At 64.5% G+C, this 43,693-nt stretch carries 37 protein-coding genes and 1 pseudogene; 17 read left to right on the top strand and 21 right to left on the bottom strand.

Going from position 1 to position 43,693, the window contains the following annotated elements:
* Positions 1-807 precede the first annotated feature (807 nt).
* Complete coding sequence (locus ACJH6H_RS25605) at positions 808-1,056, top strand: hypothetical protein (protein WP_212806799.1); 249 nt, start codon at positions 808-810, stop codon at positions 1,054-1,056.
* A gap of 303 nt (positions 1,057-1,359) precedes the next feature.
* Here the strand turns inward: ACJH6H_RS25605 and ACJH6H_RS25610 are convergent, their stop codons facing one another.
* The 8 genes from ACJH6H_RS25610 to ACJH6H_RS25645 form a co-directional block, all read right to left on the bottom strand.
* On the bottom strand, positions 1,360-1,977 hold the full coding sequence (locus ACJH6H_RS25610; RefSeq protein WP_212806798.1) for an MspA family porin: 618 nt from the start codon (positions 1,975-1,977) through the stop codon (positions 1,360-1,362).
* Positions 1,978-2,208: 231 nt separating this feature from the next.
* The gene (locus ACJH6H_RS25615) at positions 2,209-2,838 is read right to left on the bottom strand and encodes a TetR/AcrR family transcriptional regulator (protein ID WP_212806797.1); all 630 of its coding nucleotides are present in this window, start codon (positions 2,836-2,838) and stop codon (positions 2,209-2,211) included.
* Positions 2,839-4,378: 1,540 nt separating this feature from the next.
* Positions 4,379-6,280 (bottom strand): glycosyltransferase family 39 protein, encoded by a 1,902-nt coding sequence (locus tag ACJH6H_RS25620; RefSeq protein WP_212806796.1) that lies wholly within the window; start codon positions 6,278-6,280, stop codon positions 4,379-4,381.
* A 55-nt stretch (positions 6,281-6,335) separates the two neighbouring features.
* Positions 6,336-7,754 (bottom strand): cell wall metabolism sensor histidine kinase WalK, encoded by a 1,419-nt coding sequence (locus ACJH6H_RS25625; RefSeq protein WP_244881341.1) that lies wholly within the window; start codon positions 7,752-7,754, stop codon positions 6,336-6,338.
* A gap of 97 nt (positions 7,755-7,851) precedes the next feature.
* Entirely contained in the window at positions 7,852-8,553 is a 702-nt protein-coding gene (locus ACJH6H_RS25630; protein WP_212814657.1) for a response regulator transcription factor, read from the bottom strand.
* 1,008 nt (positions 8,554-9,561) lie between these two features.
* Complete coding sequence (locus ACJH6H_RS25635) at positions 9,562-10,416, bottom strand: energy-coupling factor transporter transmembrane component T family protein (protein ID WP_406776073.1); 855 nt, start codon at positions 10,414-10,416, stop codon at positions 9,562-9,564.
* The gene (locus ACJH6H_RS25640) at positions 10,413-12,416 is read right to left on the bottom strand and encodes an ATP-binding cassette domain-containing protein (RefSeq protein WP_406776088.1); all 2,004 of its coding nucleotides are present in this window, start codon (positions 12,414-12,416) and stop codon (positions 10,413-10,415) included. The genes ACJH6H_RS25635 and ACJH6H_RS25640 overlap by 4 nt, the downstream gene beginning before the upstream one ends.
* Positions 12,417-12,459: 43 nt before the next feature.
* A complete protein-coding gene (locus tag ACJH6H_RS25645; RefSeq protein ID WP_212806793.1) occupies positions 12,460-13,341 on the bottom strand; it encodes a 1-acyl-sn-glycerol-3-phosphate acyltransferase in 882 nt (293 codons plus the stop codon).
* A 672-nt stretch (positions 13,342-14,013) separates the two neighbouring features.
* On the opposite strand from ACJH6H_RS25645, the gene ACJH6H_RS25650 reads away from it, so the two are divergent.
* Positions 14,014-14,328 carry a hypothetical protein gene (locus ACJH6H_RS25650; protein ID WP_212806792.1) on the top strand — a complete coding sequence of 105 codons (315 nt, stop codon included), beginning with the start codon at positions 14,014-14,016 and terminating at the stop codon, positions 14,326-14,328.
* A gap of 166 nt (positions 14,329-14,494) precedes the next feature.
* On the opposite strand, the gene ACJH6H_RS25655 is transcribed toward ACJH6H_RS25650, so the two are convergent.
* The gene (locus ACJH6H_RS25655) at positions 14,495-15,166 is read right to left on the bottom strand and encodes an MSMEG_1061 family FMN-dependent PPOX-type flavoprotein (protein ID WP_406776074.1); all 672 of its coding nucleotides are present in this window, start codon (positions 15,164-15,166) and stop codon (positions 14,495-14,497) included.
* Positions 15,167-15,173: 7 nt separating this feature from the next.
* Complete coding sequence (locus ACJH6H_RS25660) at positions 15,174-16,130, bottom strand: PDR/VanB family oxidoreductase (protein WP_346414539.1); 957 nt, start codon at positions 16,128-16,130, stop codon at positions 15,174-15,176.
* 65 nt (positions 16,131-16,195) lie between these two features.
* Between ACJH6H_RS25660 and ACJH6H_RS25665 the strand changes: the two genes are divergently transcribed.
* On the top strand, positions 16,196-16,846 hold the full coding sequence (locus ACJH6H_RS25665) for a TetR/AcrR family transcriptional regulator C-terminal domain-containing protein (RefSeq protein WP_244872785.1): 651 nt from the start codon (positions 16,196-16,198) through the stop codon (positions 16,844-16,846).
* A gap of 415 nt (positions 16,847-17,261) precedes the next feature.
* The gene (locus tag ACJH6H_RS25670) at positions 17,262-18,344 is read left to right on the top strand and encodes a copper resistance D family protein (protein ID WP_346414538.1); all 1,083 of its coding nucleotides are present in this window, start codon (positions 17,262-17,264) and stop codon (positions 18,342-18,344) included.
* A 98-nt stretch (positions 18,345-18,442) separates the two neighbouring features.
* Here ACJH6H_RS25670 and ACJH6H_RS25675 read toward each other — a convergent pair whose 3' ends face one another.
* A complete protein-coding gene (locus ACJH6H_RS25675; protein ID WP_406776075.1) occupies positions 18,443-19,294 on the bottom strand; it encodes a helix-turn-helix transcriptional regulator in 852 nt (283 codons plus the stop codon).
* Positions 19,295-19,414: 120 nt separating this feature from the next.
* Here ACJH6H_RS25675 and ACJH6H_RS25680 point away from each other — a divergent pair, with 120 nt between their 5' ends.
* Positions 19,415-20,353, top strand: coding sequence for an SDR family oxidoreductase (locus ACJH6H_RS25680; protein WP_212806787.1), 939 nt, complete (start codon positions 19,415-19,417; stop codon positions 20,351-20,353).
* 45 nt (positions 20,354-20,398) lie between these two features.
* On the opposite strand, the gene ACJH6H_RS25685 is transcribed toward ACJH6H_RS25680, so the two are convergent.
* Together ACJH6H_RS25685 and ACJH6H_RS25690 are read right to left on the bottom strand one after the other, a co-directional pair.
* On the bottom strand, positions 20,399-21,784 hold the full coding sequence (locus ACJH6H_RS25685; RefSeq protein ID WP_212806786.1) for an aspartate aminotransferase family protein: 1,386 nt from the start codon (positions 21,782-21,784) through the stop codon (positions 20,399-20,401).
* Positions 21,781-22,302 (bottom strand): Lrp/AsnC family transcriptional regulator, encoded by a 522-nt coding sequence (locus tag ACJH6H_RS25690; protein ID WP_212806785.1) that lies wholly within the window; start codon positions 22,300-22,302, stop codon positions 21,781-21,783. The genes ACJH6H_RS25685 and ACJH6H_RS25690 overlap by 4 nt, the downstream gene beginning before the upstream one ends.
* A gap of 114 nt (positions 22,303-22,416) precedes the next feature.
* Here ACJH6H_RS25690 and ACJH6H_RS25695 point away from each other — a divergent pair, with 114 nt between their 5' ends.
* Together ACJH6H_RS25695 and ACJH6H_RS25700 are read left to right on the top strand one after the other, a co-directional pair.
* On the top strand, positions 22,417-23,913 hold the full coding sequence (locus tag ACJH6H_RS25695; protein ID WP_406776076.1) for a gamma-aminobutyraldehyde dehydrogenase: 1,497 nt from the start codon (positions 22,417-22,419) through the stop codon (positions 23,911-23,913).
* A gap of 535 nt (positions 23,914-24,448) precedes the next feature.
* On the top strand, positions 24,449-25,927 hold the full coding sequence (locus ACJH6H_RS25700) for an APC family permease (protein ID WP_406776077.1): 1,479 nt from the start codon (positions 24,449-24,451) through the stop codon (positions 25,925-25,927).
* 5 nt (positions 25,928-25,932) lie between these two features.
* Here ACJH6H_RS25700 and ACJH6H_RS25705 read toward each other — a convergent pair whose 3' ends face one another.
* Together ACJH6H_RS25705 and ACJH6H_RS25710 are read right to left on the bottom strand one after the other, a co-directional pair.
* Positions 25,933-26,211: a WhiB family transcriptional regulator gene (locus tag ACJH6H_RS25705; protein WP_406776078.1), complete on the bottom strand. Its 279-nt coding sequence runs from the start codon at positions 26,209-26,211 to the stop codon at positions 25,933-25,935.
* A gap of 13 nt (positions 26,212-26,224) precedes the next feature.
* Positions 26,225-26,932 (bottom strand): dienelactone hydrolase family protein, encoded by a 708-nt coding sequence (locus ACJH6H_RS25710; protein ID WP_406776079.1) that lies wholly within the window; start codon positions 26,930-26,932, stop codon positions 26,225-26,227.
* 248 nt (positions 26,933-27,180) lie between these two features.
* On the opposite strand from ACJH6H_RS25710, the gene ACJH6H_RS25715 reads away from it, so the two are divergent.
* Entirely contained in the window at positions 27,181-27,801 is a 621-nt protein-coding gene (locus ACJH6H_RS25715; RefSeq protein WP_406776080.1) for a TetR/AcrR family transcriptional regulator, read from the top strand.
* 104 nt (positions 27,802-27,905) lie between these two features.
* Here ACJH6H_RS25715 and ACJH6H_RS25720 read toward each other — a convergent pair whose 3' ends face one another.
* The gene (locus tag ACJH6H_RS25720) at positions 27,906-29,270 is read right to left on the bottom strand and encodes a cytochrome P450 (protein WP_406776081.1); all 1,365 of its coding nucleotides are present in this window, start codon (positions 29,268-29,270) and stop codon (positions 27,906-27,908) included.
* A 13-nt stretch (positions 29,271-29,283) separates the two neighbouring features.
* Between ACJH6H_RS25720 and ACJH6H_RS25725 the strand changes: the two genes are divergently transcribed.
* Genes ACJH6H_RS25725 through ACJH6H_RS25735 form a run of 3 tightly spaced genes read left to right on the top strand, consistent with a single transcriptional unit; the run spans position 29,284 to position 32,485 of the window.
* Positions 29,284-29,646, top strand: coding sequence for a hypothetical protein (locus tag ACJH6H_RS25725; protein ID WP_212806778.1), 363 nt, complete (start codon positions 29,284-29,286; stop codon positions 29,644-29,646).
* Positions 29,646-31,775, top strand: a complete 2,130-nt coding sequence (locus ACJH6H_RS25730; RefSeq protein ID WP_371824479.1) for an Rv1355c family protein — start codon at positions 29,646-29,648, stop codon at positions 31,773-31,775. The genes ACJH6H_RS25725 and ACJH6H_RS25730 overlap by 1 nt, the downstream gene beginning before the upstream one ends.
* A 38-nt stretch (positions 31,776-31,813) precedes the next feature.
* Positions 31,814-32,485: a class I SAM-dependent methyltransferase gene (locus ACJH6H_RS25735; protein ID WP_244872787.1), complete on the top strand. Its 672-nt coding sequence runs from the start codon at positions 31,814-31,816 to the stop codon at positions 32,483-32,485.
* Positions 32,486-32,493: 8 nt separating this feature from the next.
* Here the strand turns inward: ACJH6H_RS25735 and ACJH6H_RS25740 are convergent, their stop codons facing one another.
* The 3 genes from ACJH6H_RS25740 to ACJH6H_RS25750 form a co-directional block, all read right to left on the bottom strand.
* A complete protein-coding gene (locus ACJH6H_RS25740; protein WP_406776082.1) occupies positions 32,494-34,347 on the bottom strand; it encodes a putative bifunctional diguanylate cyclase/phosphodiesterase in 1,854 nt (617 codons plus the stop codon).
* A gap of 90 nt (positions 34,348-34,437) precedes the next feature.
* Positions 34,438-35,277, bottom strand: coding sequence for an ABC transporter permease (locus tag ACJH6H_RS25745; protein WP_406776083.1), 840 nt, complete (start codon positions 35,275-35,277; stop codon positions 34,438-34,440).
* 82 nt (positions 35,278-35,359) lie between these two features.
* Positions 35,360-36,031, bottom strand: coding sequence for a TetR/AcrR family transcriptional regulator (locus ACJH6H_RS25750; RefSeq protein WP_406776089.1), 672 nt, complete (start codon positions 36,029-36,031; stop codon positions 35,360-35,362).
* Between the two features lie 132 nt (positions 36,032-36,163).
* Here ACJH6H_RS25750 and ACJH6H_RS25755 point away from each other — a divergent pair, with 132 nt between their 5' ends.
* The 6 genes and pseudogenes from ACJH6H_RS25755 to ACJH6H_RS25780 all read left to right on the top strand — a co-directional run bounded on the left by ACJH6H_RS25755 (position 36,164) and on the right by ACJH6H_RS25780 (position 42,281).
* Positions 36,164-36,535, top strand: a complete 372-nt coding sequence (locus tag ACJH6H_RS25755; RefSeq protein WP_406776084.1) for a DUF732 domain-containing protein — start codon at positions 36,164-36,166, stop codon at positions 36,533-36,535.
* A complete protein-coding gene (locus tag ACJH6H_RS25760) occupies positions 36,532-36,999 on the top strand; it encodes a DUF5078 domain-containing protein (protein WP_406776085.1) in 468 nt (155 codons plus the stop codon). The genes ACJH6H_RS25755 and ACJH6H_RS25760 overlap by 4 nt, the downstream gene beginning before the upstream one ends.
* Positions 37,000-37,240: 241 nt before the next feature.
* A complete protein-coding gene (locus ACJH6H_RS25765) occupies positions 37,241-37,666 on the top strand; it encodes an MmpS family transport accessory protein (protein WP_029105884.1) in 426 nt (141 codons plus the stop codon).
* A pseudogene (locus ACJH6H_RS25770) lies at positions 37,663-40,565 on the top strand (RND family transporter). Before ACJH6H_RS25765 ends, ACJH6H_RS25770 begins: the two are co-directional and overlap by 4 nt.
* Positions 40,566-40,743: 178 nt before the next feature.
* Positions 40,744-41,484 carry a cutinase family protein gene (locus tag ACJH6H_RS25775; protein ID WP_212806774.1) on the top strand — a complete coding sequence of 247 codons (741 nt, stop codon included), beginning with the start codon at positions 40,744-40,746 and terminating at the stop codon, positions 41,482-41,484.
* A 125-nt stretch (positions 41,485-41,609) separates the two neighbouring features.
* Positions 41,610-42,281: an HAD family hydrolase gene (locus tag ACJH6H_RS25780; RefSeq protein ID WP_212806773.1), complete on the top strand. Its 672-nt coding sequence runs from the start codon at positions 41,610-41,612 to the stop codon at positions 42,279-42,281.
* Between the two features lie 34 nt (positions 42,282-42,315).
* On the opposite strand, the gene ACJH6H_RS25785 is transcribed toward ACJH6H_RS25780, so the two are convergent.
* Both ACJH6H_RS25785 and ACJH6H_RS25790 read right to left on the bottom strand, forming a co-directional pair.
* Positions 42,316-43,467, bottom strand: a complete 1,152-nt coding sequence (locus tag ACJH6H_RS25785; protein ID WP_406776086.1) for a DUF2235 domain-containing protein — start codon at positions 43,465-43,467, stop codon at positions 42,316-42,318.
* A 27-nt stretch (positions 43,468-43,494) separates the two neighbouring features.
* The coding region (locus ACJH6H_RS25790) for a hypothetical protein (RefSeq protein WP_406776087.1) at positions 43,495-43,693 on the bottom strand (199 nt) is incomplete at its 5' end.

A 43,693-nucleotide genomic window follows, 5' to 3' on the forward strand; every position in this document is an offset into this window, starting at 1 on the left:
TGAGTTCCCCAGCCCGTATGCTCACCCACGAAGCTGCGAACCGACCGGTGCTTTTACACCCACTTTCGGACGCGACCAACTAAGCAATCGCGTGGCAGGTCGTGGGTTCGCGCGGCGCGTCCGTGGCCTCCTGGTTCTTGACGCGACGCCGATCGTGCTCCGGCCATTGCCTCCAGAGATGCCGTGAGGCTGTTCAGGACCGAGTGTGCCGCGTCGGGCCGCTCCGCTGTTATCCGCCATCTGGCCAGACTTCCCCTCCAACTGGCGGGAAGAGCGCTCGGATGACCCGTAAGGGCCTCGAAGCGAGAAGTCGCCCGTCGTGCGCTGCGGAGTGCACCGTGCCTATCGCGTGCCACGACGTACGCGAGTGCAGACGCCGCACGGCGCCGCGCGACTTTGACAGTCAACCGACACCTCCGTCTGGCAAAAATAACGCTGCTTGCATTGTGCTCACGACGTTGAGTCGTACTCGGCTCAAATGCGATTCCAATCCTGGGGAATTCGTATGGATCGCGTATCGCGACAATATGAATATGCAGCGGAGAGGAGCGTCGGAAAAGCGCGAACTCCGAATATTTACCCATTCCGATGAACAATATTGTGTTGCTGTGCTACGGCACCGTCCGACCAAATCGACTGGTAGCAAGGCTAATTAGAGCTTGAACCGGCAATCGTAGAAGTAGCTGCACGGTTTGCGATATAACGTTTCAACGCACGATGTTACCGCGATTAGACAATTCATTTCAGTCGATTGAATGAGCTAGTGTCGGCGACTGTAAGTAGTTCCGCAGAAGAGGAGGTATGTGAATGTCGAAGCAGCACAAGTCACGTCATCGTGCAGCGGTCGCATTGCTGGCGGTCGCGCTGATGGGCACGGGCGCCGGATTTACCGCGGCCGTGGCCGGCGCGCAGCCGCCCCCACCGCCCGGGCCGGGCATCCTGCCGCCGGGGCCCGGTGCGCCCCCGCCGCCCGGTGGACCCGGCCTCGCTCCTCCTCCGGGTCCAGGGGCTCCGCCGGCCCCGGGCGGCCCACTACTCCCGCCTCCGCCGTTCTGATCCTGGTGCAGCGACTCGACCGCCCGGCGCGTAGCCCGGTTGCCGCAGGTGCAACCGGGACGCGGCCGGGTGGTCGACCCGCTCGTCACGGACTGAGTCCCGCTGGCGGGCTGGCGATCTCGGCGCACAACCCCGTCTGAATGCCGCTCGTTTGGCGGCTCCGCTACTCCGCTGGGGATTCATTTGATCTTCGAACTCGCCCCGTTCCCTCGACCGACTCATCTCGGCGGCCAAGGCGCGTCCGGGCATCTTCTGGGCCGTGTATTCCTCATCCAGCGCCTCCATGCCTCGATGGCTGCCCGGTTAGTTCATGTTCCAGGGTTCACCGTAGGTGGTCACCGAGTCACCGGTCTTGGCGATCAGGCGAGCAAAGGGCCGCAAGAGCACGCCGCCGGCTGCACCGGTCACAGTGCCGTGCGCGTTGGACACCGCCACTGAACCCGTCGGGCCGGAAACGTCCACCGAGAACGTCGCGACTTCCTGGATACCCGGGCCGTTGCCTAGATCGGCGGAGATCGACACACCCGGCAACAGGTTTGGTGTGATGATGCCGCCACCGCCGCTCCCGCTACTGTTGAATGTGCCGGGATTGACATCGTCGAGGAGAATGTTCGGCGTGGTGTAGCTGAAGTTGATGCCTACGCCCAGGGCCCACGGGAAGCCGATCTGATAGCCCAACTCCAACGTGCCGGTGAACTGGCCGCAGCCGTTGCCATCACACTTGTAGGTGGCGCGGCCGGAGTGGAACCACTCACGTGTCAGCCGGTTGCGGTCCAACGGAAATACACCGTTGAGGAACGTGTCCCACTGCTGCACCGTCAAGGTGCGATCGAGGCCGTCCACCAAGCTCAGCTGGTTGTCTAGATCCGCGCGTGAGGGCGCAGCTCCGACGGACAACGCCACGACCGCACAGATGCTCATCACGAAGCCGCATTTCAATGTTGTCAACAGTTCTTTCCCGTCCTGGTAATGCCTTGGTCGTTGATTCAGCGCCGATGATGATCTAGGCAGGATAGGGCCGAATGATGTTGTACTTGTGGGGTTTTCGTATGTGAATCATGTCAACCGTGACACAAGCGCAACTGCGGCTGGCGGCCGGACCGTCGCTCATGCGCAGGTGGCGTTTGCAGCTCTGTAGGCCGGTGCGACGTGTCAACCGGCGAGGAGTCTGTCGGTGATCAGCAGTTCGAAAGTACTCACGATGGCCGGAAGGTTGTCGGCAGGGCCAACCGCCGAGGGGTAAGCGGCGATACCGCAAAGAACCGCGACCATCGTTTCGACGGCATCGATGATGTTGATCTCATCGCTGAGCTCGCCTCGATCGATAGCCTCACGCATTGCCGACGAGATGAACGCCCGGGCCATACGAAGCACCGAGCGGTCAGTGACGATTCGTGTTTCATTGCGAACCGATTCGCGAACGGCGGCGGCAACAAGTTGGGCGTTGCACTGGCCAGGGTCGTCGGCGCCCAGGGCCGTTGAAAAGAAGCTGACAAGCTGTGCGGGCAACGTTTTCGAGCGTCGGGCCGTAGCGGCCGCTGCCGCCATTACATCGACCGCTGGGCGGTCGATGGCGTCGCGGTACAACTCCGATTTGTTGGCAAAGTGATAGTGCAGTGCCGGTCTGGACAAGCCAGCCCGTGTTGCAATGACATCGAATGTCGCGGTGGTATAACCGAATTCAATGAACGTCTCTCGCGCTGCACGCAGAATGCGCTGACGGTTGGCGGCGGTTGTTGCTGCCGACGGACGGCCCGCCTTGAGACGTTCGATCGGTGCCATGGCTCCATTATGGGTCGGCATACCGGCTGTCGCGCCCCGCTGGCGTTGTGGGTTTTCTATCAATTCATCTCAGTGGTGAGCCTGAAAATGCATATGGATGCCACAGGTCCGATGACGTTCCGCAGACCACCTTGTGCACTACAGTCGTTGCAGGACAGACTGATTCACCTAGGAAGGGAGCTACATGTCCAGCTCAATCACACGTCGGCCCAAGTATGTCGGCGCCGCCGCATTCATCACCGGGCTTGGATTGACCGCCAGCCTGCTCGGTGCAGGTGTGGCCAATGCCGGTCCGCCCCTGCCGCCGCCAAGCCAGTGCGCACCGCCACCCGCTCCGTGCCCGCCGCCGCCTCCGCCACCTCGGTGATCAAGAGGATTCCCTGACAAACTGTCCAGGCGGCGCAGCGCGTGTGAAATCGCGTGCTGCGCCGCCGCCATTTTGTGTCATGCACACCTCATGTCATCGTCGCCGATATGGGCAGCGACTTCGAAACACGTTTATGCACAGTCTGATTCAACGTGTGGAACAGACCCGCCGAGGTCGCCATACATGACACCGAGATCAACTGCGGATAATTCCGCAGCGAGGTACGTCAACATCGACGTGGCCTGCGATCCTTCCGAAACCTTCAGTGGCTCAGCCCTTATCCCCGTACTCGGAAGTGGCGACCGAGCGCGTGCCGGCGTTCTCTGCACGCAGTGGCGGGCAGTTCATCGCGCGGATTCCTGTCGTGACTACAATTCTGATTGTCATTTCCTATGCGCACGACAGCTCGTGCATAGCAGGAGGTCATAGGCTGGATTCGCCAATGGGCCCGCGACAGCCTGTTGGTTATCGGTGATGACCTTCCGGCATCATCTCAATTAGTGCGACACGCGAGCGACCAGTCCTCCCGGTCTCTCGCGTGTCGCACCCCTTGTGCAGTCCTGTTGCGCTGCATTGATTTTGACCAATCGGTCTTCACTCCCCGGTGGAGCTGCTTGTTTTGGCCGTCCAGGTCGGCATGAGCGTGCGCGAGGTTTGACCTTGGGAATTTCTATGGATCTTGTATCACCCAGATATGGATATTGAGGCGCGCGTGGCGGTTATGACCCTGCTGGTCCAATTGTTGAGGATCAGGCGCCGACCGGATAATCGGCGCACATGGTTGTGTAATCATTTGGCGCAGAACGTATTATGTACGCGCTAGGTAATGAGCGCTTCGTCATGTACAGGCGCGAAATTGCCCGCGTAGGACAGAATTCGCAAATGTCGCGAGTTCGGCTGGCCCCAACGACGTGGGCTAAAGTCGGCGCCTGGCAGCTTGTTTCACAGTGGGGAGATGCGCATATGCCCAAGCAGTACAGGATGCATCGCCTGGCCAGGATGGCATTATTGGTGATCGCGTCGGTGAGTGTGGGCGCAGGCGTCGGTGCGGCGGTTGCTGCCGTCCTGAGTCAGCGTGGTCCCAATCCGGCCGGACACGGCCTGACGTAGTCAGCACACACCACGGGTGCTGATTTCTCCGGTTATCCGACAACGGTATTGGACAATTCCTGCCTAGGGTGCGCTGTGTTGGTCCGCGGTGAGGTCGTAGTAGGTCACACCGTCGACGGTGGCGGCGGTGAAACTCTGTTTCACCCAGTCGGCGATCTTGTCGCCCTCGGTCTGCGCCCCGCTTTGTCCGCCGGGAAATCTGGGGCCGCGGGAGGCAATGTAGTAGTGAATCCGCCCCTGGGCGGCGTACTGCTGGAACTGCGCCAGGGTCGGTGATGGGTCCATGCCCCCAAAACCGCCGATCGGCATCACCGCGTGGCCGGTCGCCAACTGGTAAGTGGCGGCGTCATTGGCGCCGTTGGTGGCCGCCACCCACTGGTAGTTGTCTGCGTTCGCTTCGAGCAGCTGTTCCAGCCGCGTGCTCGATGCGGTATCGAAGCCGGGTGGCATGCTGGGGAAGTGCTGGCTGCTGAGCTGCGGGCCGGCCGTCACGATACCGCCGTTGTGCGGGGTGGCTACGGTCTCTACACAGTAGGCCAGCGGACCGGCCAGCACTGCGACGACAGCAAGTGGGGCCGCCCACGATCCGAACGGGATGCCGCGCAGTACATCGGCTACGAGGATCAGCGCGGCGCCGGCGCCGATCACCGCCACCGGCCAACGCAGCCACGGCGCGAAATCCGGTGTGCGGTTCAGCAGTACCCAAGACCAGCCCGTGGTCAGTGCAATCGTCGCTGCCAGGGTGAGACCGATCCACATGGTGGCTCGGCGTCGCCAAAGCTCGGTGGCTCCGATGCCGACCAGTGCGGCAATGGCGGGGGAGAGCGCCATCGTGTAGTAGTCGTGATAGAGGCCGGACATGAAGCTGAAGATGACGCCGGTGCCGAGCAGCCAGCCGCCCCAGACCAGGTACTGAGCTCGCTGCGGCTCGGTTCTGGACGCCCTGCCGCACAGGATTATTCCCGCGACGAGGAAGATCAGAGCGGCCGGCAGAAGCCACGATATCTGTGCCCCGGACGCGCCCGTGAACAACCGCAGGATGTTGGGATCGGAACCGAATGGGAAGCCGCCGTGCTTACTACCTGGCGGCAACTCCGCGCCGGCGGGTAGCTCCGGTAATCCGCCGTGGCTGCCACTGAGCCGAGATATTCCGTTGTATCCGAACGTCAGGTTCAGGAAGCTGTTGTCGGTCGAACCACCGATGTAGGGCCGGCTGCGGCTCGGGATCAACTCGACCAGGGCTACCCACCAACCGCCCGCCGCGACCATCGACAGCAGCGCTGCGATCAGTTGCAGCCCCCGGGTACGCAGCCGGGTCGGCCCGGCGATCAGATAGGTGAGGACCAACGCGGGTACCACGAGCATGACTTGCAATTGCTTTGTCAGAAAACCGAATCCGATCAGTGCGCCGCAAAACGCCAGCCACCGCGTGCGGCCGTCCTCGACGGCGCGCAGTAGGGCGCCAACCGCGCCGATCATGAGCAACACCAGCAGGGCATCCGGATTGTTGTAGCGAAACATCAGGGTGGCCACAGGCGTCAAAGCCAGTGCGCCGCCGGCGATCAGGCCCGCGACCGCACCGAATTGCCGGCGGACGATCACATACAGCAGCGCGACGGAGGCGAGGCCGATCAGCACTTGTGGTAGCAGTATCGACCAGGTGTTGACGCCGAAGATTCGGGCGCTGAGCTCCATCGGCCACAGCGATGCGGGCGGCTTGTCCACGGTGATGGAGTTTTCGGCATCCGACGAGCCGAACAGGAATGCCTTCCAGCTCTGCGCGCCTGCCTGCACGGCCGCGGCGTAAAAGGCGTTGGCCCAACCCATTCGGCCGAGAGTCACGGTCCACAAGACCGCGGTGGCCGCCAATAGGCCGGCGAGCGCTGTGCGCGCCCACCGCGGGTCGGACTGTGAACGAGCGGCCTGCGGCAGTCGTGCCGGATGCAACGTCGGGTTCTGCAGCATGCGCTCATCTTCTGTGACTTACCTGGGAAGATCGTTGGGCAACTGTGGGGCGCGGCTATGACTGTGTGCCGCGTGCCGGCAGCGTCACCGTGAACGCAGACCCGTTCGGGCCGCTGTTGACTGAGATTGTGCCGCCGTGGGCTTGAGCTACCGCCTGGGCGATGGACAATCCGAGGCCGGTGCTGCCTGCCGCTCGTGAGCGGGATTCGTCGCCGCGGGCGAAGCGTTCGAAGATTTCCGGCAGTAGATCGGGCGGAATTCCGGGGCCGCTGTCGACCACCGTCAGTGTTGTTGATCCGTCGTCGCCCACGGCGAGTGTGGTGGCCACCTTGGTGCCGGCGGGGGTGTGGACGCGGGCGTTCGATAGCAGGTTGGCCAGTACCTGGTGCAGCCGCTGGCGGTCACCGACCACAACGACAGGCTGGTCTGGAAGGTCTAGGGCCCAACGATGTTCAGGCCCCGCCATGTGGGCGTCGCTCACGGCGTCGATGACCATTTGGGATAGGTCGACGTCGTTGTTCTCGAGTGGGCGGCCGGCGTCCAGCCGGGCCAGCAGCAGCATGTCCTCGACCAACTGGCTCATGCGCCGGGACTCGGCGTGGACCCGGGTGAGCGCGTAGACCAGATCGTCGCGTCGCGCATCAGGCCTCTCGGCCACCAAACGCCGTGCCACCTCGGTGTAGCCCTGGATGGAGGCCAGCGGCGTACGCAATTCGTGACTGGCGTCGGCGACGAACTGGCGTACGCGGGTCTCGCTTGCGTGGCGGGTGGCCAATCCGTCGGCTACCCGGTCGACCATGCGGTTGAGGGCGGTGCCCAGCCGGCCCACCTCTGTATGCGCAGCGTCGGCGTTGACCGGTTCGATCTGGGACGGAAGTCGTACGTCGCCTTCGTGTAACGGAAGTTCGGCAACGTGTTGCGCGGCTTCGGACATCCGTGACAGCGGGACGAGCTCACGGCGAATCATCGCGCTCCCAGCGGCGATCGCCGCCGCCAGCGCCACCGCAGAGAACCCACCGATCATCCAGGTGACCGATCCCAGCGTCTGTTGTACTCCCGATACTGGCAGGCCTGCCACCACAACCGTATCCCGGGACTGCTGCGCGGTAAGGCGGTAAAGGCCCAGACCGTCGAGGTAGGCACTCACCTTGTGCCCCTGGGGAACTCGCTCTAGCTGTGTCAGTGCCGCAGGGCTGACGGAGCGCCGATCGCCGCTGGTCATGATGACTGCCGCCTGACTCTGACCGGGCCCCGAAATGATGGCGCCCACGGTGCCTGCCGATTGACCGGGCGCATCGAGAAACATCGGCCCGGGACCGGAGAATCGCAGGAATGGCGGCGGTCCGAACTCAAAGAACGTTACGGACCGCGATTCGGCGTCGGAAACCTGGCTGTCGAGTTGGTTGATGAGGAAGTGCCGGAGCGCAACCAGGGTGGCGGCTCCGACAGCGGTGCACAGTCCTGCTCCGAGCACCGCAACCACGACGATCAGGCGGCTCCGCAACGTCCATGTACGCGGCGCGCAATTCCAGCGACATCGCGATGATGGGGCAGGGTCCGCCACCACGATGTCACTGAGGTTTGAGGACATAGCCGATCCCGCGGACCGTTTGGATCATGGGCGTGCGGTCGGCATCGATCTTCTTGCGGAGGTACGAGATGTACAGCTCGACAACGTTGGAGCGGCCCTCGAAATCCCAGTCCCATACGGCGCGGAGGATCTGGGCTTTGGTAAGTACCCGTCTCGGGTTGTTCATCATCAACCGAAGAACTTCGAATTCAGTTGCGGTCAAATTGATTTCCGCTCCCGCACGGGTTACTTCGCGGCTGTCTTCGTCCAGCACCAGATCGCCGACGACGAGTTGAGCACTGTCGGCGGCAAACCCGATGCCGGACCGGCGAACCAGTGCCCGCATGCGGAGGACCATTTCTTCGACGTTGAACGGCTTCGTGACGTAATCGTCTCCGCCCGCGGACAATCCAGCGATGCGATCTTCGATGGTGTCTTTCGCGGTGAGCAGCAGCACTGGTAGTTCTGGGCGGATGCGGTGCAGTTCGTGGAGCACGTCGAGGCCACTCATGTCGGGCAACATGATGTCGAGCACCACGATGTCGGGTTTCTCGTCGGCGGCCTTTTTGATGGCCGATGCACCGTCGCATGCTGCCGTGACGAGCCAGCCCTCGTAGCGCAGCGCCATGGCGACCAGGTCGCCGAGTGCCGGTTCATCGTCGACCACGAGCACCTCGATCGGGCTGCCGTCGTGGCGAGTCATCGGGGCCGGAGCTGCAGGGCCGGTGGCTTGTGGCCGACGGGTCGCCTCGTAGGCGTCTGGCGAGTGTCGCATCGCGTCATTGTTGCCAACCGGATTAGCGACGATCTGTGGTTGACCTATGGATGACCTATGAAACACAGCGTTCAGGTGGTAGTTGATTGTTGATTGTCTGGCGTGACTTCCCCAACATCGGTCGGGTCCCGCCTTGGCCCGGGAGTACTTGCTTGGTCCGCCGCATCTCGTCGGGCATCTCTAGGAAGTACCAGCAGTCGGGTTCATGAAACCCCCTGCGCGTCGTCCATTCATTTGGTCGAACGAATGCGGGAGGCCTGGATCAGGAGATCGATCCAGGCCTCCCATTTTCACCGTCGGCCTATAGCGGTGGAAGCAATGGAATCCCGAGAATGTTCGGTACTCCAAGCGCTGGAGGCGGGGGCGCAGGTGGACCGACACACGGCAGCAGCAGAACACACCCTCCCGGTGCCCCCGGGGCTCCCGGTCCGGGTGGGGGCGGTGGCATCGCGCCGGCCGTTGCCGTTTCGAATCCGATTGCGCTGAAGGCCAATCCGGCACATACGGCCACTGATCCGACTACTAGACGTGACTTCTTCACGATGTCCTTCTCCTCTGCCAAATTCGGTGGGCGACGGAATCGACGGTAGTCGGCGAACATAGGCAGAAACTGTCGGTCGATTAGGGCCGTCGTATCAGTTTTGGCTGTCGTCTTCCGTCCGTCTGACCGGGTAAAGCGATTGGTGACCGTCGCGCGTTCGGCGACGGCGTAATCGGAGAACGAATAATCATCGCGGCCGGGAATTCATAAAAACTCTTCGACAATCGCGGAGTGATCACCTTCCGCGATTGGATACGCCGATATCCGGCGGATGTGGCGGTGCACCGAGCGGCCAGAAGACGCATCGAGACGAAAGACGTTCGGCAACAACGTGATTCATTGATCGCTGAGTACCGGTGATATCCAGGGATGCCCGCGCAGGCTGGTCCCCAACCCTAGTGACGGCCCGGCGGACCGCCGATGCCGCCCATGGTCACATCGAGACCGAGGGCAGTGGCGCAGACGGCGCCGGCGATCGCCAGTGCTACCCAATCGGACCGGCGGAGTTTGGTGCGGCCGGCGGTGAGTTGTCCGGTTCCACCTCGGGCGGCGATCGCATCGCCCATTTCGTCGGCGCGGCGAAACATCATCGCAGTGACGGTGGCTATCAGGTCGACACCGTCGCGGATACGCTGTCGCACCCGTCGTATCCCGCTCAGCTCTGGTGCGGGCCGCAAGGTGCGGGCCGCGTTCACGACCCTGAATTCGTCGATCAGCATGGGGAACGACCGCAGTGCCAAGGCCAGGGCCACCGCGAGGTCGTCGACAGGGATAGCCAGTCGGCGCAATGGGCGGCCCAGTGTCGCGATGGCCGGCGCGACATCGGCGACGTCAGTGGTCCAAGAGAGCACCGCACCTGTGAGCAACAGCACGATGGTCAATGCCGCAAGTTGCAGGAATTGAAGCAGGCCACCGAGTCCCACATGCAGGCCGGTGATGACGATGAACGGGGGCCCGCCTGCGGACAGGAGGATCGCGGAGCCGATCAAGACGACTGCCCATACCGGCGGCGGTACGGACGGAAAGGCGGTCCTCGGGATGCGTGCGAGCCAGATGGCCGCCAGGTCCAGGACGCCGACCGCGGCGATCGGGAGGGGGCTGGGATCGATGGCCAGCATCACCGCGACGGCGATGGCGACGATGAGTTTGGTGCCGGCCCACAACGAGTGGACCGGGCTTGTTCCCGGGACGGGTCGCATGAGCACCAACGGCCTCGGGCCCCGAGGCTTGTCTTGCGTACGGGGTGTCATGACGATGCTCCCGTCGCGGGCGACACTGGAGTCTCGATCGCGCCGTTGTGCAGGCGTAGCACTCGCGGGCACAACTGGTCCAGGCCGAGGAAGTCGTGCGAGATCATGATGATCGTCAATCCGGTGGTGTGGCGCAGGTCGGTCAGCAGCTGCACGAGATCGCGTGCGCTGCCAGCATCCAGGCCGGCGAGGGGCTCGTCGAGGATCAGCACCCGGGGCCTGCGGGCCAATAGGCCCGCGAGCACCAGTCGGCGCTGCTGTCCGCCGGAGAGTTGATCGACGCGGCGCCGCGCGAGTGCGGCGTCCAGGCCGACACTGGCCAGCGCGGCCACCATGCGATCCGTCTCATCTGCATCGAATCCTGCGGCGGATGCGATTTCCAAATCGACCCGCGGCCGCATGAGTTGTAGGCGCGCTGCTTGGAAGGCGATGGCGATCGTGCCGACCTGTTCGGCGGCGGGTTGGCCATCGATCTGGACCGATCCTGCGGAGGGCGCTGTCAGGCCGGCCATGATCCATGCCAGCGTCGACTTGCCGGACCCATTGCCGCCGTGGATCAAGATGCCATCGCCCTCGTGCACAGTGAGGTTGATGTCGGACAGCGTGGTGTGTGCCCATGGGGTGCCCGTCGCGTACTGATGGCTGACGCCGTCCAGTCGCAGGACGGGCACGCCGGTTGCCGCGGGCAGGCGACCGACAGCGGCCGGGGCTGAAGCGGGTGCCGCGACGGTGGACACCATTGCGGTGTCATTTCCGGTTCCGGACAGGCTGATGACCCAGTCGGCGCTCTCGGCTTCGTCGCGGTAGTGGGTGATCTCGACGACTGACATTTGCTGGTGTGCGGTCAGGCCGTCGACCACCGCCAGCAGCGCTTCACGGCCCTCGGGGTCCACCATTGAGGTGATTTCGTCGGCTACCAGAAGTTTCGGCGAGCGGGCCAGCGCAGCGGCCACGGCCAGGCGCTGCAGTTCACCTCCGGACAGGCCATTTGTCGCGCGCTCACGCATCCCGGCCAGACCTACCCGGTGCAGGATTGCATCAACGTCCACTGGTGTGTCCGGGGGCAGGCCCCAGACGACGTCGTCAGCAACCCGCATACCCAGCACCTGTGTCTCCGGGTGTTGCAGCACCACAGCGGTGCCTCCAATGCGGCCCAGGCCGACTGCACCGGGCCGGTGGACCGCGCCGGTGGTGGGTTCGGCGCCGGCGAGAATGCGTCCCAGTGTGCTTTTGCCGGACCCGTTGCCACCGACCACGGCGAGACGCTCGCCGACATCGACGGTGAAGTTGGTCGGCGCCAGCGCGTCGTGTTCGGCGTCGGGATACCGGAAGCTGACGTGGTCCAGATGCATCGGCAGCGGGGCGGGGGCGGCCCCGGCCAGGTCGGCCGGGGGCGGGTCGAGGTTGTGGACGTCGGGGATCCCGCCGAGGCGCCGCAGGACACCGGACATGATCCACCAGCCGATGACAGACACGAGCGTCACGACGGCCGCCATCCAGCCGGTTAGCAGCAGTGGCCAGGCTCTGAATCCGGCCGAGGTCAGGTGCGCCAAGCCGTCGCCGAGGTCACGTAGGGCGGGAACGGCGTGTAGGGCGGCAACCAGTCCGTTCGTCGTCGCGTTCAAGGCGCTGAAGATCAGCGACCGCAACGGCGTCAGCACCAGCAAGATGCCGGCTGTGACGGTCCCGAGGACCGCGCCTGCGGTGAGACCGGTGAGGGCGACGGTGACGATACCGCCGCCGCGGCGTTTGACGATGCCGGCCAGCCCTCCGATGTAGGCGCAGGACAGCACGGTAATGGCGCCGGGCACACCAATGATGAGGAATGCGATCATCGCACCGGCGATGGCAGCGGTGATCAATACCCGTAGCCGGTGGCGGTGAGCGAGTAGCCCGATCGGCACGACGGCGGCCAAGGCCAGGAATGCCGTCACCGGCACCACGGCTGTCGAGATCGCCAGGCCTGCTGAGGCCGCAGCGACCGTCGCGGCGTGTGCCATCTCCCCGGGGAGCAGGCCGGCGCGGCCTTCGGTGCGAACTCGGCTAGCCACGGGCGTCGTCGCTCATGTTGACCGGGCGTGCGGCACGGGGCCACGCCAGCGGATTCAATGCGCGGTAGGGGTCGGCGGCGCGAACGCTCAGAAGGTCGACGAAGCTGGTTTCCAGCGCTTCCTGGGTGGTCTCCTTGACCGTGGCGATCCATGTCTCACCGGAGACATCGGCGGGTTTGGTCGTGGTGATGGGGGCACCGAACCTCAGGTACATGCGCTGCGGCCGTGGGATGAGAGTGGGACCGATCCCTCGCATCAGCGGGATCGGCATGTTCGGACGGCCGGTGATCTTCTCGCTGATCGTCATGCTGAGCCGGCCCAGCATGCTGTCGCGGGTGAACAGATGCTGGTACATGTCGTCGCCGCCGACCAGGGTCACCGGCACGATCGGGTAGCCGCCGATGATGGCTTCGCGGGCGAAGCCCGCTCGGCCGAGCCAGTTGATGGTGTTCTCTTCGCCTTTGAACTTGGCGAGCTCGCGGCCGCCGCCGGGAAACACCAGAATTGTGTCGTTGTTCCGCATCAATTCCTGGGCGTTTTCCGGAGATCCGACCACGGCGCCGACGGCGGCGACCACATCTCCCATGGGGCCGCCCATCTTGCCGATACCCCGCTCTGCCAGCGGCCGCACCCGCGTCCCGATGCCGCGCCGCACGTAGTGCAGGATCAGCGGCACCTCGATGAAGCTCTGAGTGTGGTTCGCCACCAACAGAAATCGGCCGTCGGCCGGCAGGCTCTCGAGCCCTTCGACGTAAGGGCGCATCAGGTCGACGATGGGTTCGGCGGCATCGCTGACCGACCCCAGAACCCGGCGCAGTAGCTGTACCCGCGCTGGTTGACCGAGGTTCTCTTCAGCGGTGTAGTGGATTGTCATGACGATGATGTGCTCCGATCCAGGTGTCGATTTGCCGAACCAGGCGGCGATTTGGCCCGATGGCGGGTGAGGCAGGCCGTGGGATTGCCGAGATGCAGCGACCTCGGTGCCTGGTGCGACCGGTGTGGCCCGGGAACTTCGCCGGCCCCGACCCGCTGCCCAGTACGGACGTGAAGCTATCGGCCGAATCCATCAAACCTCTAGGACATTGCTTGCGAAAACCTATGAATACAGCTGGTTTTGAGTCACAGCCGGCCCTACCCATGACCATCGTCACGGTCGAATGTCGCGAGTCTGTCCTGGCCGCTGAATCGCCACGCCATAATGGGACCGTTGTTTGGGGTGAACGAAAGTTGGTGCGGTCCAGCAGCTCTGGCGCAGGCTGCTGGGTGTCAGGCAACGAAACTCGCGGAGTCGCAAAGTCCGTGCGCATGTGGTCGATCTTCTTGGCAAGACTCCGTGAGTGCTAGATTCCAGTGAATACCGTTGTTGGACAGTATCTTCTGGAGTCGGTAGAGGCTTTTGTATGGCGCCTCGGCCGTACAGCGACGATACGGAAACTCGGGATCCGGGGTAGGCATAGCCGACTCCTATGACGTCGATACGGATTTCCCAGAGTCGGCGGCTACGTTTTGCCCAGCACGGCAGCCAATCGAGGGAGGTCCCTGCCGCATGAGAATCAAACTGATCACCCGAAGTACCGTCATTTCAGCCGCTGCGCTCGCTATTTCGCTGACTGGTGTCGGCATTGCACAGGCCTCGCCCGATACGGTCAACCAGGACAATCAGGCCGGCCATTCCCGCTCCGGGAAGACGGCACGTAACAACACCAACGGTCTTGACTGGGGCGATGATTGGAGCCTGGGTGGCTTTCCGCCGATCAACCTGTCGAGTTTGCCGGCGCCCAACGTGAACCTGTCGGTCCCGCTGTCATTGGGCATGCCTGGCTTATCCCTCCCAAGCCTCAACCTCAGTCTGTTTCACTAGGCGTGCCCTGTCGTAAGTCCTCAGCCGGAAGAGGCAAGGCACTCACGGGGCCACCAACGCCCCGATTCCAGCTCCAGCCGGTGATCTAGACGCTTGGGTGCGACCAACTTGGGCACCACCGTGGGTTTCTCGGCGGGTGGCCGAGCTGCCCGGTTGCGGTCTGAGGTCAGTACAACTCGTTCTCGTAATGAACGTCGATCACCGCGTGGAGTGACCCCGCCAGGTCGCCGAGTTTCTCAGCCATCTTCGCCGCGCTCTCGGTGATCGTGAGGGTGTAGAAGTCCCCGCCTAATGTCACAGCGTCGGCCAGTCCGCGGCTGTCACCTTCCCACAGCTTGGCCCGGATGACGGCCTTGCCGCATTGCCCGAACACCTCGCGGATGCGCACGATGGTGGCCAACACCGCGGGTTTGCCGTCGGCGCTGAGCATCTCGAGCAATTCAGGGTCATCGGTGACGAACGCGTCCCCGTTCACCCGGATCACCTCGCGGATGCCCGGCACGAAGAAGACCAGTCCCACCGCGGGATGCTCGGTGATGTTCTCGTGGGTATCAGCGAGCTTGTTGCCCGGCCGGTCGGGGATGGCGAGCGTCCACGGGTCGAGGATCCGCACCGAACCGGGTGGGTCGCCCCGCGGGCTGGTGTCCAGCTGACCGTCGGCGCCGACGGTGGCCATGCAGAAGAACGGGCTGTGCGCGATGAAGCGAGCCGAGAATTCACCGAGTTTCGGCTCCTTCTTCTCGGCGATGAACCTCTCCGGGTATCCGACGATCTCCCTCACCCGCTCCATGGAGATGGGGGAGTACGAATCTGCCGCTGTACCTGTTGATTTCAGCATGGATTACCTAAGCATCGAGAACGAGTCGGGGAGTCTGGGCGCGCGAAACACAGATGAACATGCGGTCGTTGGCGGCGCGCTCGGACTCCGAGAGGATGTCGTCGCGGTGGTCGGGGACGCCCTCGAGCACGGCGGTCTCACACGCCCCGCAGATCCCGGATCGGCACGACGACGGCACCTTGACCCCGGCATTGTCGAGTGCGGCGAGAATGCTTTGGCCCGCTTCGACATTGACGGTCCTGTCTGACGCTGCACACACCACTTCGACCGGAGCGTCTGCGGATGCCGTCCGCTTGCCTGGTTTGAAGCGCTCGAGATGCAGACTGTCCGTCGGCCAATGGGCGGTGGCGTCCTGCAGCGCCGACAGCAGTGCTGCAGGGCCGCAGGCATAGATCTGCGCCCCGGGCTGAACCCGAGCGAAATGCTCGCCGAGAGGGATGCGACCGTCGGCGTCAGAGGCGTAGAAGCTCACCCGCGTTCCGTATTCGCCGAGTTCGTCGGCGAACGGCATCGAGGCGGCGGTGTGCCCACCGTAGAGCAGTTTCCAGTCCAGGCCCCAGGATTCGGCCTGACGGAGCATCGGGAGGATAGGGGTGATGCCGATGCCGCCGGCGACGAAGATGTACGAGGCGGCCGGACGCAGCTCGAATGTATTCCGCAGGCCGGCGACCGTAAGTTGTTGTCCTGGACGCAGAAACGCGTGGACGTACTCGGAGCCGCCGTGGCTGGTCCGTTCCCGGCGCACCCCGATGCGGTAGTACGAGCGCTCACCGACCGGCCCGCACAACGAGTACTGACGCTGGATGCCGGTGGGCAGGAGCAGATCGATGTGCGCTCCGGGTTCCCAGGCTGGCAGTAGCTCGCCACAACGCGGCTGCAATTGCACGGACACCACACCGTCGGCCTCCCATCGGAGTTGCCGGACCGCGACGCCAATCCCATCGGCTCCCAGTTCGCTGCCCACGCCACGCCCTCCTTCGCATTAACAATGTTAATCGCAGGTCGGAGCGTAGTGTTAACATTGTTAACGTGTCAACCGCCTCGACTGGCCCCGATCGTGTGGCGCTCGCCAACCTGTCGGTGGACCGAGTGGTCGGGGAAGCCCTGGCACTGGTAAACGAGTCCGGGCTGGAATCGCTGACCATGCGCCGGCTGGCCGACCGGCTGCGGGCCCACCTCCCGACCATCTACCGACTGGTCGACGGCAAGGACGCCCTCATCGACGAGATGGCCGAGGCGATCCTGGCGAAGGCGCTCGACAATGCGCGCCTGGACCACCCGGATTGGGTCGATCGCGTCAAAAGCCTTGCAGGGGGTCTGCGTTCGGCACTGCTGTCACAGCGCGACGGGGCGCGGATCGTCGGCGGAAACTATGCTGCCAAGCGGGCCAACCTGACCTTCATCGATACGCTCGTCGGCAGTGTCCGGGCCGGCGGCCTGGCCCGCGAACATGCGTTGTGGGCGGCCAGCTCGCTGTTCTGCTACGTCCTTGGTGAAGTCCTTGAACAGCAGGGCGCCGCCGGCGGCGAGACCGAGACGCTGGAGGGTGTCGTCCGCTCGGGAGACTTCCCACACCTCGCGTCCGGCCCCGTCGTGCAGCTGCTCGACTTCGACGCGCGATTCGACTACGGCTTGAGTCTGCTCATGGCCGGAATGCGTTCCGGCGCAGACCGTTCGTGACCGGCGCCAGAAGCGGATACAACGACTCACTGCGCTGAGTGTGAATGATCATGCCGACCCGCTCTGCGTCGGTCGTAGTTGGTTTCGCAGGAACGGGCTTAATCAATGCGCCACTAGGTCGGCAGCGCCGACATGTGTGTAGTAGCCGGTGTAGCGCGTTGAGCTCGCCGGCCCGGTCGAAACGTCGTCACGTCTCGATTCATAGCCTGTTGACATGTTGCGCTGACCGTGCACCCACGCGCGGGCACAACGATGGCGGGTGATCCGGTGCACACGAGACTGCCCAGGACATGTCGATCGAGGAAACATACGCGTGCCACGTTTTCAGGAATCAGCTACGAACACAATGAGAGTCGGCGATTCGGACGCTCCCGTGGTGGTGGGTTGAGCCATGACACCTCCGTCTCCGAGCGCAATGGCCGTGGTCACGCAGGTCCTCTATGACATCGGACTGGCCAGTGCCACGGGAATCGGTGTGGGCATGGCCTTGCTGGTCAGTCCGTGCTCTGCCCACGGCATCCTGGCACGGCGGCTGGGTCGCCTCGCGCTTCCGGTGGCGGCCCTGGTTTTTGCGACGTCGGTCCTGCATCACCTGAGTGCGGTGGCGGCGTTCGCGAAAACCGGACTCGTGCAGGCGCTCTCATGGCAGGCAGTATCTGCATTCATCACGGCCCCACCCGCGCGCGGTGGTTGGCTCGGGTCGGGCGAAATCGCTGTCGTGCAGTCATTTTTCTACTTGCTGACCATCGGAGGTTTGCTCTGGGTCCGGTGGCATCCGTCACGCTCGGCCGGCATCGGTGTGGCCGGCTGCGCTGTCCTGACCGCGGTCGTACCGCAGCTGATCAGCCGGACGTTGACGGCGCATGCGTTGCCCAGCGTCGTGCTGACGATCGCCCATGTGGTTGGCGCCCTGCTGTGGGCCGGGGGCCTCATCGTGCTGGCCACGGTGGCGGTGATGGGGCGACGCCCGGCCGGCAACAGCGATGTCCGCGAGAGTGCCGCAGCCCTTACCGATGAATGGCGGCGTCTCTGGGAGCGTTTCAGTGTCGTTGCGCTGTATGCGGTTGGGGCGTTGATCATCAGCGGAACCTGGATGACGTGGACCCACGTCGGTACCCCGACTCAGCTGTTGACCACACCGTACGGCCGCGCGCTCGGACTCAAACTGATATGCGTTGCGCTGCTGATGGCTGCGGGGGCCTACAACGTGCGTGTGCTGTTGCCACGCATCCGCGCCGCGCAGCGTGACTGCGATAATCGCACCGCGTGGCGGATCGCGGTGGAGCACTTCCCGGTAGTGGTGGTCGGCGAAAGCGTAATTGTGGTCGCGGTTTTCGCGATTGTGCCTTTCCTGCGCGGATCTGCGCGGTCCGAGGCCGGTTGGCCCAACGCCGGACCGTTCGACATGAACGCTGCCGCTACCGGTCTGGTCCTCGTCCTGCTGGTGGCCCTCGCACTCCGGCTTGGCGCGAAGCCCCGTGACAGCGAACTGATGTGAAACTCCGCAATCTGCATGGTAACTCGTCACTACCGAGGGCAGGCCTTGGCAAGTCGCCGTCTCGACGACCGGCGACTTCGGCCCACCTGGTAGTGCGCTCAGCCGAATTGGTTGTCGATGGCGATGTTTCCGACGACGGCGAGCAGTTGCAGCTTCTCGTAACTCTCCGAGCCCGGCTGGGCGGTGTACACGAGGAGCAGGTGGGACTGTTGGGGGTCGACGAGGTATTGGCAGGTGAGTTCGAGCAGCCCAACCTGCGGGTGAAGGAAGCGTTTTGCCTCCTCGGGCCGAATCCCGACGGCATGGTCTTCCCACAATCCGCGGAACTCTTCGCTGCGCGCGAGGAGCATGTCGGCATACCACGCTGCACGGGAATCGGGGCCGCGCAGGGCCAGACTCGCCCGCAACCCGGATGCGTACATCGCCGACAGGAATGCGTGGTCGTCTACGGGATGGATCTCTCGGCTCGCGGGGTCGGTGAACCATCGGTAGATGATGCTGCGTTCGGGGCCGGTGAACTTCGTCGCGTCCCCGGTCAGCGCGACTGCCAGCGGTGTCTGTCGCAGGGATTCGCCGAGTTCGGTCACGATCTCGGCCGCAGTGTCTGACAATCGATCCAGCACTCGCAGCAGCCCCGGGGTGATGTGGTCGCCGGTAGCACCGCGGGGCGGGGCGTGGTGGCCTGCCAGTCGGAAGAGGTGGTCGCGCTCGTCAAGGCTCAGATGTAGGCCTTGGGCTATCGCCGCGATCATCTGTGGCGACGGATGTGGACCTCGTTCGCGCTCGAGGCGCGTGTAGTAATCGGTGGACATGTGACAAAGCGCCGCGACCTCCTCGCGCCGCAGACCTTGAGTGCGCCGACGTTGCCCTCGCGGTAGTCCGACGTCTTCCGGCTGGAGTGCGCTACGGCGGCGCCTGAGAAATTCGGCGAGTCCGGCCCGGTCGATCACTTGCGTCTCCTCTCCGCAATCACAGTACGACCACTCCGTCCCGTATCCAGGGATCGCCGATCCCTGGATACGGGTTCCCGCGGGTGTGACTGTGGAGTTCACACCTGATGGAGGAACCCCATGCATCGCGCCCCGATCGATATCACCCTGCCCGACCTCACCGGCACCCGCGCCGTGGTGACCGGCGGTACCGACGGCATCGGCCTTGGCACAGCTCGTCGCCTGGCTGCGGCCGGCGCCGAGGTTGTCCTCCCCGCGCGCAATCCCGTCAAAGCCGACGCCGCAGTTGCCACGATCTGCAACGAGACACCCAACGCTCGAGTGTCAGTCGAGCCACTCGACCTCTCATCCCTCAAATCGGTTGCGAGCCTGAGCCAGCGCCTGCTTGACGACGGCCGGCCGATTCACCTACTCGTCAACAACGCCGGCGTGATGACACCGCCCGCCAGGCAGATGACGGCCGACGGGTTCGAGCTGCAGTTCGGCACCAATCACTTGGGACACTTCGCCCTCGTCGCGCACCTACTGCCGCTTCTGCGCGCCGGGAAAGCCCGTGTGACCTCGCAGATCAGCATTGCGGCGAACCGCGGATCAATCAATTGGGACGACCTCAACTGGGAGAAGTCCTACAACGGCTTCGGTGCGTACAGCCAGTCCAAGATCGCGTTCGGATTGTTCGGCCTCGAGCTTGATCGGCGCAGCCGCGAGCTCGGCTGGGGGATCTCCAGCAATCTCGCCCACCCCGGCGTCGCCCCCACGAGCCTGCTCGCCGTGCGCCCCGAGATCGGCCGCAACGGCGATACTCTCGGTGTCAGGCTCATCCGGCGAGCCTCAGCAGTGGGCCTCATCGTCGGAACTGTCGAAACCGCGAAGCTCCCCGCTCTGATGGCCGCCACCACACCGAATGCCGGCGGAAAGCTGTACGGGCCCAAGGGGTTCATGCATCTTGGTGGTGCACCCGCCGAACAGAAGCCCTACAGCCGAATCCGCAGCCAAGACGAAGCCCGCCGCGTCTGGACGGCTTCCGAAGATCTGACCGGCACCCATTTCGGCGGGTAGCCACCCAAATCTGTTCGGGCAGCCAAGAGTTCGGGACAGAGCCGTCTAGAGGCGTCGCCCCGCTTCGTCGAGGACGGTGCGCAGGATGTCGTAGATCGCGTCGAACTCCTTCTGCCCACTGATCAGCGGCGGAGCCAGCTGGATCACTGGGTCGCCGCGATCGTCGGCGCGGCAGTACAGACCTGCCTCCCACAGCGCTGGGGTCAGGAAGCCGCGCAGCAGGCGCTCGGACTCTTCGCCGTTGAAGGTCTCCCTGGTGGCCTTGTCTTTCACGAGCTCGATGCCGTAGAAGAATCCCTCGCCACGGACGTCGCCGACGATCGGCAGGTCGTACAGCTGCTCGAGTGTTGCCCGGAAAGCCGGGGCGGTCGCTTTGACATGGTCGTTGATGCCCTCGCGCTCGAAGATGTCGAGGTTGGCCAGCGCCACCGCCGACGACACCGGGTGTCCGCCGAAGGTGTAGCCGTGGGCGAACATCGTCTTGCCGTCGTTGAAGGGTTCGAACAGGCGGTCACTGGCGATCATCGCGCCGATCGGGGAGTAGCCGGACGTCAAACCCTTTGCGCTGGTGATGATGTCGGGGACGTAGCCGAAATCGTCGCAGGCGAACATCGAGCCGATGCGGCCGTAGGCGCAGATCACCTCGTCGGACACCAGGAGGACGTCGTACCGGTCGCAGATCTCCCGGACGCGTTGGAAGTATCCCGGTGGCGGCGGGAAGCAGCCGCCCGCGTTCTGCACCGGCTCCAGGAACACTGCGGCGACGGTGTCGGGGCCCTCGAATTCGATGGCCTCGGCGATGCGGTCGGCGCAGTACCGGCCGAAGGCCTCCGGGTCGTGTGCGTAGGCATCGGGCGCCCGGTAGAAGTTTGTGTTCGGCGCGCGAAAGCCGCCGGGGGTGAGCGGTTCGAACGGCGCCTTGAAAGCCGGGATGCCGGTGATCGCCAGCGCACCCTGCGGCGTGCCGTGGTACGCGATGGAACGCGAAATCACCTTGTGCTTGCCGGGTTTCCCGGTCAGCTTGAAGAACTGCTTGGCCAGCTTCCAGGCACTCTCGACCGCTTCGCCGCCGCCGGTGGTGAAGAAGACTCGGTTCAGGTCGCCCGGCGCATAGTTGGCGATGCGCTCGGCCAGTTCGATCGCGGTCGGCGTTGCGTAGGACCACAACGGGAAGAAGGACAGTTGCTCGGCCTGCCGGGCAGCGGCGGCCGCGAGTTCTTCGCGGCCGTGCCCGACCTGTACGACGAACAGGCCCGAAAGCCCGTCGATGTAGCTCTTGCCGCGGTCGTCGAAGATGGTGACGCCCTCGCCGCGGGTGATGATGGGCGGGGTGATGTCGGCCCCGTGGCGGGCGAAATGGCCCCACAGATGCCGCTTGGCCTTGGCTGCCAAGTCGGTTGAAAGTGATTGTGCTGCATTGATTGTGGTCATCGCGTGCCCCAGTTGTATTGCTGTTTGACGAGTTTGAGATAGACGAGCGTTTCGGTGGACAACACCCCGGGCACGGCTCGGATCTTGCTGTTGAGCAGGTCGAGCAGGTGGCCGTCGTCTTCGCAGACGACTTCGATGATGATGTCGAAGGTGCCGGCGGTCAGCACTACGTAATCGACAGACTCGATGGCGGCGAGTTTGTCGGCGACCTTGGTGGTGTCGCCGGTGCAGCGAACGCCGATCAAGGCCTGGCGTCCGAAGCCCATTTGAACGGGGTCGGTCACGGCGACGATCTGCATGACGCCGCAGTCGATCATGCGCTGGACCCGTTGGCGCACGGCCGCTTCCGATAGTTCGACCGCTTTACCGATGGCGGCGTAGGACTGCCTGCCATCCTGCTGCAGTTGCTCGATGATCTCTTTCGAGAGCTCGTCGAGCTGGAATGCGGCACCGCCCCGAGATTGGTTACTTCGCGCAGGCAGCGCAGCGGCATCAGGCGGTGCATCGGAGATGGCCATGGCGTCAATTGTGCACGGATTTCGTCGTTCAGAACAACATGTACGACGGAATCAGTCGTAGGAAGCGTGATTTCGAGTGGAAACCGCAGCAGTCTTGGGGTAGCGTGCTAGATCGTGAGCGCAGGTGGAGGCGAGGTCGTCGCAGGTAGCTTCATCAACGGAAAGATCGTGACGACGGACGGCAATCCGTTCGACATCATCAATCCGGCGACAGGTGCTGTCGTGGCCTCATATGCGCTGGCGACACCCGCCGATGTGGACACCGCAGTAGCTGCGGCCCGCGCTGCACAGCCGAGCTGGGCCCGGGCAACTCCGGCCGAGCGGGCCACGGTTCTGGCGCGGCTGGCCCAACTGGCCGCCGAGAACGCCGACGAGCTCGTGGATCAGGAGGTGCGGCAGACCGGTAAACCGGTCCGGCTGGCGGCGAACTTCGACGTGCCCGGCAGCGTCGACAACATCGACTTTTTCGCCGGTGCCGCCCGACACCTCGAGGGCAAGGCCAGTGCCGAGTACTCGGCCGATCACACGTCGAGCATCCGGCGCGAGGCTGTCGGGGTGGTCGCGACCATCACGCCGTGGAACTACCCGCTGCAGATGGCGGTCTGGAAGGCGTTGCCCGCGTTGGCGGCTGGTTGTGCCGTGGTGATCAAGCCTGCCGAGATCACCCCGCTGACCACGCTGACGCTGGCCCGGTTGGCCGGCGAAGCCGGGCTGCCCGAAGGTGTGTTCAATGTCGTGACCGGGCTGGGCGCGGACGTCGGCGCAGCCCTTGCCGGGCATCGCGATGTCGACATGGTGACGTTCACCGGCTCGACAGCGGTCGGGCGACGAGTGATGGCAGCTGCGGCCGTCCATGGCCACCGCACCCAGCTCGAACTCGGCGGTAAGGCTCCGTTCGTGGTCTTCGATGACGCCGACTTGGATGCCGCGATCCATGGTGCGGTGGCGGCATCGCTGATCAACACGGGCCAGGATTGCACCGCGGCGACCCGCGCCATCGTGGCGCAACCGTTGTACGACGACTTTGTGGCCGGAGTTGCCGAACTGTTCGGCAAGGTCGTCACCGGCGACCCGCACGACCCGAATACCGATCTGGGACCGGTGATCTCGACGCCACACCGGACCAAAGTCGCCGGCATGGTGGAGCGGGCCCAGCAGCAGGGCGGCCGGATCGTGACGGGCGGAACCATGCCCGAGGGTCCCGGTACGTTCTACCCGCCGACCCTGATCGCCGATGTTGCGGAAGACTCCGAGATCTACCGCGACGAGATTTTCGGTCCCGTGCTGACCGTGCGGCCCTTCATCGACGATGACGACGCGCTGCGGCAGGCCAACGACACCGAGTACGGGTTGGCGGCCTCGGCGTGGACTCGTGACGTGTACCGAGCCCAGCGGGCATCGCGCGAAATCCAGGCGGGCTGCGTGTGGATCAACGACCACATCCCGATCATCTCCGAAATGCCGCACGGCGGTTTCGGTGCTTCCGGGTTCGGCAAAGACATGAGTGCCTATTCGTTCGAGGAATACCTGACCATCAAGCACGTGATGAGCGACATCACCTCGCTCGCCGAAAAAGAATGGCACCGCATCATCTTCGCCAATAGGAAGTAGTTCACGCTGACGGCAGTCGTAGCTGTCAAAGCCCTGTGAAATATTCTTATCGATGAATTACAGGGAAATGCAGAGTTTGCGAATGGGCGTCACAACGACGCGCCGGGCTCACCTGTCATCGGGTGCTCTGAAGTCGCCCGAGATCCACGATAACTTTCCAGATATTCTGTGTTACAACGCTATTCGGTATGCGGCTCGGAACTACAGTCGGCTCGCTGATTCCAGCACCGGGCAATAGCCGGAATTTTCTGTATCTGCAGAAGCTTGCGCCGACTCGCCGCGAATACACATCTACGCGATACCGGTCTCCGCTGTCCAATGCCGCGTCATTCAGTGTGAATGACGAATGTATTTGTCGGCGCTTTTAACATTCGTCGTCACTTCTCGTAACAACCCGACTCTAAAGTTGCCTGGTGAACCGAAAGCGGTTGCCCCGCTAGGTCATTTAGCCCACACCCCAGCCGTCGGCACTGTAGCCGGCATGCGGTCCGCGCCGTGTTCGTGGACCGACCAATCACCATGAGGAGGCCGATCTATGCCGTCTATATCCAATGTCGAGCGGCTCGAGGAACTCAGAGATGCTCAGCAGAATGCGGATACCGGGCTTGCGGCCGCCAGTATGAGCGGTGTCGAGCTCGTCGCGCAATCGACGGCCGGTATCGCGCCAAGTGCCGTGATGGTTTCCGGCGCAACGCTTGTGGCAGCCAGCGCCAGCGCAGGCACCTTGTATTCCTACGCCGTCTCCTTGTGCGTGCTGCTCTTGGTGGGCTGGTGCGTGTCCCGGGCCGCGCGGTTGCGGCCGGGGGAGGACCTGCTCTCACATATCACCGCCGCGTTCGGTAGAGCTGTCGGGTTCGTCGGTTCGACCGGTCTCGCTCTCGGGTATCTGCTCATCTCCGTCGGCTGCGTCGCCCAATTCTCGCAGTACACCAAACCCCTTCTCGGAGTGGCTCCACCGGTGAGTGCCGGCGCGCCCGCTACCTCGATTTCGGTGACGGTGGTTTTGGAAATCCTGTGTGTGGTCTGCGCGGCCTGGATGATGATCCGCGGCGTCCGGATCTCCGCATGGACCGGCGTGGTGCTCGAGGTGCTCTCAATCGGAGCAATTCTGTTGGTGTGCACCATGGTTCTACTTCATCATGGCTTCACCCTCGCGCCGCTCATGCCCACCGGCATCACGGTGCAACAGGTGGTCAGCGGCATGGTATTGGCGACCCTGGGCTTCGTCGGCTTCGAGTCGGCTGCGTGTTTGTCCGTCGAGGCCAAGGACCCACAGCGGACGATCCCGCGGGCCGTCACGGGCAGTGCGCTCCTGGCCGGCGCGCTCTACCTGTACGCATCTTACGCTCAGATTGTCGGATTCGGTGGTGCCGACAACCTGGCCGCCGATGCAACGCCGTTGAACACGTTGGCCGATGGCCTTGGCTTTCACTGGCTTGCGTTGGGCATCGATCTGGGCGCGGTGGCCTCGAACTTCGCCTGCGTGACCGGCTCACTGACAGCGGCCAGTCGGGTACTGCGATCGATGGGGGAGTCGCAGCTCGTGCACAGCAAGATGGCGGCGACACATCCCATCCGCAAGACCCCGCATGTGGCGATCATCTTGCTCAGCGTGGCTGCCCTGGCCGCAGCACTTGGCTTGGGGCTCAGCGGAATCAACGAACTCGATGTGTATTCCTACACCGGAACCCTGGGGACCTTCGGCTACATGGTTGCCTACATGCTGATGGGACTGGGTATCCCGATTCTGGTGCGGCGCCTGGCGCCACAGGCCGGCATCGGTGCCGCCGTCATCATCGGGATGACTGTCACCGGTTGCCTCGGGTACGTCTTCTACCGCAACGTGTATCCACTCCCGGCCTGGCCGGCAGCCTTGATGCCGTGGATCTTCCTTGCGGTGCTGCTCGCCGCGGCCGCGTGGTACGTCGCTGGTCCGGCCCGCATTGCCCGCAGGCAGACCCGGGAATCGTCGGTGGATGCGGAGCCGGCGCCCGAGCCGGCTGAACTCGCGTGAGGTAGTCAGGGTGTTTCAGACATCCCGGTGAGGGCCGCCACCGCTCGCAGCTGACGCAGGGCGAAAGCGCGGGGGCGGCCCCCATCGGGTACATGCACGCCGGCAACGACGCCAGAGATGCCCGGGGTGTTGATGGCCTCGATGGCGCAACGCGCGCGGCGCGGGCATGAGCGGCACAACGCCTTCACCTCGGCGTCGTTCCCGGCGTTGACCCACCGGTCCGGATCAAGCGTGCACGGCGGCATCGGCGACGGAATAGCTGACTTCTGCAGTATTGCGGTCATGTTTGGTGATCTGTCAGGTGAGATGGTCTTCGAAGAACGCGAAGACCCGCTGCCAGGAGTCTTCGGCCTCCAACTCCGAGAACTCCATTCGGGCAAGGGTTTCCACGGGTTTGAGAACGCGGGGTAGGCCGAAGTCGTTCATGAAGGCGTGGCCGACAAGGGGATATTCCTTGACGTCATGGGCGATGCCGGCGCGCGCCAGGACGGTTTGAAGTTGTTGGGCCGCACCCTTTTTCACGATTCGGTCTTTGGCTCCGTAGCTCGCGACGACCGGGCAGGATCGCTCCAGGCTGTCGATGTCCTTGGGGGCCAGGCCGTACATGGATGCGGCCGCTGAGTATGCGCCGCGCGCGGCGACGACGAGGGCGAAGCCCCCGCCCATGCAGAAGCCGGCGATCCCGACCTTGCCGTTGCAGCGTGGGTCGGCCAGAAGGTGGGAACGGGCGGCCTCGATGTCGTCGTAAGCCGGGCCTTCGCCGGTGAAGTGTGAGCGGATGGTCTTGGCGACGCATCGGATCTTGGGCTTGTGTCCGCCGTAAAGGTCGGGAGCCAACGCCAGATAGCCGGCTTCGGCGAATTTGTCAGCGCTGCGGCGGATGTCGGCGGTGAGTCCGCGGACGTCCTGGATGACGACCACCGCGGGCCACGGCCCGGCGCCGTCGGGTGCCGCGAGATATCCGGGAACGGGACCCGTAGGGGCCGGGTAGGTGATCGCCGGCATCAGATTCTCGTTCGCTGTGTCGTGGCACCTGCGTTCGGCTGGCCGCCTGGCGCGCGCAATGCCGAATCGGTCATGTTTCCTGATCTCTTCCTGACTGCGGCGTTTGCCTCGCGGTGTGGGCTTGGCCCTCCAGTTTGCGGCGATACGCAACCGGCCGTACCGATATGTCTGTACCGTTAGCCAAGTTTTTGATATTGGTTGCCGATACAGTCGAATCGTGACACGAGTTCCATGTATTGTCTACTCGCATGGAGACCGTGTTCACACGTCGACGCGAACCGGCCAAACCCACCAGCCGCGAGATGATCATCGAGGCTGCGCTGACCGTATTCGCGGAACGCGGGACGCAGGCGGCGACGCTGAAAAACGTCGCCGACGCGGCGGGCGTCAGCGTCGGGCGTGTTCAACACCATTTCAAGGCCAAAGAAGATCTGATCGCCGCAGTCGACGATCATGCGATCGACGCGCTGGCCGCCAAGATTCAGAACCCCGACGCTCCGCCAGAGGAATCGCTGGTCGCCATGGGGCATCGCTTCACCGAGGTCATGTCGGAGAAGCCGCACGTGCTCGAGTACATCTGCATGCAGATGCTCGAACCCGAAGGCGTGGGCGAAACCATCTTTGACGGCATGTTCGCCATCAGTGAGGCGCAGCGGGTCCACTTCGAAAAGATGGGGCTGACCCGTGAAGACCTTGACCCGGAGTGGGGTGCGCTGCTTCCGCTGATTGTGCGCGCGGGAACCATCCTGTTTCGAAAGCACATCGAGCGACACATCCCGGGTGCTTTCCTCGAACCTGAGAACTTGCGCCGCTGGGACGAAGCCGTCACCGCACTTATCCGGCACGGCCAACTCCGCGCCGTGGAGTAGACCACGAATTCAACGGGTTGAGCCGGCCGACATACGAGGGGTTGTCGGCCGGCTCGACTCAGACTGCTCGCAGGACCGCCCGCTCACCAAGGGGCGGCCGTTGGTCAGCGCAGCTTGATCCTGGCCCGGATGGGTCCTCCGGCCACGAGCGTGAAGGGGGCCACCATCGGGAATTCGTCATCGAGAGAATCGATTTCGGCGTAACGCACGATGGTTGCCAGGGCCAACGTGGCTTCCAGCATCGCGAAATGGTCGCCGATACAGCCGCGTGGACCGCCGCCGAACGGGATGTACTGCCAGCGGTTACGACCCCGGCTGTTCGCTTCGGTGAATCGCTCCGGATCGAACACCAGCGGCCTGTCCCACAGGCTGGGGTCACGGTGCACAGACATGCGGCCCATGACGATCATCGTGCCGGCCGGAATCCGGTACCCGGCCACGGCGACATCGCGAGTGGCCATCCGTGAACCTGTTGCCCCGGGCGGACACAACCGCATCGACTCTTTGAGCACCTGGATGGTGTATCCCAAGCCGGCAACATCATCGGGAGTCAGTTCGCGGTCGCCGAATCGGGACGCCTCCTGACGGACACGGTCCTGCATCTCCGGGTTACGGCCCAGCGCCCACAGTGCGTACGCGATCGTGGTCGCGGTCGTGTCCTGGCCGGCGAACATGAAGATCAGCAGCTCGTTGGCAATGTCCAAGTCCGACAACGGCTTACCCGTGTCGGGATCTTTCGCCGCGATCAACTGTTGCACCAGAGGCGCGTTCATCTCAGGATCGGCCCGGCATGCCTTCACCACATCCAGCGCGAGTTTGCGGATCGTCGCTGCCGCCGCGTACGCACGCCGGCGCGCCCGGGTGGGAACCCAGCGCGGCAAGCTCACCGGGTTGATCGCCCGAGACACCGCATAGGAGACGGCCACGCGCATCGGTGCGTCGATCGACTCGGCATGATCGCTCAGGTCGACCCCGAACACGCTCTGGCCGAGTGCGCGCATCGTGACCCGTCGGGCCGCGGCGTCCAAGTCGATCTCGGCGCCGTCGTCCCAACTGGCGCAGACCATTTCGGCCGCCTCGGACATGTGGCCACCGAACTCGGCGACCGATTGCTTGGTGAACACGGGCTGGATCGTGCGTCGGCGCGGCAGCCAGTGCTCATGGTCGACGACGAACAGGTTGGCGCCGATGATGCGCTCGAGCTCCTGGCTGACGTCGCTGGTCTTGTCGATCGAGCCGTCGTGGCAGGTGACGGTGTCCCGGATGCCCTGCGGGGAGGTGACGACGACCAGGGGAGGCATCAGCCACTTCGGCGCGAGGGTGAAGCGGGTGACCGGGCCGCCGGCGTCGCGCAGGACATCGGTGCCGGTGTGGAAGGAACGGCACGCGGCGAGACGTTGTTTGCGAGGCAGCGGATTCACCGGTGGTAGCGGTAGTGACGCGACGTCCGGGCGTGATTGGTCGACCATGTTGCGTTAATCCGTGACGCTGTCGTCAATCGAGATTGTCGCCGCCGCAGCGCGCATATTCATTCCCCCTGGCCACGCCCCGTATTTCTACGGGCCGACGTTATCAGTCTCGACGGTGGATATCCACCTATGCGATAGTGAGGAAATGCCGAGCCAGCACCGAGTGCCCGCCGGCATTTACCGCGCCGACGAGGCGCTGCGCAAACGCGCGATAGCCGCTGCAGCAGAAGTGGATTCGTGCCTGAGCGCCCACATCAACGGGTTTCTCCTGTGGCTGGTCGGCGACACTGACGAACTGCCCCCCAGGCCCATTCCGCAGCGTACAGACGGCCCGAATGGCGCAGCCAGGCAATGCACAGAACTTGGAGCCGAATAGTGCAACCAACTGATCCGAACGAATATCGCCCACAAATTCTGGACCCGGCCAATCCGGCAGCCGCGACCACACTCGATCTTCTCCGGTCGGACCCGCACGTCCAGGTCCTCGACCACTACGGGCCCGAGTTGGACAACCTACGCCGATTGCGCCCCCAACCCGCTGCCGCACTCCTGGACGAACCGGCCCGTTGGGTCTGGTACCCGTGGCGACGGACCCTCGTCTCGATCCTGGGTCCGGCCGGCTTCAAGGCACTGCGCCTCGACCGCAATCGCAACAGCATCACCACGGGGGAGCAGACCCGACTGGCCGAACTCACTGTCGGTGTGGCGGGCCTGAGCGTCGGGCATGTCATCGCCCACACCCTGGCCACCCAAGGCTTGTGCGGGCGACTGCGTCTGGCCGACTTCGACCGCGTCGAGCTCTCGAACCTGAATCGGATACCGGCCACCGTGTTCGACCTCGGACTCAACAAGGCTGTCGCCACGGCGCGCCGCATCGCCGAACTCGACCCGTACCTACCGGTCGAGGTATTCCATCAGGGCCTGACCACCGAGACCGTCGATGACTTCGTCGACGGGCTCAATGTCTTTGTCGAAGAATGCGATTCGCTCGACATCAAGGCCGTCGCGCGGGTGGCCGCCCGGCATCGACGCATCCCGGTGCTGATGGCCACCAGCGACCGCGGCATCATCGACGTCGAACGTTTCGACGACGAACCTGACCGCCCGATCCTCCATGGCCTGCTCGGCCCGCTCGACATCGGCCTGCTGCCCGGCATGAGCAGCAAGGAGAAGGTGGCACACATCCTGCGCCACCTCGAAGCCGAAAAGCTCTCACCGCGCACCGCGGCGTCGCTCATCGAACTCGACCGGACCTTGGCCACCTGGCCGCAGGTGGCCTCGGAGGTCATCATCGGGGCGTCTGCGATAGCCGAGGCGGTGCGGCGTATCGGACTTGGCGAGGAACTGCGCTCGGGGCGCGGCCGCATCGACATCGGGTCATCGCTGGACCAACTCGCCGAGCCGTCGATGGGCGCGCCGCGGCCCACCACGCCCGCGCACGAGCCGCTCTCCGCCACCAGCCTCACCGGCCAGGTTGCGATCGCCGCGATGCGCGCGCCGTCGGGCGGCAATGTTCAGCCCTGGTTGATCGAGGCCGGCGAAGATGAGATCGCGATCTGCCTTGCCCCGCAATACAGCCCGACCATCGATGTCGGATTCCGGGGGAGCGCCGTCGCCGTCGGCGCCGCGGTGTTCAATGCTCGGGTTGCCGCCGCCCACCACGGCATCCTCGGCCCGGTAACCGTCGACGAGCCGGCCCACGGGTCGTGGTCACCGCTGCACGCGACACTCTGGTACGGCAAGGGCGGCAACCCGGACCTCGCCGACCTGTACGGCGCGGTGCTCGCGCGCGAAACCAACCGCGACAAAGGCACTCCCACGCCCCTGGCCGACGAGGTTGCCGGGGCATTGTCGGCTGCTGCCGAATGCGAAGGCGGGCGGCTGCGACTCATCACCGCGCCAGGCGAGATCGCCGCAGCGGCAGAGATTTTGGGCGCTTCCGACCGGATCAGGTTCCTGACCCCCCACCTGCATCAGGAGATGATCGCCGAGCTGCGCTGGCCCGGCGATCCCGATCCGGACGCCGGGATCGACGTGCACAGCCTCGGACTGGGCGATGGCGGGCTGGTCATGCTCGAGCTGCTGCGCCGGCCGGAAGTCATGGCTCAACTGGCCGACTGGAACGCCGGTGAAGCACTGGGTGACGACATGCGCGGCCGGGTGCACGCCAGTTCGGCTCTGGCGATCGTCACCGTCACCGGTGGTGCACTGCGCGACTATGCCGCGGGCGGCTCGGCCGCGGAGGCGGTGTGGGTGCATGCGCAGCAGCGCGGCCTGGCCGTACAGCCGATCTCGCCGGTCTGGCTGTTCGCCCACGATACGGCCGATCTCACCAAGCTTTCCGCTCGCTTCGCCGGCGAACTCGGGATTCTGCAACGCCAATTCGTCGACCTCGCCGGCATCGACGCGGACGAGAGGATCGCGCTGATCCTGCGACTCACCGTCGCGGCGCCGCCGGCGGTGACCAGCCGGCGCAGCGACGAGCGCGTCGTGCTGCGCGACTGACGGGGAGTTGGCAGCACACCCAACTACTCTTGGTCACCATGAGCGAAGTGATGGACTGGGACGCCGCATACCGCCACGAAATCTTCATGGGACCGCCGCCATGGAACATCGGCGCACCGCAGCCGGAAATCCTCGCTCTCATCGACGCCGGCAAAGTCACCGGACCCGTCCTCGACGCCGGGTGCGGCGTGGGCGATGTCGCGCTCGCCCTGGCGGAGCGGGGCTTCGAGGTCACCGGCATCGACCTGTCGACGGTCGCGATCGAGCAGGCCGCTGCTGCGGCAGCCGACCGCGGCCTGACCACGGCCCGATTCCTGCAGGGCGATCTCCGCGATATCGGTGCCCTCGGCCTCACCCAGCAGTTCAACACCGTCATCGACTGCACCCTGTTCCACTCACTGCCCGTCGAAGCGCGCGACGACTACCTGCGGGGTATCCATGAGGCCGCCGCTGCTGGTGCCGTGCTGTACCTGCTGGTGTTCACCAAGGACGCGTTGCCTGCCGATTCGCCGTGCCCGATCCCGAACCAGGTGACCGAAGCCGAAGTCCGCGACGCCGTCGCGGCGCACTGGTCCGACGTGGCGACGCAGGCGTCGTTCGTGGCTGTCAAACTCCCCGACATCCCCGGGTTGCCGCCCCACAACTTCCCGGTCGACGACGCCGGCCGCGTGCACCTACCGGCATTGCTGCTGACCGCTCGGAAAGTCTGACCGGGCAATCACGGCGCCGGGGTGCGCAGCACCGGCGCCGCCAGGAGCTGCCCCATGGTGTCCGCGTCGACCGGACCGGACACCAGAAGCCCTTGCGCGCGACGGTAACCCATGGCGATGAGTTTTTGCGCCGCGGACTCGGTCTCCAGCCCGTCGGCGGTCAGTTCGAGCCCGAACGCGTCGGCCAGGAGAGCGATCGACTGGACGAACAAGGCGTTCTCGTCGTCATGGTCGAGCGTCTGGACAAACCCGCGGCCGACCTTCAACGAATCAATGGGCAGCTCTTTCAAACTGGGCAGAAAGCTGTACCCGGTGCCGAAGTTGTCCAACGCCAGCTGAACCCCGATCTGCTTCAGTTCCAACAGGATTTGGCCGCACAGTTGAGCCTCGGTGACCAACAGGTCCTCGGGCAGCTCCAAGCACAGCGAACCCGCCGGAACCTCGAACTGCGCGAGCGTCGCGGCGAGATGTTCGGTGAACCCGGCAGTCAGCACCTGGGCGGGTGACAGCTTCACCCGGAGCATCACGTTCTGGGCCAAACCCTCAGCTCGCCAACGTCGAAACTGCTCGCATGCCATCCGCAACACCTCGCGCCCCACAGCACCGCCGAAGTTGGTGGCCTCGGCCGTTGGCATGAACTCCTCACGCAGCAGTAGTCCGCGGGTCGGGTGATTCCATCGCACCACCGCTTCCATCGCCACGAGTTCGCCACTGCGCAAATCGACCTCGGGCTGGTAGTAGAGGAACAACGCGCCGTTGTCGATGCAGTCCTGCAGATGCACTTCGACGTCGGTCTGGAACGAGAACTGCGCCGCGAGTTCGTCGCTGAACGCGATCACGGTATTGCCACCCGCGGCCTTGGCGGCGGTCAACGCGTGCTCGGCATACCGGAGCAGGTCCGACACCGAATCGGCTCCTGGAATCCCCACGGCCACACCGATACTCACCCGGTGCCTGATGTACGACGAACCCAGCATCAGTCGCGCGGCCAGCGTCTCGCGCAGCCGTTCGGCGTAGGCCTGGGCATCGGCGAGTGATGTGGGCGCGTTGAGCACCGCGACGATCTCGTCCCCACCGAGGCGAGCCAAGAACGCCTCGCCGGCCGCGTACTCGCTCAACCGCTGGGTGAGCTCGACGAGAACCTGATCACCGGTCTCGTGGCCCAGCAGATCGTTGACGGCTTTGAGTTGGTCGGGGTCGATGTACAGCGCCGCGACAGGGGCAGGCTCACCCGATGCGAGTCGTTGATCGAGATGGTCGAGCAGGCTTCGGCGGTTGCGCAATCCGGTCAGGTCATCATGCTCGGCAAGGTGTTTGATCGATGCGAGTGTTTCCACCCGCACCTTGACGTGGGCGAACATCGTGGCGATGACCTTGAGCGCGGTGATCTCCTCGTCCAGCCATTGCCGGTCGCCGTATTTGATGAAGCCCAGTGTGCCGGTTGTGGTGAAGCAATCTGGTTCCGCCGTGTCGGTGACGTTCATCGGCACGGCAGCCATCGAGATGACCGGCACGGTGGTGCCTTCCTCGATGCGCTGCTGGAATTCGTCCGGCTCGGCCGCCGGCCGCAGGATCACCGGTTCTGCGACATGTTCGGCCATCGCGAAGACCGGATCGGCATCCTTGAAGTAGACGGTTCCGATCGGATCCGGGTCGGGGATATAGGTCCTGATCGGCCATTGAGCGATCAGGATCGTCGCGCCGATGGTGTGATCGTTGTGCCGCAGAAACGCCACATCCAAACCGAAATGCGCTGCCACGTCGGTCAGTGCCTGCTCGCTGGCGGCCACGTAGTTGTCCGCGTCGACGGCCATCAGGGTGCGCGTCACCCTGTCGACAAGCTCGTTGAGGGCTCTCAGCACGTCATCACCGTAACTAACGAACCGGTAAAACGGTGTACAGGTCGCTACGAGCCACCCCTGCAGGTCTCGGGCGCCGCTGAACCCGCCTGACTATGGTCCTGTTGTGGAGGGTTCCGGCCTGCCCGCCCCGAGTCTGCGGGCAAGAGCGACGACGGGGCCCGCGCTGCGAGGCGGCGCGATCGCGTCGTTCGACCGGGCGATCTTGCCTCGGACCACGAGTTCCCCGACGACTGCGACGCCGCAGACCTGCGCGAGCAAGAGTGAGACGAGTACCAGGACCTGAACCGCCGCCGCCTGTGCGGCCGAGCCGGTCGCCAGCAGCACCCCGACGAATGCGCCGGGAAGAGTGACGAGTCCGGCGGTGCGGGTTTGATCGAGGTTGGGCAGCAGGGCGTCCGACAGTGGCCGCTCGATGACCGACATCCGCGAGAAACGTTCTGACATACCGAGACCGAGAGCCGCTTCGACCTCGCCGGCGCGCTGCGTCAGCGCATCGAGTGCACGCCGCGCCGCCACCGCCGATGCGGTCATCGTTCCGCCCAGCACGATGCCGAACACCGGCACCACCGCGACACCGTTGAACGGCACCACACCGCTGAGTGTCAGTAGCGGAATCACCATGACCATGCCGGCGGCGAGGGCGACGGTCAGCCACCAGGCCCCGCGCTGTGCCTGACTGCGACGAGCGGCAGTGATCGAGGCGACGATGAACATCAGCAAGAGAACCAGCATCGACGACCACATCCGCTGCAATGCGACGGCGAGCACGGTCGATACCGCAGCCAGCTGAAGTGCTGCCCGCGCCGCGGCGCTCGGCGCCTCCCACACGGATCCGTTGAGCGCCAAGCGGTTCACCGCGGCCGCCACGACGGCCATCACGACGCAGACGATGATGAGCATGGGTGTCAGCAGAGGTTCGGCGCCGCGCATGTCTCGAGTTTCCCCGGCGGCACGTCCGGCCACCAGCCGCCTCAAAACAAAACCGCGACTGGTCTCTGTAGCCCGCGGGCCGCTACTCCTTGCTGAAGCACGATCCCGGCGGTGAGGTGGTCATGGCGATAGCGGCCTGGTCCTCGTCAAGGGCATCGACCGGCAGCGGGTCCTGTCCATCGCGAGCGCGCAGACCGTCGAGGAAGATGGCCACGTACCGACGCCACAGGTCGGCGTCGACGTGCCCGGCGAATTCACTGACCGTCCCTGCCAACAGGCCCAGGATCGGCATGTCACTTTCGGAGATGCCAGGGCGCAAATAGCCGTCATTTTGGGCCCGCTCAACAAGTTTCGCGAGCTTCGGGACCAGGCGGGTGCGCGCCGCTTCCACCCGGTTGCCCCCACCGCCCTTGCCGTACAGGATTTCCCGCAGGCCGCGATCGGTGGCCGTCTGCTGCCCCATCTGTTCGACGAACCACGTGAATCCTGCCCAAGAGTCCTCGAATTCCAATGCCGTGTCGGCCATGGCGGCGACCTCGTCGATCGCGTCCTCGAAGATGGCCTCGATCAGCTCGTCCTTGGTGGAGAACCGGCGATACACCGTGCCGACGCCGATTCCGCCGTGGTGCGCCACCTCGTTGAGTGTGGCGCTGAGGCCTTGTGTCGCGAACAGGTCGCGGGCCGCGTCGATCACGCGCTGCCGGTTGCGCACGGCATCCTTGCGCAACGGTCGATCTGTGGTCGGACGGGCCATCACCCCCGCAGTGTAATCCGGGACACCATGGCGGTAAGTGGATTGACTTCATCCACTTACCGGAATAGTTTCAGGCCGGACGCTGCGACCGGCTGGACGATCGTGGTGATCCGCGATCGGGAGGCGCGCCGCATGACACGACACCACCGGGCCGTACCTGTGTTGGCCGCCGCCGCTGTCGGAATCGTCGTGGCGGTGTCCGGTTCCGGACCTGCGCATGCCGATCCCGACACCGACTTCGCGAACCAGTTGCACACCTACGGCATCTACGGCCCGAAGGACTACAACGCCTGGCTGGGGAAGATCGCGTGCCAGCGGCTGAGTAACAACGTCGACCACGACGCTTATCAGTCGGCCAAGTTCGTCGCCACCAACCTGTCGCGGCAGAACGCCACTCAACAGAACTGGCAATTCCTCAGTGCCGCAATAGATTTCTATTGCCCGGGCAAACGGTCGGTGCTGGAAGCCGCCGCGCAGCGGCCGCAGACAGGAGCTCGCGCATGACGCTTCGATCGTTCCGTATCGGATTGGCCGCCGTGGTGGTCGGCCTGGCGGCGACCGCGCTGCCCCTTGCCGCGCCGGCCGGTGCCGACGCGACCGACGACTACCCGATCCCGCGCCGCATCATCACCACCACCTGCGATGCCGAGCAGTACCTACAGGCGGTGCGTGACACCAGCCCGGTGTACTACCAGCGCTACATGATCGACCGGAACAATCGCCCCGCCGATATCCAGCAGATGGCGCAGGACCGCATCCACTGGTTCTTCTCTCTGGACCCGGTCGGCCGCCGGCAGTACTCCGAGGACACCGCCACCAACGTCTACTACGAGCAGGTGGCCACCCACTGGGGCAACTGGGCCAAGATTTTCTTCAACAACAAGGGCGTGGTCGCCAAGGCGACCGACGTCTGCATGGGCTATCCCGCCGGCAACATGCAGGTCTGGGACTTCGCCTCCAACAGCTGAGTGATTTTCGTCTGAATTTCGCTGCTGACCAAGGGTTTTCCGGCGGGAATCAGATTTGCCTGCGCGTGGCAGGAATGCGGCGGGCCCGCGCCAGGTTGTAACGAAGACGACATTTAAATGGATGGACTCTATCCACTTTTTCCGTTAGGTTACCTAGCTAGATGTCCGGGGGCGCATCAACGGCGGTGTGCCTGCCCATGCCCGACGACCGCGCGGTCGGCAACTTCTGGAGAAGGCAGCGATGACAAGAGTGTTTCGGCGGGCATGGCTACCGCTCCTGGTGATCGTCGCGGTCGCCGGCGGCGTGGTGATCGTGTCGAATGTGCGACAGGTGTTCGGGTCGAATCCCGTCGTGATCACCGAGAAGAGCTCGGACAACGCCGAGGACTTCAACCCCAAGTTCGTCAAGTACGAGATCTACGGCACGGGTAGCACGGCCACCATCAACTACATGGACCTCGAAGGCAAGCCGCAGCGCGCCGCGGGGGTGTCTTTGCCGTGGACGTTGACGCTGTCGACCACCTTGCCTTCTGTACAGCCCAACATCCTGGCCCAGGGCGACGGCAACAGCATCAGCTGCCGGGTCAGTGTGGATGACGTGGTCAAAGAAGAGAGGACCGCCACCGGTATGAACGCCGAAACCTTCTGCTTTGTGAAGGCCGCATGAGCGCGCCGGCCGACGAGGCCCAGACCGACGCCATCCCGGTGGCGGAGAACAAGGGGCACAAGGGGATACCGCGGTTCATCCGCCGGTTCGCGGTGCTCATCATCCTGGCGTGGATCGGGGTCATCGCCGCGCTGAACACCGTCGTCCCGCAGCTCGAGGAAGTCGGCAAGCTGCGCGCGGTGTCCATGAGCCCGAATGACGCGCCCTCGATGATCGCCACCAAGAGTGTCGGCAAAGTGTTCGACGAGTACACCACCAGCAGTTCGGTGATGATCGTGCTCGAAGGCGATCGTCCGCTGGGGGCCGACGCGCACGCGTTCTACGACAAGATGGTCAGCGATCTGCGCGCCGACACCACCCACGTACAGCACGTCCAGGACTTCTGGGGCGACACGACACGCTGACCGCCAAGGGCGCTCAGAGTCGCGACGGCAAAGCGGCCTACGTGCAGGTCTACATCGCCGGTGACCAGGGTGAGACGCTGGCCAACGAGTCGGTCGCCGCGGTGCGCCACATCGCCACCGAAAGCCCTGCTCCGCCAGGGGTGAAGGCCTACGTGACCGGTCCGGCGGCGACCAGCACCGATCAGAACGTCGTCGGTGACAAGAGCATGGAGCTGATCGAACTGGTGACCTTCGGCGTCATCGCGGTCATGCTGCTCTTGGTCTACCGATCCGTCATCGCGACCTTGCTCGTGCTGGTGATGGTGGTGCTCGAACTCTCCGGGGCGCGCGGTCTGGTGGCATTTCTGGGCTACCACAACGTTTTTGGGCTGACCACCTTCGCCACCAACCTGCTGGTGACGCTGGCGATCGCCGCCGCGACGGACTACGTCATCTTCCTGATCGGGCGTTATCAGGAAGCGCGACGTGTCGGCGAGGACCGAGAATCGGCCTACTACACCATGTTTCACGGCACCGCGCATGTGGTGCTGGCCTCGGGCCTGACCATTGCCGGCGCCACCTTGTGCCTGCACTTCACCCGGTTGCCGTACTTCCAGACCATGGGCTTCCCGCTGGCCATCGGCATGGTGATGGTGGTCGCGATGGCGCTGACCCTGGGACCCGCGGTGATCTCGGTCGCAACCCGCTTCCGCCGGGTCCTCGAGCCCCGAAAGAACACGCGCACCGCCGGCTGGCACCGCGTCGGCACCGCGACGGTGCGCTGGCCCGGTGCCATCCTGGTCGGCGCCGTGGTGGCGGCGCTGGTGGGCCTGATCGCGCTGCCGGGCTATCACACCATCTACGACGACCGGATCTACCTGCCCAAGGACATCCCCGCCAACGTCGGCTATGACGCTGCGTTCCGGCACTTTTCGCAGGCCAAGATGAACCCGGATTTGATGATGGTCGAGTCCGATCACGATATGCGCAACCCGGCGGACTTCCTGGTGATCGACAAGATCGCCAAGGCGCTCAAGAACGTGCACGGAATTGCCCAGGTGCAGACCATCACCCGACCTGACGGTGACCCGATCAAGCACTCGACGATCCCGTACACGGTCGGACAGAGCGGCTCCACGCAGCTCATGAACAACGACTACATGCAGACCAACCTGGACAATCTGCTCTCGCAGGCCGACGATCTGCAGAACAGCATCGACGCCATGACCGAGATGATGAGCGTCCAGAAAGATCTGGCGGCGGTCTCGCAGCGCATGGCCGACAAGATGAAGACCACCTCGGATGACATGGGTGACACTCGAGATCACCTGTCCGACTTCGATGATTTCTTCCGGCCCATGCGCAACTACTTCTACTGGGAGCCGCACTGCTTCGACATCCCGGTGTGCTGGTCCATGCGGTCGGTCTTCGAGAGCATCGACGGCATCAGCCTGATGTCCGATGACTTCCAGGCCATCGTTCCCGACATGCAGCGCATGGCCGACCTCATGCCCAAGATGGTCGCGACGATGCCGAAGCAGATCGCGTCGATGAAGCACCAGAAGCAGGTGCTGCTGAACCAGTACCAGATGCAGAAGGCGCAGCAGGACCAGACCATCGCGATGCAGAAGACCGGCACCGCAATGAGCGAGGCGTTCGACGCGGCCAAGAACGACGATTCGTTCTACCTGCCGCCGGAAGCCTTCGAGACCGCAGATTTCCAGCGCGGCCTCAAGCTGTTCATGTCGCCGGACGGCCATGCGGTGCGGTTCACCATCATTCACCAGGGCAACCCGTTGACGCAGGAGGGCACCTCGCGCATCGAACCGCTTAAGGTCGCCGCGGCCGACGCGATCAAGGGCACGCCCCTCGAGGGCTCCTCGATCTACCTCGGCGGTAGCGCAGCCATGTACAACGACATGCAGATCGGTGCCGATTACGACCTGATGATCGTCGCGGCTGCGGCGCTGATCCTGATCTTCATCATCATGTTGGTCCTCACCCGTGCGGTCGTCGCATCGGCGGTGATCGTCGGCACCGTGGTACTCAGCCTGGCCTCGGCCTTCGGTCTGTCGGTACTGCTGTGGCAGCACATCGTGGGTATTCCGTTGCACTGGATGGTGTTGCCGATGTCGGTCATCGTGCTGCTGGCGGTGGGTGCGGACTACAACCTGCTGCTGGTCTCCCGGATCAAGGAAGAGATCCACGCCGGGCTGAACACCGGCATCATCCGCGCCATGGTGGGCACCGGTTCGGTGGTCACCTCGGCGGGCCTGGTGTTCGCCTTCACCATGATGTCCATGTCGGTCAGCAAGCTGATCATCATCGGCCAGGTCGGCACGACCATCGGTCTGGGTCTGCTGTTCGACACCCTCGTGGTGCGGTCACTGATGACGCCGTCGATCGCCAGCCTGCTCGGACGCTGGTTCTGGTGGCCGCAGCGCGTGCGTCAGCGCCCGATTCCGCAGCCGTGGCCGAAGCCGATCCCACGCGAATCCGACATGGCGTCCGTCTGATGCAGTTGATGAGTTCGGCTTCACGACAGTCGATTTCGCGGCGCCGACCGTCATGCGCGTGAGGTGGATCACCTGCGGTGGGTGGTTTGACCAATCCAGATCGGGTAGACAGTAAATGGGAGAACCGGGGCCAGTGTCTGTCCCGTTACGGGTTTCAGGTCGAGTTGGGGCGGTCTAGATGAACCGAAATAATCGATGGGTTACTGCCTGTGCGGCAGTCGTCTTGTCAAGCGCGGGCGTTGCCGCAGGCGTCGCCGGGTCCGGCAGTGCCGCTGCGGAGGCGTGCCCGGACGTACAGGTGGTATTCGCCCGTGGCACCTTCGAGCCCGCCGGTGTGGGTGGTGTCGGGCAGGCGTTCGTGGATGCGCTCCGCGCCCGGACGCCGGGGAAGTCGGTGGACGTCTACGCCGTCAATTACCCTGCGTCCCTTGATTTCGCGACCGCCGCCGACGGCGTGATCGACGCGAAGAACAAGGTCATGGCGACCGCGAGCGCCTGCCCGAACACCAAGGTCGTGCTCGGTGGCTACTCGCAGGGCGCGGCGGTCGCGGCGTACATCACCGAGGACAGCGTGCCGCAGGGCTTCACGTTGCCGCCCGGGCTGAGCGGGCCGATGCCGGCTTCGGTGGCCGATCGCGTGGCCGGGGTGGTCCTCTTCGGAAAGCCGTCCAGCGGCTTCCTGCAGATGATCTACACCGGCGCGCCGCCGATCACCGTCGGTCCGCGCTACGTCGGCAAGACCGATGACATCTGCATCCCGGAGGATCCGGTGTGCTCGCCGACCGGCGGCGACCAGGGTGCCCACGGTGCATACCAGGCGCGGGGGCTCACCGACAGCGCCGCGGACTACGTGGCGAGCCGGGTCGGGGGCACGGCCAAGCCGGCGCAACCGACAGCTCAGGCTGCCGGGGTCAACTAGTCAACCGGCGTAATCGCGGTACTACCACGGCGATTCGCGGACCGGCGGCCGTCGGGTAAGACGTGCGTCGACGCCGATCATCCGGGTTGGCGTAGGACGCGCTGATCGGGGGTACTCCCGAGGGTATGACGGCACACCCAGCAGTCTTGTTCGACGTCGACGGCACGTTGGTGGATACGAACTATCTGCACGTACATGCGTGGCTGCGCGCATTCGCCGACGAAGACCTGTTGGTGCAGGCATGGCGCGTGCACCGGTGCATCGGAATGGATGGGACGTCGCTGGTCCACGACTTGTGTCCCGATGTGTCCGATGAAACCGAGGAACGACTCAAGAAGCTGCACAGCCGCTACTACCGCGAGTCCGCGGGACTGATGCGGCCGTTGCCGGGCGCACGCGAGCTCTTGCACGGAGTCGCTGATCGGGGTCTGCAGGTCGTCCTGGCCACGTCGGCGCCTGAGGACGAGCTGGAGCTGACGCGCGGGGTCCTCGACTGTGACGACGTGGTCTCGGCGGTCACCATGTCCGGCGACGTGGATACGGCCAAGCCTGAGCCCGACATCATCGAGGTGGCACTCGACAAGGCCGGCGTCGGTCCGGCGCAGGCGGTGTTTGTGGGGGACGCGGTCTGGGACGCGCAGGCATGTGCGCGGGCGGGGGTCACGTCGATCGGTCTCCTGACCGGTGGAGTGGGCGGCGATGAATTACGTGCCGCCGGAATGGCTGAGGTCTTCGATGGCCCCGGCGCACTGCTGGCCCATCTGCGTGAGAGCGCCATCGGAGCCTTGCTCGGCTGAGCGACGTCGCGGCGAGACACGCCTGCGGTCAGGATTATTCGGGCGGTTCGATCGGAGGTCGCCACCCTGTCGGCACCCCGATCTTCTCCGTGTTGTGCGGGCCGCCGATGTAAGCGACGAGATTTTTCGGTTCGTAGTAGTGCGGCTTCACTTCATGGAGTTCGAGCGCGGTCGAGGCGATGGCTTCGCGGTCCCAGTCAGTCGCGCCGATCGGACGGATATAGGGCGGGATGAGCCGATAGAACAAGGTGCGTGAGTTCTGCGGAAGTTGCAGTGGGTCCGGATGCACCGAGGTGCGGTCGGCCCTGGTCGCAGTCGGATTCGGTGGTGGGGCGTACGCGCACTCCCGATACTCGAAGGCGCCGGGCTCGAAGTGCAGGCCGTACTCCTGTGCACGCCCCACCATCCACGGCAGGGTGATGTCGCTGAGACCGGGCGGGTCGTAGCCGCCACCGATGTCGCAGTGCACACCGGCGAACCACACCTGCTCGACGCGCTGGGTCTCGGGTGCGTCCGATGCCTGCTCCCAGACCGCGGGCCGGAAGGGCCCTCGCTTCTCGTCGATCGCCAGCGCCTGAAACGCACCGTGGACCTTGGTGCTCAGCGCCGTGTCGTGAAACTGGAAGCGCCGGTTGAAGAAGTTGACCAGGCGCAGCCCGTTCAGCGGGATGCCGAGCGCGCCGACGGTGTCCCAGACGCCGATGAAGTGGATGTCCGGGTCGTGCGAGTACGAGCTGCGGAACAGGGTCGCCTCGATGCTCCGGGGGTGGCTCGTGCTGCTGCGCCCGCGATAGAAGCTGTACGCCTCGCCGATCTTGTCGGCGTACTCGCGACGCAGGATTCCGCAATTGCGGACAAACCCGGCGGTGCTGCGGGCGGTGAAGGCGCCTCGGCTGAAGCCGAAAAAGAACAGTTCGTCGCCGGGGTCGTAGTTTTCGACCAGGAAGTGGTACGTGTCGCGGACATCGCGGGCCAGCCCGAGGCCGAAGGCACCTCCGCGGATTCGTTCGTACCGGCTGGTCCCAACGCCGCGGTGGTAGAACATGCGCTGCTCGCGGTCCTTCAGGTCGCGAGGTGCAATCGCCAATGCGAGTTTGGTGACGTTGGTCGGGCTGGGCGTCCCACGGGTGTGTTGGTCGGGGGTGTTCCAGGTGCCATCGCAGCACACCACCAGTCGTTTGGACATCCGTCGCTCCTTCCTCGGAGATCAGGCTCAGGTCCAGAGATTGACGAAAAGAATGCTCATCGATATCGGTGCGTCGCGGGTGCCTCCCGCTCTTTCTCGCAAAAACGATAGCCTTTTGGGGTGCCGATTCTGGTCGATCGCACAAAACAGGCTCTTCGCAGTTGAGGGTGTAGAGGTCATCGGCGCGTCGTTGCCGGGATAGGGGTCGAGGTCTCTCGAAGATGAA

The sequence above is a fragment of the Mycobacterium sp. SMC-21 genome (assembly GCF_045310825.1).
In the GTDB taxonomy this organism is placed as follows: Bacteria; Actinomycetota; Actinomycetes; order Mycobacteriales; family Mycobacteriaceae; genus Mycobacterium.

Bases quoted from the DNA above. Each gene is read 5' to 3' on its own strand.
- ACJH6H_RS25680 (WP_212806787.1), top strand. From the start codon at position 19,415: ATGCATCGCGCCCCGATCGATATCACCCTGCCCGACCTCACCGGCACC.
- ACJH6H_RS25705 (WP_406776078.1), bottom strand. From the start codon at position 26,211: ATGACCGCAATACTGCAGAAGTCAGCTATTCCGTCGCCGATGCCGCCG.
- ACJH6H_RS25670 (WP_346414538.1), top strand. From the start codon at position 17,262: ATGGCCGTGGTCACGCAGGTCCTCTATGACATCGGACTGGCCAGTGCC.
- ACJH6H_RS25785 (WP_406776086.1), bottom strand. From the start codon at position 43,467: ATGTCCAAACGACTGGTGGTGTGCTGCGATGGCACCTGGAACACCCCC.
- ACJH6H_RS25650 (WP_212806792.1), top strand. From the start codon at position 14,014: ATGAGAATCAAACTGATCACCCGAAGTACCGTCATTTCAGCCGCTGCG.
- ACJH6H_RS25755 (WP_406776084.1), top strand. From the start codon at position 36,164: ATGACACGACACCACCGGGCCGTACCTGTGTTGGCCGCCGCCGCTGTC.
- ACJH6H_RS25720 (WP_406776081.1), bottom strand. From the start codon at position 29,270: ATGGTCGACCAATCACGCCCGGACGTCGCGTCACTACCGCTACCACCG.
- ACJH6H_RS25685 (WP_212806786.1), bottom strand. From the start codon at position 21,784: ATGACCACAATCAATGCAGCACAATCACTTTCAACCGACTTGGCAGCC.
- ACJH6H_RS25735 (WP_244872787.1), top strand. From the start codon at position 31,814: ATGAGCGAAGTGATGGACTGGGACGCCGCATACCGCCACGAAATCTTC.
- ACJH6H_RS25640 (WP_406776088.1), bottom strand. From the start codon at position 12,416: ATGGCACACGCCGCGACGGTCGCTGCGGCCTCAGCAGGCCTGGCGATC.
- ACJH6H_RS25615 (WP_212806797.1), bottom strand. From the start codon at position 2,838: ATGGCACCGATCGAACGTCTCAAGGCGGGCCGTCCGTCGGCAGCAACA.
- ACJH6H_RS25780 (WP_212806773.1), top strand. From the start codon at position 41,610: ATGACGGCACACCCAGCAGTCTTGTTCGACGTCGACGGCACGTTGGTG.
- ACJH6H_RS25745 (WP_406776083.1), bottom strand. From the start codon at position 35,277: ATGCGCGGCGCCGAACCTCTGCTGACACCCATGCTCATCATCGTCTGC.
- ACJH6H_RS25610 (WP_212806798.1), bottom strand. From the start codon at position 1,977: ATGAGCATCTGTGCGGTCGTGGCGTTGTCCGTCGGAGCTGCGCCCTCA.
- ACJH6H_RS25620 (WP_212806796.1), bottom strand. From the start codon at position 6,280: ATGCTGCAGAACCCGACGTTGCATCCGGCACGACTGCCGCAGGCCGCT.
- ACJH6H_RS25690 (WP_212806785.1), bottom strand. From the start codon at position 22,302: ATGGCCATCTCCGATGCACCGCCTGATGCCGCTGCGCTGCCTGCGCGA.
- ACJH6H_RS25700 (WP_406776077.1), top strand. From the start codon at position 24,449: ATGCCGTCTATATCCAATGTCGAGCGGCTCGAGGAACTCAGAGATGCT.
- ACJH6H_RS25750 (WP_406776089.1), bottom strand. From the start codon at position 36,031: ATGGCCCGTCCGACCACAGATCGACCGTTGCGCAAGGATGCCGTGCGC.
- ACJH6H_RS25710 (WP_406776079.1), bottom strand. From the start codon at position 26,932: ATGCCGGCGATCACCTACCCGGCCCCTACGGGTCCCGTTCCCGGATAT.
- ACJH6H_RS25635 (WP_406776073.1), bottom strand. From the start codon at position 10,416: ATGACACCCCGTACGCAAGACAAGCCTCGGGGCCCGAGGCCGTTGGTG.
- ACJH6H_RS25655 (WP_406776074.1), bottom strand. From the start codon at position 15,166: ATGCTGAAATCAACAGGTACAGCGGCAGATTCGTACTCCCCCATCTCC.
- ACJH6H_RS25775 (WP_212806774.1), top strand. From the start codon at position 40,744: ATGAACCGAAATAATCGATGGGTTACTGCCTGTGCGGCAGTCGTCTTG.
- ACJH6H_RS25630 (WP_212814657.1), bottom strand. From the start codon at position 8,553: ATGACTCGCCACGACGGCAGCCCGATCGAGGTGCTCGTGGTCGACGAT.
- ACJH6H_RS25765 (WP_029105884.1), top strand. From the start codon at position 37,241: ATGACAAGAGTGTTTCGGCGGGCATGGCTACCGCTCCTGGTGATCGTC.
- ACJH6H_RS25715 (WP_406776080.1), top strand. From the start codon at position 27,181: ATGGAGACCGTGTTCACACGTCGACGCGAACCGGCCAAACCCACCAGC.
- ACJH6H_RS25645 (WP_212806793.1), bottom strand. From the start codon at position 13,341: ATGACAATCCACTACACCGCTGAAGAGAACCTCGGTCAACCAGCGCGG.
- ACJH6H_RS25605 (WP_212806799.1), top strand. From the start codon at position 808: ATGTCGAAGCAGCACAAGTCACGTCATCGTGCAGCGGTCGCATTGCTG.
- ACJH6H_RS25760 (WP_406776085.1), top strand. From the start codon at position 36,532: ATGACGCTTCGATCGTTCCGTATCGGATTGGCCGCCGTGGTGGTCGGC.